Origin of the sequence: Mycobacterium sp. 2YAF39 (assembly GCF_052114565.1) — a bacterium.
In the GTDB taxonomy this organism is placed as follows: Bacteria; Actinomycetota; Actinomycetes; order Mycobacteriales; family Mycobacteriaceae; genus Mycobacterium.
The window spans coordinates 1-57058 of the sequence record NZ_JBFREZ010000002.1 but is presented as its reverse complement, the minus strand read 5'-3'; the positions used below and the strand labels follow the sequence as shown (position 1 = coordinate 57058).

Below are 57058 nucleotides of genomic sequence, written 5' to 3'. Positions count from 1 at the left end.
GACCAGCTGGTCGAGGAACCAGCGCGCGCCCCACTGCCAGGGCAGGTGTAGGTCCTTGACGAGGAAAGACGCCACGATCATGCGTACGCGGTTGTGCATGAAACCCGTTTCGGCCAGCTGCCGCATGCCGGCGTCGACGATCGGAAACCCGGTGCGGCCGGCCTTCCACGCGTCGAACATCGCGAGAGCGTTCTCGTCGTCGTCGACCGCGATCTTGTCGAACGATTTGTTCCAGTTCCACCACGCGCTGTCGGGCCATTCGTTGAGCACCGCGGCATAGAAGTCGCGGAAGGCAAGCTCCCGCAGGTAGGCCTGCGCCCCGGTGCCCTTGCCGAGGTCGGCGGCCATGGTGCGGGGATGGATGGTGCCGAACTTCAGGTGCGCCGACATCCGGCTGGTCGCCGGCAGGTCCGGCCGGTTGCGATCGTCGGCGTAGCCGTCGAGTTGCTTGCCTACGAACGACTTCCACTGGCGCCTGGCCGCGGCCTCGCCTGCGGGCAGCTCCAGCTCGACCCCGAGATCGGGGATCGCCACTCCGCCGGGGACGTCCTTGGGGTCGATCCACTTCGCGGATTTCGGGTCGGTCGATGCCGGGGACCGCCAACCGTGCTTCTGCCAGGCGGCGTAGAACGGGGTGAACACCTTGTACGGCGTGCCGTCGTCCTTGGTGACCCGTCCGGGCGATACCAGGTAGGGCGATCCGCTGGCTTCAAGGGGGATGTCGCCAAGTGCATCACGCACCGAGTCGTCGCGCCGCCGGCCGAACGGCGTGTAGTCCGTGGACACATGCACCGACGAGGCGCCGATCGCCTTGGCCAGGGCCGGAATTCGCTTCTCGGGACGTCCGCGGGTCACCTGCAGCCTGCCGTCGAGGCGCTCATCCAGATCCCGCAGGGCGTCGTAGAGGTACTGCAGTCGGCGCTGTCCCGCCGATGCCTTCAGCCGCGGGTCCAGAACGTAGCAGGCGAGCACCTCGCCGTCGGACGCCGCGGCGTCCAGCAGAGCGGGCAGGTCGGCCAGCCGCAGATCGCGCCGAAACCACATCAGTGTGGGCATGCCATTGATGCTGCCCGAATTTCCCTGTAGAGAAACAGGATGCAGTTCTGGTCGGGCACCCCGTTCATGAAAACGTCAGAAATCGTGCCCGTGGCCAGGATGCTCGACGAGGCGGGCTACGACGGCATGGTGTCCGCCGACCACCTCGTCTATCCCCGCAATCTCTCCTCGCCGTATCCGGACCACCCCAGTGGCAAGCCGCCCTGGCCACCCGAGACGCCGTGGCCGGACTGCTGGGTGCAGATCGGTGCGATGGCGGCGGTGACGAGTCGGCTGCGCTTCTCCAACGCCGTGTACATCGCACCGGCGCGCCCGTTGTTGGAGGTGGCCAAGCAGGTAGCCACCGCTGCGGTGCTGTCCGAGGGGCGGGTGTCGCTCGCGGTCGGCGTCGGGTGGATGCGCGAGGAGTACGAACTTCTGGGCCAGGACTTCACGACGCGCGGTAAGCGGCTCAACGAGATGATCCCGGCGTTGCGCGCGCTGTGGGGTGGAGGCTGGGTCTCGTGGGACGGGGAGCATTACCAGGTGCCCGAGATGATGATCGAACCTCATCCGGAGGCACCCGTGCCCATCCACTGCGGCGGGGAGTCGGATGCGGCGCTGCGACGTGCCGCCAAACTCTGCGACGGTTGGGTCGGTTATGCGTACGGATGGGACGAGGCGGAATCGTACGTGCAGAGAGTCCGGGCGTTCCGGCGCGAATACGGAAGAGACAGTGAGCCGTTCGACATCATGCTTGCGCTCCTGGAGCCGCCGACGCCGGATCTGTACAAGCGCGCCGAGGACATCGGCATCACGGCGGTGATGTGCAGCCCGTGGGGCGGAATCGAAATGCCGGGAACCGACATCGAGCGCTACCGCGAACCCATCGAGCGGTTCGCCGAGGACATCATCGGAAAGGTGCGGTAGGCATGAGTTTTGAAGGTGGCGAGGTCCGCGACCTCGTGCGCTGCCTGTACGCGGCGATCGATCGGCAGGATTGGTCGACGCTCGAGTCGGTGGTGTCCCCACGGGTGGTCGTCGAGGTCGACGGTGGCGGGGCGGTCGGATGGGACGAGTGGCTGGGCCGCCTGCAGGAGTTCGTCACCGCTTTCCCCGACGCCCGTCATGAACTCGACGAAGTTCTTGTCGATGGTTCGCACGGGGTGTCCCGGTGCCGGTTCGTCGGGACGCATACAGGCGAGTTCCGGGGTATCGCGCCAACCGGGGCCAAGGTGTCGATATCCGGGATCCACATCGACCGCTTTCAGGGCGACATGCTGGTCACCCACCGCGGCCAGCTCGACATGTACCGCCTCTACCAGCAGCTCGAAGGCGAGTGAGGCCGGACTGCTGTCAGCAGGCCGGGTCGAAGCGGAAAACCGCGAGTTGGCCTGCAAGCGCCTCGAATTCGTCCGGTGTGCCCTCGCGCACCAGTCCTGAGCGCTTGGCGAAGCCGACGCCCACCGGTACCTCGACGGCGAAGCTGCGCAGCACCGGGCCCGCATCGGCCGGACTCAGTTCGACGATCTTGACGCGTCGGGATCGACGTCCCCTGGTGAGTGTTCCGGCCCCGGCGGCGCGGGCGTTGGCGGCCCAGTCCGCACCCGGATAGCCCGCGACGGTGTAGAGACCGCCCTCGTGGTCGAACGGAGTCATGGGTGTGCTGCGCGGCTTGCCCGACCTGCGGCCGGGTACCGTCAGAATCTGGGACGGACCTGCGGGAATGCCGAGCTTCGCAATGGCCTTCACCAGCCGGTTCATCGGCTTGAGATAGCGCGGCGGACGATGATCAGACATGCGTTCTCCTTTGGTCGAACAGATGGTGATTCGCCGACACCGCGTCGGCGAACGACTGCGCGGGACGCCCGAGGATCTTCTCCACGCGGTCCGTCACCAGCGCCGGCTTCGCTACCGTCGCGGACAGCAGCGCGAGGTAGGCGTCGGCGAACGGGCTCGGAAATCCCGCGTCGGCGAAGTTCTGTCGTACGAGGTCGGCCGGGACCTCGTGGTAGGTCAGTCGGCGGTCCAGTGTGTGGCCGATGACATCGACCAACTCCGCATTGGTCAGCGCCTGCGGTCCGGTGAGCGGAATCCGCTGTCCGACAAGCTCATCGGTGAGAAGAGCGTGTGCGGCGACAGCGGAGACGTCCCGGTCGGCGATCGGGGCCGTCGATGCCGTCGCGTACGGGCCCGTGACGATGTCGCCGGCCCGGATCTGAGGTGCCCACATGCCGAAGAAGTTGGTGACGAACACCGTCGGCCGCAGGCTCACCCACTCGAGTCCTGAGCTGACGGCGAGCTGTTCGACCTCGAGGTTGCGGTCGCCGCGGAATCGCGACGGTTGTCGCGAGAAGTCGTCGTCGGCGTTGATCGCGGAGAGTGCGACAAGCCGGGTGACGCCTGCCAACCGCGCCGATCTCACCACCGCCTCCATTTCGTCGCCGAGCGCTCGAGAGTTGAGGAAGACCGCAGACGCGCCGTCGAGCCCGGCTTCGGCCGAATCGACGGTCCGCACACCGGCGGGAAATGCGGCGGCGTCGGGACGGCGGGTCACCGCACGCACCTCGACTCCGGCATTGATGAGATGCGTGACGAGTGGACGGCCGACGTTTCCCGTGGCGCCCGTGACGAGAATTGCGTTCATGACAGAAAAGACGGGGCCGGGTCTGGGAAAGTTACACAGCGTGGTCGTGACTTTTCGCCGTCGTGTTTCGTCTTTGATTCATGAATAGTTCCGCGACTGTCGATGCCGCATGGCGCAGTCATCGCCCATACCTGGTGAATCTGGCCTACCAGATGCTCGGGGACGTCGGCGAAGCCGAGGACGTCGTACAGGAGGCGTTCACGCGCCTGGCGCGGACGGACGTGGCGGAGATCGAGGACACGCGCGCGTGGCTGACCGTGGTCACCGGGCGGCTGTGCCTCGACCAGATGCGCTCTGCACGTGTTCGGCACGAATCCGCCGACGAGGCGACAGAACTGCGCGTCGCCGTCTCACCGGAACTGGAGCCCGCCGACCGGGTCACCCTCGACGACGAAGTACGCACCGCCCTTTTGGAGGTGCTGCGACGGCTGAGTCCCGGTGAGCGCGTCGCGTTCGTGCTTCACGACATTTTTCAGATGCCGTTCGACGAGATCGCCGAGACCGTCGGCAGACCTGCGGGCACGTGCAGGCAACTGGCCCGTCGGGCTCGCGCGAAGTTCTCCGACGCCTCCACACGCGTCACCGAAGTCAGTGATGCCGAACATCAGCTGGTCGCCGAGAAGTTCATCACGGCATGCGCCAACGGCGATTTACGGGAATTGACGGCGGTGCTGGATCCGTCCGTATGGGGTGTCGGCACCCTCCTGGGTGACGGGACTCCGCCGCCTCAGGTCAACCACGGGCCGCGCGATGTCGCGGTCAATCTGCTGCGCTACCTCGGTCAGGGCGCCACCCTGGTCAGTGGGCCGGCAGGCCAGCCGGTACTGCTGGCGTTCTCAGAGCGCCGGCTGTTCGCGGTCCTGGTGCTCACGCTGCGCGACGGACTGATCCAGAAGATCGAGGCGACCGTGGACCCGTCGGCCGCCATATCGCGCTGACACAAAGGGAAAGCAGCCCGGCATGGGGGTAGCGCGGGCTGCTTTCCTGTTCGGTTGTGCCGCAGGCTAATTCGCCGGCGGCATCAGGACGGTGTCGATCATGTAAACCGTGGCGTTGGCTGTCTGCACACCACCACAGACCACGGACGCGTCGTTGACCTTTATATCGTTGCCCATGCCGGTGACCGTTACGTCGGCACCCTGCACCGTCTTGTGCGTACCGACGACCTGTGCGGGCGCGGTCTGCCCGGGCACCACGTGGTAGGTGAGGATGCTGTTCAGAAGGGGAGCGTCGGTCTTCAGCTTCTCGATGGTCGCCGGATCCAGCTTGGCGAAGGCGTCATCGGTGGGAGCGAACACCGTGAACTGGCCGCCGTTGAGCGTGTCGACGAGGTTCACCTGCGGATTCAATTGTCCGGAAATCGCTTTGGTCAGCGTCGTCAGCATCGGATTGTTCGACGCGGCCACCGCGACGGGATCCATCGCCATGCCCTGGACGGATCCGGGTCCGGTCGGCACCTGCTGCGCGTAGGCCGAACAACCCGTTCCCACCATTTCGGCCTGGGCGGTGGTCGCCGAGCCGAGGGACAGTCCGAGAGCGGCTACTGCGGCGAAGCCAACCCCCAAGGTCTTTTTTGCATGCATGAATTCGCGTCCTTTCGTCGGGGGCGACGGGTGCCGCCTAACATCACTTCCACCCGGTATTCGGAGCCCGACGCGATGCGGATGGGTCGTCAGCCGCATGTGAAACGAAAACCCTTGTAAATCAGACCGGTATGGGTCAGCTGGTCTGCGGATTCACCAAGACGGGCTGATCGCGGTACAGGTCGGGGAACGTCTGCTTGAGCGCGTCGATCTTGGGCATGTCGTTGATGGCGATGTACGACGCGGTCGGGTTCAGATCCAGATAATCCTGGTGGTAGGCCTCGGCTGGGAAGAATCCCTTGTCGGCGTCGGTCCGCGTGACCACCGGTGCATCGAAGACCTTGGCGGCATTCAGCTGTGCGATGTAGGCGTCGGCGATCTTTCGCTGCTCATCGTTCTGCGGGAAGATCGCCGAACGGTACTGGGAGCCGACGTCGGGGCCCTGGCGGTCCAACTCGGTCGGGTCGTGAACGACGGAGAAGAAGACGTGAAGCAGCTGACCGAAGGTCACCTGGCTGGGGTCGTAGGTGATGCGCACCGACTCGGCGTGACCCGTGGTGCCGGTCCCGACGGTTTCGTACTGTGCGGTCGACCCGTCACCGCCTGCGTAGCCGGACATCGCCTGCGAAACGCCTCTGACTCGCTGGTAGACGCCCTGCACACCCCAGAAGCAGCCGCCGGCCAGCACCGCGGTCTCGCTCGCGCCGGGTGCACCCGCGGGTTCGTCCACCGTGGGCCCGGGGATCGTCACCGATGCGGCGGCACTCGGCGATGGTCCTGGCCCGCTGCACGCCACCGATACGGCAACCGTCACGAGCAGCGCAACGACGGCGATCAGCCGGCCTGCCGCCCTGGATGTCGTCACCCTCCAAGGGTAGCGACTCTCGCCCCGACCCTTCCTTACGGAACTGTGACAGCGATTCAGCCGCAACAACATTAGGACTAGGATCGAGGTCCTGATGGATGTGACGAGAAGGCGATTCCTGGTCACCGTTGGCGTGGCTTCAGTCGGCGTGCTCGCAGTGGGCGCATGCACGCGTTCGGCGGAGGCGAGCCCCGATGTGACCTTCGAGGTCACGCATTCCGACGCCGAGTGGAGGCAACTGCTCACGCCCGAGCAGTACGACATTCTGCGGCAGGCGGGCACCGAGACACCGTTCAGCAGTCCGCTCGATGACGAGCACGGGCAAGGTGTTTTCGCCTGCGCCGGGTGCGAGCAGGACCTGTTCTCGTCGGACACCAAGTTCGACAGCGGCACCGGGTGGCCCAGCTTCTGGCAGCCGCTCTCCGGAGCGGTCATCGAGCAGTCCGACGGCACCCTGGGCATGTCGCGCACCGAGGTGCTCTGCAGTCGTTGTGGCGGACACCTCGGCCACGTCTTCGACGACGGCCCACAGCCCACCGGTCTGCGCTATTGCATGAACGGCGACGCGATGACCTTCCGCGCCACCTGAGCGATTCACCGTCATCACCCGTAGGTGAACGAAAACACCTGCAGCCCTTTGGACAACGAGACCTCCACGTTTCCGGCTCCGTCCTGGTCATCGGCGACGATCTGACGCATGTTCGGGGGACCGCTGACCGGAATGGTCGTCGTCGTACCGTCGCGCGTCACCGTTACCTTTCCTGTGCCGCCGACAACCAGATAGACGTTGCGCGCGTGGTAGTTCAGCGCGATGGCGTTGTCGTCGTTGGCGGCGGTGACACCTTGATAGTCGAGCGTCCACGTGCCGCGTAGCGCGAAGCTGTCGGCGGCAAGCTGTTTGGGGAGCGCGAAGATTCGGGTGCCCTCGTCGTAGTCGCCGAGACCCGCGTAGTTGACCACCTTGCCGACGCTGAAGTACGTCTCCGGGGTGAGTGCGGAGGTGGGTGTGGTGTCGGGTGCGTCGATGGCCGGCGGGAGTCCGCTGCCGTCCTCGGAAAGGAGTTGCCGGATCAGGTTTTCGGTGACGTCGTAGTCGCCTTCGCCGAATTTGATGTGCCGCACCGTGCCCTGCTGGTCGATGAGATATTCGGCGGGCCAGTACCGGTTGCGGTAGTTGGTCCACGTCGAATACGAGTTGTCCATGGCGATCGGGTAGGTGATGCCGAGGTCCTTGGCGCCGCTCACGACGTTGGACTCGACCTTCTCGAACGCGTACTCGGGCGTGTGAATACCGATGACCTCGAAGCCCTTGTCGCGGTAGGCGTCATACCAACCCACGACATGCGGGATCGCGCGCTGGCAGTTGATGCATGAGTACGCCCAGAAGTCGATGAGAATGACCTTGCCGCGCAACGACTTGAGGTCGACGGGCGCATTTCCGGGAGTGTTGAGCCACTCCGTGATGCCCTTGATGTCGGGCGCGGTACCGCAGCTCTCCAGTTCGGGTGCCCCGTTCGAGCAGTTCGACAGCGCGGCGTTCTGGTCGTTGACGAGGCCGCCGAGATTGAGCTTCTCACGCAGTTGGTCTTCGCCGCCGACCCGCTCCTGCAGTGCGGAGGTGTAGTCGGGGATCGCCCGTTGCAGAACGGCGGGCAGGTTGAACACCAGCGCGACGGCCAGCAGGATCGTGACGACGCCTGCGGCGACGCGGATCGTGCGCTGCCTGCGCCGGAACGCGGCGACACGCTCGGCCACCCGTTGCCCCGCCAACGCGAAGAACAACAGCGGCAGGGCCGCGCCCACCGTGAAGGACAGCGTCAGCGCGACCGTCTCCAGCCCGATGGTTCCGGTTGCGCCCGCGACGACGATGGCGGCCAGCACCGGGCCTGCGCACGGCACATACAGCACGCCCAATGCCAACCCGAGTCCGAAACCGCTTTGCCCGGAACCGAACTGCTTTTGCGGCAACTTGGAGAACGGCTTCTCCAACAGCGCCTCGACCGAAGGGAAGATCAGCCCGAGGCCGATGGCCACCAAAGCGACGAGCGCCACCCAGCGGATCGCGTCCTGGGGGAGATGCAGCAGCGACAGCAGGGTCGAACCCAGCAGGGTGACGACGCTGAAGCTCAGCACGAGTCCGGCGATGACTCGGTACGGCCGAAGGGTTTCCGACAAATGGCGGGGCGCGACTTTCGTAGCGAGGGCGCCGGACCCGTCGGTCTCGGTGGGTCGACCGCTCTGTGTGCCGGAGAAGAAGATGACGGGCAGCACCGGCAGGATGCACGGCGAGATGCCGGTGATCAGCCCGCCGAGGAAGCCGATGGCTATCAGTGTCGTCATGTCTGTACTTCGTAGCGTAGGCCGGGTCGGACGCCATTGTGCGGCAGCGTCATTGATTGGTAATCAGCGCACAAGCGACGAGGCGGCCCGGCGAATTGCCGGACCGCCTCGTGCGGAACTCGTTGCAGCGGTGCTAAGGCGCAGGCTTGGCCGGCGGCATCAACACGGTGTCGATCATGTAGACCGTCGCGTTGGCGGTCTTCACGCCGCCGCAGACGAGGCCCGCGTCGTTGAATTTGAGGTCGGGACCGGCACCGGTCACCGCTACGGAGCCGCCCTCCATCGTCTTGTGGTCACCGACCACGGCGGCGGGACTGGCCTGCCCCTCGACGACGTGATAGGTCAGGATGCTGGTCAGCAGATCCGAATCGGTCTTGAGCTTCTCCAGCGTCGCCGCGTCGATCTTGGCGAACGCGTCATCGGTGGGTGCGAACACGGTGAGGCCGGGATTGCTGTTCAGGGTCTCAACGAGGTTGACGTTGGGGTTCAGCTTGCCGGAGAGCGCCGACGTGAGCGTCGTGAGCATGGGGTTGTTCGACGCCGCGACGGCGACCGGATCCTGTGCCATCCCGGACACGGAGCCCGGACCGCTGGGAACCTTTTCGGCGTAGGCGGCGCAGCCGGTACCCACGAGATCGGCGGCAGGGTCGGCTTTCGCGGTGGTGGCAGGCGGAGCCTCAGCTGTCATCGCCGGCGCCGAGCCCGACATTGCCGGCGCCGAGCTCGTCGCGGAGGTGCTCGAGGCCTCGGTGGACGAATTGCTCGAACATGCGGAAATCCCGAAAACCGCCAGCGCGGCGAGTCCTGCCGAGGCGATTGCCTTTCGGTGAACTGTCCTCATCACTACCCCATCTATGTCATGGACGACATGCGTCGCCGCCCTTGCGGTTCCAACGAAGGGGATTCGGAGCGCTCCGCGGTTCGGATGCCCTGCGTCACACTTGCGTCACATTCGCGCCGGGTGTGCCCGCTGCGCGACAATGGGTCGGTGAGTGATCGATTGCGTGTGCTGATCCTCGGCAGCACCGGCTCCATAGGCACCCAGGCGCTGGAGGTCATCGCCGCCAATCCGGACCGCTTCGAGGTGGTCGGGCTGGCGGCCGGCGGTGGCAATCCGGACCTGCTCGCCAAACAGCGTGCCGAGACAGGCGTGACGAATGTCGCGGTGGCCGACGCCGACGCGGCCGCGCAGGTCGGTGACGTCACCTATGCGGGCCCCGACGCCGTCACCCACCTGGTCGAGACCGCCTGCGAGACGAAAGGCGTCGACGTCGTTCTGAACGCGCTCGTGGGCGCACTGGGGCTCAAACCCACGCTCGCGGCCCTTGCAGGCGGCGCCCGGCTCGCGCTGGCCAACAAGGAATCGCTGGTCGCGGGCGGTCCGCTGGTGCTCAAGGCCGCTGCGCCCGGGCAGATCGTCCCCGTCGACTCCGAACACTCCGCGATGGCACAGTGCCTGCGCGGCGGCACCGGAGACGAAGTCGCGAAAATCGTGCTCACCGCGTCGGGCGGCCCGTTCCTCGGCTGGTCGGCCGCCGACCTCGACTCCGTCACCCCCGAACAGGCGGGGAAGCATCCCACCTGGTCGATGGGCCCGATGAACACCCTCAACTCGGCCACGCTGGTCAACAAGGGCCTGGAACTCATCGAGACACACCTGCTGTTCGGCGTCGACTACGACCGCATCGAGGTGGTCGTCCATCCGCAGTCGATTGTTCATTCGATGGTCACGTTCACCGACGGCTCGACGCTGGCCCAGGCCAGCCCGCCCGATATGAAGCTGCCGATCGCGCTGGCACTGGGCTGGCCGGCACGCGTACCCGCGGCGGCGCAGGCATGCGACTTCAGCACGGCCTCGACCTGGCAGTTCCAGCCGCTGGACGCCGAGGTGTTTCCGGCCGTCGACCTCGCGCGACAGGCAGGCCAGCGAGGAGGCTGCCTCACCGCCGTGTACAACGCAGCGAACGAGGAAACAGCCGCCGCCTTCCTCGAGGGAACTATCCGATTTCCCGCCATTGTGCGGACAATCGCCGAGGTCCTGCGCGCTGCCGACCAGTGGGCCGCCGAACCCGCTACCGTGGAAGACGTACTCGACGCACAGCGCTGGGCCCGCGAGCGGGCAAAGCGCGAAGTCGAGAAGGAGACTTCAAGAAAAGGACTACTCACCACATGATGTTCGTGCTCGGCATCATCGCCTTCGCGTTGTGCATCCTCCTGTCGGTGGCACTGCACGAATGCGGCCACATGTGGGTGGCGCGCGCCACGGGAATGAAGGTGCGTCGCTACTTCGTCGGCTTCGGCCCCACCGTGTGGTCGACGCACCGACCGAACAAGCTGGGTTCAACCGAGTACGGAGTCAAGGCCGTCCCGCTCGGAGGTTTCTGCGACATCGCGGGTATGACCTCGATCGACGAAATCGCGCCCGAGGACGAGCGCTACGCGATGTACCGGCAGAAGACGTGGAAGCGCGTCGCCGTGCTCGCCGCCGGTCCCGCCATGAACTTCGTTGTCGGCCTGGTGCTGGTCTACGCCATCGCGGTCATCTGGGGTCTGCCCAACCTGCACCCGCCGACCCAGGCGCTCGTCGGCGAAACAGGTTGTGTCGCTGCGCAAATCAGCAAGGACCAGGTCGCCGACTGCACTGGACCCGGCCCGGCCGCAGAAGCCGGAATCCGCGCGGGCGATGTGATTGTCAAGGTCGGTGACACCTCCGTCTCCACCTTCGACGAAGCCCGGAAGGCCCTTCAGGAGGCATCCGGCCCGACCACCGTCGTCTACGAGCGTGACGGGCAAGTCAGCAGCGCGGTCGTCGACGTCACCAGAACGCAACGCTTCACGGGCGAGGGTGACCAGCCGTCGACCGTCGGCGCCATCGGTATCGCCGCCGCTCACTTCGGGCCGACGCAGTACAACCCGTTGTCTGCGGTACCAGCTACCTTCGCGTTCACCGGCGACCTGACCGTCGAACTGGGCAAATCGCTGGCCAAGATCCCGACGAAGGTCGGTGCCCTGGTGCACTCGATCGGCGGTGGAGAGCGTGATCCCGAGACACCGATCAGCGTGGTCGGCGCCAGCATCATCGGCGGCGACACCGTCGAGGCGGGGCTGTGGGTGGCGTTCTGGTTCTTCCTGGCCCAGCTCAACTTCGTCCTCGGCGCGCTCAACCTCGTTCCGCTGCTGCCGTTCGACGGCGGCCACATCGCGGTTGCGGTATTCGAGAAGATCCGCAATATGATTCGGTCGGCGCGCGGCAAGGTGGCCGCGGCGCCCGTCAACTACCTCAAGCTGATGCCTGCCACCTACGTCATCTTGTTCGTGGTCGTGGGCTACATGCTGCTGACCGTCACCGCTGACCTGGTCAATCCGATCAGGTTGTTCCAGTAGGAGAACCATGACCTCTATCGGTCTGGGGATTCCGGCGCCACCGGCGCCGACCCTGGCACCACGCCGCAAGACGCGCCAGCTGATGGTGGGCGACGTCGGCGTGGGCAGCGACTATCCGATCGCAGTGCAGTCGATGTGCACCACCAAGACGCACGACATCAACTCGACGCTGCAGCAGATCGCCGAGCTGACCGCGTCGGGTTGCGACATCGTGCGCGTCGCCTGCCCGCGCCAAGAGGACGCCGATGCGCTGCCGGCCATCGCGAAGAAGTCGCAGATCCCCGTCATCGCGGACATCCACTTCCAGCCCAAGTACATCTTCGCCGCGATCGACGCGGGGTGCGCCGCCGTGCGCGTGAACCCTGGCAATATCAAGGAGTTCGACGGCCGGGTCAAGGAAGTCGCGAAAGCGGCAGGGGCAGCAGGCATTCCGATCCGCATCGGCGTCAACGCCGGGTCTTTGGACAAGCGTTTCATGGAGAAGTACGGCAAGGCGACTCCGGAGGCGCTGGTCGAGTCCGCGCTGTGGGAGGCCTCGTTGTTCGAGGACCACGGCTTCGGCGACATCAAGATCAGCGTCAAGCACAACGACCCCGTCGTCATGGTCGCCGCCTACGAACTGCTGGCGTCCAAGAGCGATTACCCGCTGCACCTCGGCGTCACCGAGGCCGGGCCGGCATTCCAGGGCACCATCAAATCCGCCGTCGCGTTCGGCGCGCTGCTGTCCAAGGGCATCGGCGACACCATCCGCGTCTCGCTGTCCGCGCCGCCCGCCGAAGAGATCAAGGTCGGCAACCAGATCCTCGAATCGCTGAACCTGCGCCCGCGTGGCCTGGAGATCGTGTCGTGCCCGTCATGCGGGCGCGCGCAGGTCGACGTCTACACGCTGGCCAACGAGGTGACCGCAGGGCTCGAGGGCATGGAGGTTCCGCTGCGTGTCGCGGTCATGGGCTGCGTCGTCAACGGACCCGGCGAGGCCCGCGAAGCCGACCTCGGCGTGGCGTCCGGGAACGGCAAGGGCCAGATCTTCGTCAAGGGTGAGGTCATCAAGACGGTGCCGGAGGCGCAGATCGTCGAGACGCTGATCGAAGAAGCGTTGCGACTCGCCGAAGAAATGGGGACATCGCCGGAATCAGACGCAAGCGGTTCGCCGATTGTGACCGTAAGCTGAGCATGGCCCTGTGAGCACGGAGCCGCTCCGGCGGCGACATCGAACAGGGGTCACCGCACCGCCCGGGAACGGCTAGAAAGAGTCTCCATGTCGGCTCCGCCGCTATTTCGCCGCGTCGATGAGCGACGGGTCTCTGTGGTGCGCGAGGCCGGCGACGTGTATCGCGTGCTCGACGAGGATCCGGTCGGCGCCTGCATGGTCGCCTCGCGGGTCGTTGAGCACGGAATCGAGCCGGCGGCGATCGGCGGCGAGCTGTGGACCCGTGCGCGACCGACCGAATCTCTCTGCTACGCAGGGGCGAATCTGATTCCGCTGCGCGGTGGCACCGACGATATGTACGCCTTCGCCGACAAGGCGATGAGTACCGCGCGGCGCTGTTCGTCGTTGGTGGGCCGGGCCGAGATGGTGCTTCCGTTGTGGCAGCGACTCGAGCCCGCCTGGGGTGCGGCCCGTGACGTGCGCGAGCACCAACCGTTGATGGCGCTGAGCACCCCACCTGTCTGTGCGACGGACCCGGCCGTGCGCCAGGTGCGCGCCGACGAACTCGATGCCTATCTGGTCGCGGCGATCGACATGTTCATCGGCGAGGTCGGCATCGACCCGCGTATCGGTGACGGCGGCCGCGGGTACCGCCGTCGGGTGGCGGGTTTGATCGCCGCAGGCCGCGCGTGGGCCCGGTTCGAGCGTGGCCAGGTGGTCTTCAAGGCCGAGGTGGGGTCCCAGTCGCCGTCGGTCGGCCAGATCCAGGGTGTGTGGGTGCATCCCGATTGGCGGGGCCGCGGGATCGGGACCGCGGGCACGGCGACGCTCGCGAATGCGGTGGTGCGCGGCGGGCGTACCGCGAGCCTGTACGTCAACGGCTTCAACACCGTCGCCCGGGCCACCTACGACCGGATCGGCTTCACTCAGGTCGGCACGTTCGCGACCGTTCTGCTCGACTGATTCTCGGGTGGCTACGCTCTGGGGCATGACCGATGAGGACCCCCGGGTTGCGCGCCGCGAGATCGCGGACACCTTGGTTCGAGCGCTCGAGCGCCGCCATGAACTCCTCGACGTCGTCGTGGACGCCGAGGACTACGACGCCGCGATCGAGGCGATCGCAAGCCATCTCGGCACATCGGCCGTCGCCGCGGAAGCCGTGCTGCGGTTGTCGTTCGACCGGCTGACCAAGGTCGCACGACGCAGGATCCGCGCCGAACTCGAGGATCTGAACAATCAGCTGAGCTTCACCATGGGCGAGCCGGCCAGCTCGGTGGACAGCATGGTGCTGCGTCCGTTCGCCGCGGACGACGATCGCGACATCTTCGCCGCCCGCACCGCCGATGTGCAGGAGGCGGGTGACGGTTCGCGAGAGCCCGCCGGGGACCTCGAGGACGAGATCCGGGCCGGGCTGGACCGCGTGCATGCAGAAGACGCGGCGTGGCTGGTCGCCATCCACGGTTCGCGCAAGATCGGCATGGCCTTCGGCGATCTGATCTCCGGCGAGGTCAACGTGAGGATCTGGATCCACCCCGATTACCGCAAGCAGGGCTACGGCACTGCTGTGCTTCGCAAGTCGCGCTCGGAGCTGGCCGCCTACTTCCCGGCCGTGCCGTTGGTGGTGCGCACACCGGCAGCGGGGTCCTGACACCCGTCGAAATCAACGTTTCGCAGGCCGGCTCTCGAACTTTGTGTGCAAAACGTGGATTTCGTGCGCGCCTCCCTGATGTTGGGGTCTCGAATTCGTAACATCTGCCTCAATGGCAACTTCAGCATCACGTGCTTTGGCGCTCCTGATGGTCGCGGCGGTGGCCATCACCCTCGGGGCGGTCACAGCGTGTACCCCCAAACCCAACGGACCCGAGCCGACGGCCGAGCAGTTCTTCGCGGCATTGGTCACCGGAGACACCGCGGCCGCCTCTGAGCTGAGCGACCGGCCCGCTGATGCGCGACAGGCGCTCAACGACGCATGGGCGGGACTGCAGGCCTCCTCGCTCGACGCGCAGATCCTGAACTCGAAGTACGCCGAGGACACCGGCAGCGTCACCTACCGCTACACCTGGCATCTGCCCAAGAACCGCACCTGGACCTACGACGGGCAGCTGAACCTGGTCCGCAACGAGGGCAAATGGGAAGTGCGCTGGAACGCGACCGCGGTGCATCCCAAGCTCGGCGAGAACCAGACCCTGGCACTGCGCGCCGACCAGCCCGGGCGAGCCTCGGTGAACGAGCGCGGCGGTACCGACGTGCTGGTGCCCGGCTATCTGTACAGCGTCGCGCTGGACGCCCAGGCGGCGGGCGGGGGACTGATGACGACCTCGCGTGCTGTGGTCGACGCGTTGCGGCCGTTCGACAACACGCTGGATCCGCAGCGCCTCGCCGAGCAGGCCAGTTCCTCGAAACAGCCGATGTACCTGATCACGCTCCGCCAGTCCGACCATGATCGGGTGGCCGCGGCGATCGGAGCAATGCCGGGCGTGGTCATCACTCCTCAACCCGAAATGCTGCCGACCGATGAGACATTCGCGCCGGCGATCGTCAACGAGGTCAAGAAGGCGGTGTCCGGCGAACTCGACGGTCAGGCGGGCTGGCGGGTGGTCAGCGTCAACCAGAACGGCGTCGACGTCGACGTGCTCAACGAGGTGCCCGGACAACCCGCGCCGTCGGTGACGATCAGCCTCGACCGGGCTGTGCAGGACGCCGCCCAGAACGCGGTCAACACCACCGGCAAGCAGGCGATGATCGTGGCGATCAAACCGTCGACCGGCGAGATCCTCGCCGTCGCGCAGAACTCCTCGGCCGATGCGCAGGGATCGCTCGCGACCACGGGCCTCTACCCGCCGGGGTCGACGTTCAAGATGGTCACGGCCGGCGCCGCGATCGAGCGCGACATGGCCACCCCCAACACGTTGCTGCCGTGCCCCGGCAGCATGGACATCGGCCATCGCACCGTGCCGAACTACGGGGGCTTCGACCTCGGCACCGTGCCGATGTCGCGGGCGTTCGCTAGCTCGTGCAACACGACCTTCGCCGAACTGGCCAGCCGGATGCCGCCGCGTGGACTGACGCAGGCGGCCGCGAAATACGGCATCGGGACGGACTACGTGATCGAGGGCCTGCCCACGGTGACCGGCTCGGTGCCGCCGACGGTGAACCTTGCCGAGCGCACCGAGGACGGTTTCGGGCAGGGCAAGGTGGTGGTGAGCCCGTTCGGTATGGCGATGGCAGCCGCGACCGTGGCAGCCGGCAAAACGCCTGTGCCGCAACTCATCGAGGGTCGGCAGACGGAGATCACCGGCGACCAGACACCGATCACCCCCAAGATTCTGGACGCCCTGCGACCGATGATGCGATTGGTCGTCACCAACGGCACTGCCAAGGATCTGCAGGACGCGGGCGACGTGCGGGGCAAGACCGGTGAGGCCGAGTTCGCGGGCGGCTCACACTCGTGGTTCGCCGGCTACCGCGGCGATATGGCCTTCGCGGCCTTGATCGTCGGGGGCGGGTCCTCGGAGTACGCGGTGCGGATGCTCAAAACCATGTTCGACTCGCTGCCCGACGGCTATCTGGCCTGAGCCAACGCGGTTCGATCGGCGGCGGACGCGAAGGTACCGTTGAACCGTTATGACAGGGCTCGACGATCACGCCGCGATGCGCGTCTCGGATGCGGATCGCAACGGAACGCTGCGCAGGCTGCACAACGCCGTCGCCCTCGGGCTGATCGACATCGACGAGTTCGAGGAGCGCTCGGCGCGGGTGTCGAGTGCCCGGTTGCACACCGACCTCGACACTCTCGTCGGTGATCTGCCGGGACCGGGTGCGATCGTCACGACGGCAACAGATCGGGTGGAACTGCGCGGTGTGCTCGGTTCGCTTAAGCGCCAGGGGGAGTGGATCGTGCCGACGCGGCTGGCGCTGCACCGGCGGATGGGCTCGGTCGACCTGGACCTGACCAAGGCGCGGTTCGCGGGATCGATCGTCGTCGTGGAACTCGACCTGAAGTTCGGTGGGCTGGACCTTCGGCTGCCCGACGGCGCCAGCGCATCGATCGACGATGTCGAGGTGGTCGTCGGCAGCGCCCACGATCACCGCAAGGACGCACCCGCCGAAGGCACGCCACACGTCATCCTGACCGGCAAGGTGGTGTGCGGGTCGGTGGACATCCGCGGCCCGCGCAAGGGTCTGCGGTTCGGCCGGATCACTTGAGCGGTTCGTCGGGCACGCCGAACCGCTGCTGATAGCCGCGCACCTGCTCACGCACCAGACCTGCGTCCAGACCCGTATCGCTCCACGTGTACCGGCTGCCACCGCCATCGCCGGGATGAGCGGCCAGAAACGCGCGCATGTTGTCCTCGGCAACAGGTGAAAGCTCGCGTCCGAGTTCGGTATACAGCCCGCGGATGGTGGCGAATGGGTCGCGGATGAAGTCGGCGAACTGCACATCGACGATCCGATGCGCGGCCAGCGCCTCCGAATCGCGCAGCTTCATACCGCGTTCGAGTCCCACCACGATCTCCTCGCAAGACTGACCGGCGCATTCGGGAATCGAACTGTCGTCGGAAGCGAGCCCGCGAAGATGGTGAGTGAGTGCGCTGATCGACGAGATGACGTTGAGCGGGTCGCGATGGGTCTGCACGATCAGCGCGTCGGGATACTCGGCGACGAGCGCGTCGAGCTGCCACAGATGTGCAGGTGACTTCAGCAGCCATTGTCCGGGTACGCCGGACTGCAAGTGCTGCAGGAACTTTCGGTGGTAGCTGTAGGCCGGGTGGTGGTCGGCGTCGTACAGCAGCCACTTGTAGTAGGTCGGCAGCCGGTACTGAACCGAGAAGATCATGCTGGCGAACTGTCCGGCGGTGATCCGCACACACTCCTGGCCGACGAGTGCCCCCATCGGGTGGAACGCCATCAGCCCGGGAACGATCTGCTCGGACATCTCGATGCTCGCCTGCGTTTCGGCGATGCGCGGATCGGTGTCGTACGTCTGGAGTTGGGGCGGGGGGAGCGGGTTGTCCACCTCCCATGTCAGCGGCGGCCGAAGATCGGGGTCCTGTGCGAGCAGGTCGAACAGGATGGTGGTGCCCGTCCGTGGCTGCCCGACGATGAAGATCGGCCTGCTGATGGGCTGTGTCGCGACGTCGGGATTCTCCTTGCGCCACTTCGTGATCTGCAGCCTGTTGACCATTGGGCGCAGAAGATCTGAAACCGCGATCTCGACGCCCAGATCGGACAGACGCGCTTCGGATACGAGGCCGTCGCACAGCAGCGCCAGCCCTTCGCGCCAGCTGTCATCGCCACCGAAGTCGTCGCTGTCCGCCAGTTCGCACGCGTGCTCGACGAGCAGATCGGGCTGGAAGTGTTCGGCGCTCACGACGTTCTCCCTCCGCGACGGACGGTGGTCTGCACGTCGGGTGGTTCGGGGTTGTCGAGCCATCGGAGGATGACGAAGCCGCGGCGCCGGCCACCGGTGTCCAGCCAGTGCCCATGCCCGGAGTCCTTGGCGCCGATGGAGATTCGCGCAACGCCGTCGGCGTCTGGCGCCAGCCCCTTGTTCGTGACGGAGCTGTGGCGATGCCTGGGCTCCAGGCACTCGTGCCAGATACTTTCCAGCGTGATGTTCCAGTACCGGGTGTCGGGCGGACGGAATTCGAGGACGAGCGACTCGTCGGGTTCGAGTCCGAAGGTGCCGATCATGTACAGGTTGTCCGGTGTGGTGTCGGCGCCGCCGAGCTCGGCGGCGGCCGCGGTCACGAGAACGTTCGGTTGTGTCAACAGTTCGGGTTTGATCGTGCGATGCATCGTCGACAGCTTGGCGATGGTCCACCCCATCGCGCTGAACTGTGCCGCCGCGTCGGCGTCCGTGATGGCGCCCAGCGGTGCGGGGTCGAGGGGTTCGATGTGAAGAGTCGCGGGTTCCTCGGTGGCGGGATCGGCGACGTATTCGCGAACGACGATCGACGAGGCGTCCGCGGGAATCTGCACCCACCGTGCCGTGCCGAGGACGGCGGGCGGCGGCTCGGCGGCCGAGAACACGAGCGTGAACGATCCCGACTCGAGCGCCAGGTCGGTGTCGCTGACGTAGCCCGACATGCGGCGGGGGGTCAGACCCGTGCCCGCGAGCACCTGCAGACCGAGGTAGGCGGTGGTCCCGCGCGTTCCGGTCACCCGGTAGGCGCGGTCGCCCCGGATCATCGCCAGCAGGTACCGGCCGTCAGGGTTGGGCCCCCCGATCATCCGGGTGTCCGAGCACATGTCGAAGAACTGCGGTCGCTCGGAATCGGCCTGCACGGAGAGCTCCGCGCACAACCCGGTCACCTTTGCCACGACCGCAAGACCCTCGATCAACTCCCGTTCGTCGATCGCGTCCTCGGTCACGGTCTGGGTGAGATCGGCCAGAACCTGCTGGACAAACAGCCAGGATTCCAGGGTTTTCGGCGCGGTGCCGTTGCCAACGGTGTCCATGGTGAGACATAGTCTCATCATGGACGTCGTCTCACCAGGGAAACCCCGGGAAAGTTTGACCGTCCGCAGGCGGCGGGCCACACGGGCCCGGATCGCGACGGCCGCAGCGGCGCGAGTCTCCGAGTTCGGCCTGGCCGGGGCCACCGTCGAACAGATCGCGGCAGCGGCCGAGGTCGGGCGTGCCACGTTCTTCCGGTACTTCAGCTCCAAAGAGGACGCCGTCGCCGAAGGGATGACAACCCGCTGGCTGGATGCGATCACCGCGGCGATCGCCCGACAGCCCGCCCACCTGTCGGCCGGCGGAGCCGTGGTGGCGGCATTCGCCGACCTGGGGGACGGTTTCGAGGGCATCAGCGGGCAGGTTCGCGAGCTGGCGACGCTGACGCGGTCCTCGCCTGCGCTGAGCGCGTGGACGTTGCAGATCTACCTGCGATACGAGGCGGCGATCGCCGACTTGGTGGCACCACGCCTCGGCGACCTGTCGGCCGACGATCCGCGGCCACGGCTCATCGGCGCGATGGCGATGGCGTCGGTGCGGATCGCGCTCGACGACTGGCTGGTGCACAGCGGATCGCTGCCCGACCGAGTGCGGTCAGCGCTTTCCGCCCTGCACGTCGAGCAGGCCACGACCCTCGCCGACTATCCTGGCAAGATGCCCGTCCGTACCGCCCTTCGTCCCGGCGTGGTGTCACCGACGCTGCCGGTGCCCCGCTCGATCGTCCGCCCCGAGTACGTGGGCAAGTCGACGGCGCAAGAGGGCAGCGAGCCGTGGGTCCAGACCCCGGAGGTGATCGAGAAGATGCGCGTCGCCGGGCGGATCGCGGCGGCGGCGCTTGCCGAGGCGGGTAAGGCTGTCGCACCGGGCGTCACCACCGACGAACTGGATCGCATCGCCCACGAGTACATGATCGACAACGGCGCCTACCCGTCGACGCTGGGCTACAAGGGCTATCCGAAGTCCTGCTGCACGTCGCTGAACGAGATCATCTGCCACGGCATCCCCGACTCGACCGTGGTGGAGGACGGCGACATCGTCAACATCGACGTCACCGCCTACATCGACGGCGTGCACGGCGACACCAATGCGACCTTCCTGGCAGGCAACGTGTCCGAGGAGCACCGGCTGCTCGTCGAACGCACCCACGAGGCCACCATGCGGGCGATCAAGGCCGTCAAACCGGGCCGCGCACTGTCGGTCGTCGGCCGCGTCATCGAGTCGTACGCAAACCGCTTCGGCTACAACGTCGTTCGCGACTTCACCGGTCACGGCATCGCCACCACGTTCCACAACGGTCTGGTAGTCCTGCATTACGACCAGCCCGCCGTGCAGACGGTGCTCGAACCCGGTATGACGTTCACGATCGAGCCGATGATCAACCTCGGCGCGCTGGACTATGAGATCTGGGACGACGACTGGACCGTGGCCACCAAGGACAAGAAGTGGACCGCGCAGTTCGAGCACACATTGGTGGTCACCGACGACGGCGCCGAGATCCTGACCCAGCTGTGAGTTCGACGGCGGGCGCGCTGCTGATCGCAGGCACCACCTCCGACGCCGGTAAGTCCATGGTCGTCGCCGGATTATGTCGACTGCTGGCCCGCAAGGGCATTCGCGTCGCGCCGTTCAAAGCGCAGAACATGTCGAACAACTCGGCGGTCACGATCGAGGGCGGCGAGATCGGCCGCGCCCAGGCCATGCAGGCCAGGGCGGCGGGTCTGGCGCCAAGCGTTCGCTTCAACCCGGTGCTCCTCAAGCCGGGCAGCGACCGCACCTCGCAGCTGGTGGTCCGCGGCAGCGTGGTCGACACCGTGTCAGCCAAGGACTATTTCATGCACCGTGAGCGGCTGGCTGCCGTGGTGGCCGACGAATTGCACGCGTTGCGAGACGATTTCGATGCCGTGATCGTCGAAGGTGCAGGCTCGCCCGCCGAGGTCAATCTGCGGGCAACCGATATCGCCAATATGGGACTGGCCCGTACCGCCGAGCTTCCGGTCGTGATCGTCGGCGACATCGATCGTGGCGGGTTGCTGGCCCATCTGTACGGCACGGTCGCGGTGCTCGAACCCGAAGACCAGCGACTCATCTGCGGATTCGTGGTCAACAAGTTCCGCGGCGATCCCGCGCTTCTGGCTCCGGGGCTGACCGCGCTGCACGACCTGACCGGCCGACCGACCTACGGCGTCATCCCACACAGCGACGGACTCTGGCTCGACGCCGAGGATTCCGTCTCGGTGCTCGCGCATCGCGTGGTCGGCGATCCGCAGACCCCACGCGGACAGGATTGGCTGCGGGTGGCGGCGGTCCGGCTGCCGCGCATCTCCAATTCCACGGATGTCGAGGCGCTGGCCTGTGAACCCGGCGTGCTGGTGCGCTGGGCCAGTGACCCCGCCGACCTGGCCGACGCGGATGTCATCGTGCTGCCCGGCAGCAAGGCGACCGTCGCCGACCTGGCGTGGTTGCGCGAGCGCGGATTGGCCGACGCGATCGTGGCCCACGCCCGGCTCGGCAGATCTGTGCTCGGCATCTGCGGTGGATTCCAGATGCTGTGCCGGCGCATCGACGACACGGTGGAATCACGGGCGGGCCGCGTCGACGGGCTCGCGATGCTCGACGCCGACATCGAGTTCGCCCCCGACAAGACCCTGCGTCATCACGAAGCTCCGATGCGGGGCTACGAAATTCACCACGGCCGTGTCAGCCGTGGCACCGAGGACGACTGGCTCGGGGTGGGGATTCGCCGCGGCGCCGTCTACGGCACCCACTGGCACGGTCTGCTCGACAACGACGACGTGCGGCGGCAATGGCTCGCGGCCGCCGCGGCCGCCGCGGGCCGCAACGGATTCGTGGTCGCCGACGACGTCGATGTCCGCGCACGCCGCGACGCACAACTCGACTTGATGGCCGACCTGATCACCAGCCACGTGGACGTCGACGCCGTGATCGCCCTGCTGGAGCACGGGCCATCCCCGAAACTTCCGTCGATCGCCACTAGGCTGACCCCATGACCTGGCGCAAGGTACTGGTCTTCGTCGCCACGGCACTATTCGTGGGCGGCTGCGCGCATCCGATCGCAGGCACGGCGACCTGGCCCGGTGCCCGACTCGACAAGGTGGTGCTGACCCCGGCCGACTTCCCGGAGGGTGTGCAGTACGAACGCATCACCCGTGAGCCCGGCCAGGGAGACGGCGCAGGCGCGCCGCCCGCGATGCTGTCGCGACCAAAAGGCTGCGCGGACGGCCTGACCCGGGTGATCGCCGAGTCCGCCGAACGCGGCCCGGGCAGCGCGGCGGAGTACCTCGTCGCCTACGACGGTGCGCGCATGGTCATCACGGTGTTGACATGGCGACTGGATCTCGAGGGGTTGGCTGCGGAGGCCGATCGGTGCGCGAAGTTCGAGACGTTCTTCGATCCGTCGACCCCCGGCATCCCGATGACGACCACAAGAATGCAGACGCCGCGGGCCGACGCGCTGGTGTTCGAGCAGACCATGAAGTTGGGCGAGACACAGGACAGCGTCTACTTCTCCTTCGAGAACATCGGGGACACTGCGGTATTCGGCGTCGCGTTTCCGACACCTGATCCGTCGATCCCCGTCAAAGGCTCGCTGCCGCAGACGTTTCTGGATATCACAACAAAGCAGGCCGACCGCGCGCGATCGGCGTGATGTCGGCGTTCTCTCGACGCGTAAAACGACCCGCTGCCTGGTGACCGGCCTGTAGCGTGGCCGAATGCCGCCCACCACGGTCACCGTCGACGGCATCGGCGTGTCCGTCAACGTTGCGGGTCCCGAAAAGGGGTCTGTCGTCGTGGTGCTCGGCGCTGCCCATCATGCCCTTGCCGCGTACGACGCGGTGTGCCAACGGCTGCACACCGCGTCACTGCGAACGGTGGTCATCGCCCCGGACCCGCGGCTGACCGCCACGTCGGTGATCGGCGTCCTTGATGCGCTCGAAGTGAAATGGGCGTTGCTGGTCGGCGATCGCGTCGGCGGTGAATTGGCGTGGGAGCTCGCGGCGACTCGGCTGGACCGGTTCATCGGGCTGGTGGTCATCGACCGCGGCCACCCGCGCGTCGCCGATCTCACCGGAGTGATCCGCGACGGCGATTGTCCGCCCGTGGAAATGAACACCACCGCGTTGGTCAGCACGGCCGCCGCGCGCGCCGTCGCGAAAGCGAGCCAGCGCTACGTGTACGGCGACTACCGGATGGTCGAGCTGCTGGGCCGGCGAAACGCCCAGGAGTCCACGGCGCAACTCGCCGCCGAGATCGTCATGCGCACCAGCACCTGGTAGGTCTAGCCGGTGGGCGGTTCGTCCGGGGTCCAGGCCTGCGGAAGCGCGGGACTGCCCGGGAACAGGAAGTCGACGAAAGCCTTTGCGGTGGGCTGGGGCTCGTGGTTGGCCAGCCCGGGTCGTTCGTTGGCTTCGATGAACACGTAATCCGGCGCGGTGACATCGGGAACCAAGAGGTCGACACCCGTCACCGGGATGCCGATGGCGGCAGCGGCCGTCACTGCGACCTCGCACAGCTGCGGGTTCACAGTCGCCGTCACATCGTGGATTGTGCCGCCCTGATGAAGGTTCGCCGTCCGGCGCACACGTAGGGGTTGCCCCTCGGGGAGCACGTCGTCGAACGAGTAGCCGGCCTCGGCGACCGTCGCCTCGGTGACGTCGTCGAGCGGGATGCGGGATTCACCGCCGGTCGCGGCCGACCGTCGCCTGCTCTGGGCCTCGATGAGTTCGCGCACCGTGTGGTGGCCGGTGCCGACGATCTCGGCCGGCTTGCGTAGCGCGGCGGCCACGACCTTGCCGTCGATCACCACCAGACGCAGGTCGTCGCCGGGGGCGCGCTGTTCGATCAACACCGCCGGGTGTTCTTGGCGCGCCCGTGCGAGGGCGGAGTCGAGTTCCTCGCCGCCGCTGACGCCGACGGTGATGCCCTTGCCCTGCTCTCCGCGGGTGGGTTTGACCACGACATCGCCGACCTCGTCGAGGAAGGCGTGGTCATGTTCGTCGAACGTGGCCAAGCGTCCCTTGGGGACCTGGATCCCGTTCTCGGATACCAGGCGCCGGGTCAGCCTCTTGTCGTCACAGCGCGCCATCGCCACCGCGGAGGTGTACTCCGACAACGACTCTCGCGTGATGACGCTACGCCCGCCGTGGGACAGTCGCATTTCTCCTGCCTCCGCGTCGAGCACCTCGACCCAGATCCCGCGACGCATCGCCTCATCGGCGATGATCCGCGCATAGGGGTTCAGATCGTCGACGGTCTCGGGCGGATGGGTGAACAGCGGCTCGTTGATCGCGTTCTTGCGCTTCACGGCCATCACCGGGACGCGCTCGAATCCCAGCTTTTCGTACAGAGCTATGGCGGCGCTGTTGTCATGGGCCACCGACAGATCCATGTACGCCCGGCCCCGTTCGCGGTAGAGGGCAGCGAGGATGCGGGTGAGCGCGGCGCCGACGCCGGGCAGGCTGGAGGTCGGGTCGACGGCCAGCGTCCACAGGCTCGAACCGTTCTCGGGGTCGTCGAACAACCGCTTGTGGTCGACACCGGTCACGGTGCCCAGGATTGAGCCGTCGTCGTCACGGACCGCGACCAGATAGTCGAGCGCATCACACTGTTCGCTGTTGTCCCACAGCACCTCGACGGGTGCGGGCACCATCCCGCATCGCATGTAGACGCGGTTGATCTCGTCGGCTTCTTCCGCCCGCTCGAGCGGGCGGACGGTGAATCCTGGGGGAGCCGCCGGGGGCTCTTCGTCGCCGGTGAACCTCAGCCGATAGGTGTGGCTGGGGTCGATGAACAACTCGGCGGGCGCCATCGAGACGAGGACGTGCGGCTCGCGGGCGTAGATGCAGATGTCGCGACGGCCGGGACCTTCCTGCCGCAGGACCTCGGCGAGCCTGGCCGGGTCCGCGAACGTCTGACCGAATATCAGTCGGCCCCAGCCCATTTCGACGGCCACATCGTCGGCCATCGCGTCGACGAGGTGCTGCGGCGACGCGTCGTGCAGGCCGAGCGTGATCGCTTCGGTGTTGTCGGGGTCCAAGGTCGTCACGCCGCCGACCCGTTGATGCCGTGTCGCTGCAGCCACAGCTCGAGCAGGGCCAGCTGCCACAGCTCGTTGCCACGCAGGGGAGTCAACCGTCCATTCGGGTCGGCGAGCAGACGGTCGACGGCGTCGGGCCGGAACAACCCGCGCTCCTTGGCCACCGGTGCGTACAACGCATCGCGGACCATGTCCAGGTAGGGCCCTTCGAGGTGAGTCAGCGCCGGGACGGGGAAGTACCCCTTGGGACGGTCGATGACCGCCGCGGGAATCACCCTCCTGGCCGCCTCTTTCAGCACGCCCTTGCCGTCGTGCGCGACCTTCAGCTCGGGAGGGCAGGTGGCCGCCAGCTCGACGAGTTCGTGATCGAGGAACGGGACCCGGCCCTCGAGACCCCAGGCCATCGTCATGTTGTCCACGCGCTTGACCGGATCGTCGACCAGCATGACGGTGGTGTCGAGCCGCAGGGCGCGGTCGATGCCGGTCTCGGCGCCGGGGCGGGAGAACCGCTCGGTGACGAACTGCCCGCTCGCATCGCTGTCGGCGAGATAATCCTGCGTGACCAGTCCGCCGACGCCGTCGAGGTCGCGGTCGAAGAACGCGGCGCGGTAGCTGGCCACCGCGCTGTCCAGCGATGTCGCGTCGGCCATCGGCGGATACCAGTGATAGCCCGCGAACACCTCGTCAGCGCCCTGACCGGACTGCACTACCTTCACATGCTTGGCCACTTCCTGGCTGAGCAGATAGAAGGCCACACAGTCGTGGCTGACCATCGGCTCGCTCATGGCGCCGATCGCGCCGTCGAGCGCAGGCAGCATTCGGTCCGTGCCGATCCGGATCTGATGGTGGTCGGTGCCGAAGGTTTCGGCGACGATGTCGGAGTACTTGAACTCGTCACCCTGCACGCCGCCGACCGACTCGAACCCGATCGAGAACGTCGAAAGGCCGGTTTGGCCTGCCTCGGCCAGCAACCCGACGATGAGACTGGAGTCGACGCCGCCAGACAGCAGGCAGCCTACCGGTACGTCGGCGACGAGGCGGCGCTTGACGGCGAGGCGCAACGACGCGAGAACCGCGTCCTCCCAGTCACGTTCGGACCAGTCAGCCGTCTCCGCACGCCGCGTGAAGTCGGGCTCCCAATACGTCGTCGTGATGCGGCGGCCGTCGGGTTCGATCGCGAGCAGCGACGCGGGCGGCACCTTGGACACGCCACGCAGGATCGTGCGCGGCGGCGGAACCACGGAGTGGAAGGACAGGTAGTGGTTCAGCGCAGTGGGATCGATGCGCGTGTCGACGCCACCACCGGCGAGTAGTGCCGGAAGCGACGACGCGAACCGGATGCGCGACGCGTCCTCGGTGATGTACAGCGGCTTGATGCCCAGCCGATCACGGCCGAGCAGCACCCGGCCGCTGTCCCGTTCGACGATCGCGAACGCGAACATGCCCTTGAGGTGGTCGACGAACCGGTCGCCCCAATGGTGGTAGGCCTTGAGTAGAACCTCGGTATCGCTGGTGGAGAAGAAGCGGTAACCGCGGCCGACCAGGTCCTGCCGCAGCTCCTTGTAGTTGTAGATGCAGCCGTTCCAGGCAATGGACAGCCCGAGCTCCGAGTCGACCATGGGCTGTGCCCCGGCTTCGGTCAGGTCGATGATTTTCAGGCGTCGATGGCCGAGCGCAACCCTGCCCTGCGACCACACACCGGCACCGTCGGGACCTCGGGGCGCCATGGCTTCGGCCATGGCCGAGACCGCGATGACATCAGGTTTTTGGCCGTCGAGACGCACCTCTCCGGTGGCTCCGCACACGCCAGGGACATTACCCCAGTTGACGATGTTGAAAACGTGCCGTCACCTCAGCGCGGTGTGAGCTAGGAGACACCCTCCAGCTGCTCGCCGGTTTCGTCCACCTGCTTGATGGGCCCGGTGAACCACTTCTTCACCGACACGTGCCAGTAGATGAACAGCAGGATCAGCACGCCACCGACCAGTAGCGGCGTGTAGTTGACGTACTTCCATTCGAAGCTGGGATCCCACGGCGTGCCACCGATCGACGTCGGGAACATCGCGATGATCGACGTGATGATGATCTCGAGGATCGCCACCGGGGCCATCCACTTGTAGTGGCCGCGCAGGTTCCACCGGCCCACCTGGAACTCGTCGCCCATCCGCCAGCGCAGGTAGATCGGCACCGCAAAGCACAGGTACAGGCCGACCACGCCGATGGAGACCACCGCGAAGAACGCGATGGGCACCGGGGCGCCGTTGATGTCCACCTCGACCAGGGCGGGGAGCGTGATGATCGCCGCGATGGCCGCAGTGACCATGACCGCATTGGCGGGCACCTTCTTGGCGCTGACCTTCGACCACAGCTGATGCCCCGGAACCGCACGGTCACGGCTGAACGCGAACAGCATGCGCGACGCGCTCGTCTGACACGCGGTGGTGCAGAACAGCTGCCCGGCGGTCGAGATCAGCAGCACGACGGCGACCCACTTGGAATCCATCGCCTGGGTGAAGATTGTGGCCACCGCGCCGCCGCCTGCCGTGACGCCGTCGACGTCCTGAACCGCGAAAAGGAACGTCAGCAGCAGGATCCAGCCACCGATCGCCGAGTAGAAGATGGACCGCCAAATGCCCTTGGCCGCACCGTTGGCCGCGCTCTTGGTCTCTTCGGAGAGGTGAGCCGATGCGTCATAGCCGGTGATCGTGTACTGCGTCAGGATGGCCGACATCGGCAGCACGAACAGCAGGAAATACAGACCCGAGTTGGCGCCGCCGAAGAACCCGGTGTTGTTGACGGTGGTGGCGAACACTGTCGAGAAACTCGCGTGCTGCTCGGGAATGAGCCACAGGATGCCGATGACGATCGCCGCACCGGCGACGTGCCACCACACCGAGATGTTGTTGATCACGGCCAGCAGATGCGAGGAGAAGATGTTGATGGTCGCGACGATCACCAGGATGATCACGAACAAGCCGAACGTCCTGGTCAAGCTGTAGCCCTCGAGCCAGGTCTCGCTGAATGTGCCGAGCGTGAGGTCCAGGAACGTGGCACTGCCGTAGGCGACGGAGGCCAGGATGGCGATGAGACCCACCAGGTTGAGCCAGCCGGTGTAGTAACCGGCCTTGGGGCCGCCGAGTTTTGCTGCCCACCAATAGATTCCGCCGGACGTCGGATATGCAGAAACGAGCTCGGACATACACAAGCCGATGACGAGGATGAAACTGGACACGATCGGCCAGCCCCACGCGATCGCGGCCGGGCCGCCGTTGTTCCAGCCGAGGCCGAATGACGTGAAGCAGCCCGCCAGAATCGAGATGATCGAGAACGAGATGGCGAAGTTGGAGAAACCGGACCACGACCGGTTCAGCTCCTGCGTATAGCCGAGGCTGGCGAGGTGGCGTTCGTCGTCGTCGAGCTGTTCGTGACCCTCTGGCATTGCCTTCTCCTTTACGAACGTGGCGGCAGCCCAACGCGGTGGATGCGGGCTCACTGCCTAGGGACAATAGATCGGCATTGGTCTGATGTCCTACCTTTGGAGTGCGATTTTCGCGCATATTGCCGCGGAATGCGCGCCAACTCGTCGACCAATGGTTGACTTGACCGTGGAATCCGTCGTCTGGTGAGGAGTGCAGCAATGGGCAGTCAACCCGGCCTGGTGTCGCAAGCCGAGCTTGAGAGCCTCGTCGGCGACGGCGAGATCGACACAGTTATCGTCGCGTTCTGCGATATGCAGGGCCGGCTCACCGGCAAGCGGGTTTCTGCGCGATTGTTCGTCGAGGACGTCGCCGCGCACGGCGCCGAGTGTTGCAACTATCTGCTCGCCGTCGATGTCGACATGAATACCGTCGACGGCTACGCGATCTCCAGCTGGGAGACCGGCTACGGAGACATGGTGATGACGCCGGACTTCACCACCCTGCGGCTGCTGCCCTGGCTGCCCGGCACCGCGATGGTGATGGCCGACCTCTCATGGACGGACGGCAAGCCGGTCACCCAGGCGCCCCGAAGCATTCTCAACCGCCAGATCGACCGGCTCACTGAGCACGGCCTGGTGCCGTATGTCGGCACGGAGCTGGAATTCATGGTGTTCGACATCGGGTACCGACAGGCCTGGGCCGCCGGTTATCGCGGACTGCCGCCCGCCACCGACTACAACGTGGACTACGCCATGCACGCCTCGACCCGGATGGAGCCGCTGCTGCGCGACATCCGGCTCGGCATGGAGGGGGCAGGTATGTACTGCGAGGGCGTGAAAGGCGAGTGCAATCTCGGGCAGCAGGAGATCGCGTTCCGCTACGACCACGCCCGAGTCACCTGCGACAACCACACCATCTACAAGAATGGCGCCAAGGAAATCGCCGACCAGCACGACAAGAGCCTGACCTTCATGGCCAAATTCGATGAGCGCGAAGGCAATAGCTGCCACATCCACATATCGCTGCGGGGCGACGACGGCAGCGCGGTGTTCGCCGATCCGGACGACGACCTCGGTATGTCGCCGATGTTCCGCAGCTTCATTGCCGGTCAGCTGGCCACCCTGCGCGAGCTGACGCTGTTCTATGCGCCGAATATCAACTCCTACAAGCGGTTTGCCCTTGGCAGCTTCGCGCCGACTGCGATCGCGTGGGGAATGGACAACCGGACGTGCGCGCTGCGCGTGGTCGGTCACGGGCACGGTATGCGGGTGGAATGCCGGGCGCCGGGCGGCGACGTCAACCAGTACCTCGCGGTATCGGCGCTGATCGCGGGTGGCCTGCACGGAATCGAGCAGGAACTGGAGTTGCCGGAGGCCTTGGAGGGCAACGCCTATACCAGCGGGGCCGACTGTCTGCCGACCACGCTGGCCGAAGCGGCGGAGTTGTTCGACAAGTCCGAGATCGCGCGTTCGGCGTTCGGAGACGACGTTGTCGACCACTACCTCAACAACGCCCGCATCGAGGTGACGGCGTTCAACGGTGCGGTGACCGATTGGGAGAGGGTACGGGGCTTTGAGCGGCTCTAGACACCGGCCGGTAGTGGGATTGACGACGTATCTGCAGAAGGCACAGACCGGGGTGTGGGATGTACGGGCCAGCTTCCTGCCTGCGATCTACTTCGAAGCCGTCGCGCTCGCGGGCGGCATCTCCACGCTGCTGCCACCACAGCCCGTCGACGCCGACATCGCCGAGCGCGTACTGGACGGACTCGACGGCTTGGTGATCACCGGGGGGCGGGATGTCGATCCCGGCACGTATGGACAACAGCGTCATCTTGCTACCGACGAGCCCGTGGAGGACACCCGGTTACGCGACGCATTCGAGTTCGCGCTGTTGGCAGGCGCATTACGCCGCGGCATGCCCGTCCTGGGGATCTGCCGTGGCGCGCAGGTGGTCAATGTCGCAATGGGCGGCACGCTGCACCAGCACCTGCCCGACGTGCTCGGCCACACGCGCCACCAGCAGGGCAACGCAGTGTTCACGACCTCGTCGGTGCGTACCGTGCCCGGGACCCGGCTGGCCGCGCTGATCGGCGAGTCGTCGGACGCGCAGTGCTATCACCACCAGGCCATCGACCGGCTCGGCGCGGGTCTGATCGTGGCCGCGCAGGACACCGACGGTGTCATCGAGGCGGTGGAGCTCGACCCGGCGACCGAGCCAGACAAATGGATGCTGGCGGTGCAGTGGCACCCCGAGGAACGGCTTGACGATCTACGGCTGTTCGCGGGCGTCGTCGACGCCGCCGCTGCCTATCGGAGAGGACGTGTGAACGCGTGACCGCAAGCGATGTGATCAACCCCGCCACCGAGGAGTTGTTGCGCACCGTCGAGCAGACCGAACTGGCCGGCGTCGATGACGCCGTCGCGCGCGCCAAGGCGGCCCAACGTGATTGGGCGCGCCGCGCGCCCGCGGAACGGGCCGCTACGTTGCGCGACTTCGCGGCGGCGGTCGATGCGCATGTGGACGAACTGGCCGCGTTGGAGGTTGCCAACTCCGGACACCCGATCGGCAACGCGCAATGGGAAGCCGGTCACGTCCGTGATGTTCTTCAGTTCTATTCGGCGACTCCGGAACGTTTGGCGGGCAAGCAGATTCCGGTAGCGGGTGGGCTGGACGTCACGTTCAACGAACCCCTCGGTGTCGTCGGTGTCATCACTCCATGGAACTTCCCGATGACCATCGCCTCGTGGGGTTTCGCCCCGGCGCTGGCGGCCGGTAACGCGGTGCTGGTCAAACCGGCGGAGTGGACACCGCTGACCACCATCCGGCTGGGCGAGCTCGCCGCCGAGGCCGGGGTGCCCGCCGACCTCTTCCAGGTGCTGCCGGGCAAGGGTTCGGTGGTGGGCGAGCGCTTCGTGACGCACCCCGATGTGCGCAAGATCGTCTTCACGGGTTCCACCGAGGTCGGCACCCGCGTGATGGCCGGTGCGGCCGCGCAGGTCAAGCGGGTGACGCTGGAACTGGGCGGCAAGAGCGCCAACATCGTGTTCGACGACTGCGACCTCGAGAAGGCCGCCGCGACGGCCCCGTACAGCGTGTTCGACAACGCCGGTCAGGACTGTTGCGCACGCAGCCGAATCCTGGTGCAGCGCAATGTCTATGACCGGTTCATGGAGTTGCTGGAGCCGGCGGTCAAGGGTGTCGTCGTCGGGGATCCGAGCGACAAGGCCACGGAGATGGGCCCGTTGGTGTCCAAAGCGCATTGGGAGACGGTCGCGTCGTATGTGCCCGACGACGCACCGGTGGCATTCCGGGGCGATGCCCCTTCGGGACCGGGGTTCTGGTTCCCGGCGACCGTGCTGACGCCACAGCGCACCGATCGCACGGTCACTGACGAGATCTTCGGGCCGGTGGTGACGGTGCTGGCGTTCGACGACGAGGCCGACGCGATCTCGTTGGCGAACGACACCCCGTACGGTTTGTCGGGATCGATCTGGACTGACAATCTGTCGAGGGGCTTGCGCGTATCGCGGGCGGTGGAAGCCGGGAACCTGTCGGTGAATTCGCATTCGTCGGTCCGGTACAACACACCGTTCGGGGGTTTCAAGCAGTCGGGATTGGGGCGCGAGCTCGGACCGGATGCACCCTTGTCATTCACCGAAACCAAGAACGTCTTTATCGCGATCGGAGATGCGTGATGGATTTGACCCAGCGACTGGCAGGCAAGGTCGCCGTCATCACCGGCGGTGCCAGCGGCATCGGACTGGCCAGTGCCAAGCGGATGGCGGCCGAGGGTGCCACCATCGTCATCGGCGATATCGATCCGAAGACGGGTAAGACCGTCGCGGACGATCTCAACGGAACCTTTGTCCAGGTGGATGTTTCAGACCAGGTCGAGGTGGATGCGCTGTTCGACACCGCGGCGCAGACACACGGTTCGGTGGACATCGCGTTCAACAACGCAGGCATCAGCCCGCCCGAGGACGACCTCATCGAGAACACCGGCATCGACGCGTGGCAGCGCGTGCAGGACATCAACCTCAAGTCGGTCTTCTTCTGCTGCAAGGCGGCGCTGCGCTACATGGTTCCGCAGCAGAAGGGCTCGATCATCAACACCGCGTCGTTCGTTGCCGTGATGGGATCGGCCACCTCGCAGATCTCATACACCGCCTCGAAGGGAGGGGTGCTCGCGATGTCGCGTGAACTGGGTGTGCAGTTCGCGCGTCAAGGGATTCGCGTCAACGCACTGTGCCCGGGCCCGGTGAACACCCCGCTGCTGCAGGAGCTGTTCGCCAAGGACCCCGAGCGCGCGGCGCGGCGTCTGGTCCACGTGCCCGTCGGCCGGTTCGCCGAACCGGAGGAACTCGCTGCCGCGGTTGCCTTCCTGGCCAGCGACGACGCATCTTTCATCACCGGTTCGTCGTTCCTCGTCGACGGCGGTATCAGCTCGGCGTACGTGACTCCGCTGTAGGACCGTCATGACCGCTGATCCGGACGTACCGCTGGCAGGCGATGCTCTGCTGCGTCCGGTGCGGCCCGGGAACGCGTTCGAGGACACCGTCGGGCGGCTGCTGCAGACCATCCGGCTCGGGATGCTCGCGCCGGGCGAATCGTTGCCGCCCGAACGCGAGCTCGCCGCCAAGCTCGGTGTCAGCCGGGACACCGTGCGTGAGGCCATCAAATCGCTGGCCGACGCCGGTTACCTGGTCTCACGGCGGGGCCGCTACGGGGGCACCTTCCTGTCCGACGCGTTGCCGAACCACACCGGCGATACCGATGACGTCACGCGCGCGGAGATCGACGACGCACTGCGGCTGCGAGAAATCCTCGAGGTCGGTGCGGCGCGGATGGCCGCCAACCGCACATTGACCGCTGCCGAACGGGAGGTGCTGTGGACGCGGCTGGCCGACGTCCGCGCTGCCGCGCCCGAGGACTATCGGCGACTGGACTCACGGCTGCACCTGGCGATCGCGGAAGCCGCCGGATCGTCGTCGCTGGTTCCGCTGCTGGCCGAGAACCGGATGCGGCTGAACGCTCTGCTCGACCAGATTCCGTTGCTGCCGCGCAACATCGCCCATTCCGACGAGCAACACGAGGCGATCGTGATGGCGATTCTCGCCGGCGACGGCGAAGGAGCGGCAGCGGCGATGCGGGCGCACGTCGAGGGCTCGGCCACGCTTCTACACGGATTCCTGGACTGAGATGAATCGACCAGCACCGCAAACACAGACGTCATCGCGGCCAATCCGGATGCCCGGGGGGTTAGATTTGAACGATGGCGGAAGCAGGGGGCCACGCGGGGGTCGAGGCGGTGGTGCGGCGGGCCTCGTCGGCGCTCGCCGACGTCGACACCCCGGGCTGGGCGCAGCGCTTCGACCTTCTGTCCGACCCTCATCGGCTGGAGATCCTGCTCGTCCTGCACCGTGCGCCCGGCATCAACGTCGGCGACCTCGCCTCGGTGCTGGGCCGGTCGGAGAACGCGGTGTCGCAGGCGCTGCGGGTGCTGCGGCAGCAGGGCTGGGTGAGCTCCACCCGGGTGGGCCGCGCAGTGAGCTACCGGCTCGAGGACGAGATCGTGCACGACCTACTGCATTGGATCGGCGCCCGGCACGGCTGACGGTGTCTGCATGTCGCTGACGCTGACCGACGATCAGCTCAACGAGCTGTTCGAGCAGTTTCCGACGTTGGCCGCCCGCCCGAGGCGCCTCGACGAGCTCTCCGGCGGGCTGACCAACCGCAACGTCAAGGTCACCACTCCGGACGGCGTCTACGTCGCGCGGTGCACGGACACGTCGTCTAACGTGCTCGGGATCGATCGTGAGCGCGAGTGTCACAACACCAGGGCCGCCGAACAGGCGGGGGTCGGGGCGCCGGTGATCGAGTATCGCCCCGACCTCGGCATCCTGCTCCTGGGTTACCTCGAGGGAAAAACCCTGTCCAACGACGACTTTCAGCGGCCCGAAGTGATAGCCAAGGCTGCGACGGCGATTCGGACACTGCACTCGGGCCCGCGCTTCGTTGGCCGCTTCGACATGTTCGAGCAGCAGCCGGCGTATCTGAAAACAGTGATGGACAAGGGATACCGGATACCCGTCGGTTATCTCGACCATCTGGAGACATTCGACGAGATCGCCCGTGCGCTGGCGGCAACCGACCAGGGGACGGTTCCGTGCAACAACGATCTGCTGGCAGGCAACTTCATCGAAGACGGTGACCGGATGTGGCTGATCGACTACGAATACTCCGGCAACAACGACCCGTGTTTCGAGCTGGGTAACACGTGGGCCGAGTGCGGATTGTCCAGCGAACAACTCGACGAGTTCGTCACCGCGTACTACGGGAGGAGCCTGCGCCACAAGACTGCGCGGGCTCACCTGCAGGGCATCGTCGGGAAGTACGGCTGGACGCTGTGGGGTTGCATACAAAACGGTTCGAGTGCAATCGATTTCGACTTCTGGGGATGGGCGATGGAACGTTTTGAGGGCGCGGTGGCCGAGTTCAAGGGACCGAACCTGGCGCGGCTGCTCGACGACGTGCAGGCTGTCGACTGATGCCAACCAAACCCCTTCCCGGCCGCGCCCATGTCGTCATCATCGGAGGCGGTGTCATCGGCACCAGCGTGGCCTACCACCTGACCAAGCTCGGCTTCACCGATCTCGTGCTACTGGAGCAGGGCCAACTGTCGAGCGGCACGACATGGCACGCCGCCGGGCTTGTCGGCCAGCTGCGTGCCTCGGAGAGCGGTACACGCCTGGTGCAGTACTCAACGCGGCTGTACGCCGAACTCGAGGACGAGGTCGGCTTGTCGGCGGGCTACAAACAGTGCGGGGGAGTGACGGTCGCGCGCAGCGAGGACCGGATGATCCAGCTGCGCCGGACCGCCGCCAACGCCGCGGCATTCGACATGGAATGCGAACTGCTCACCCCCGAGCAGGCGCTCGAGCACTACCCGGTGATGCGGGTCGACGATCTCGTTGGCGCGATCTGGTTGCCCGGCGACGGCAAAGCCAACCCCACCGACCTGACCTTCGCGCTGGCCAAAGGTGCGCGAAACCGCGGTGCACAGGTCATCGAAAAGGTCAGAGTGCTCGATGTTCTCACCGATCGAGGCCACGTGACCGGTGTGCGCACGGACGCCGGTGACATCGAGGCCGAGATCGTCGTCAACTGCGCGGGCCAGTGGGCCAAGCAGGTCGGTGCGATGGCAGGCGTCAACGTCCCGTTGCATTCGGCGGAACACTTCTACGTCGTCACCGAGGGCATTCACGGCGTGCACCCGGATCTGCCGATCTTGCGCGACCCCGACGGCTACACCTACTTCAAGGAAGAGGTCGGCGGATTGGTGATCGGCGGATTCGAACCCGAAGCCAAGCCCTGGGTGCCGCCCGATGCGATTCCGTATCCGTTCGAATTCCAGCTCCTCGAAGAGGATTGGGAACACTTCGAGATCCTGATGAACAACGCGCTGCTGCGGATCCCCGCTCTCGAGGTGACGGGCATCAAGAAGTTCTACAACGGGCCGGAGAGCTTCACACCCGACAATCAGTTCGTCCTCGGTGAGGCGCCCGAGCTGGCGAACTTCTTCGTCGGCGCCGGATTCAACTCGGTCGGCATCGCCACGGCGGGAGGTGCGGGACGCGCGCTCGCCGAATGGATCGTCAACGGAGCGCCCACCAGCGACCTCACGAGCGTGGATATCCGCCGGTTCGCCCCGTTCAACGGCAACAACCATTGGCTGCACGCCAGGGTGGCCGAGGTCCTCGGCATCCACTACGAAATCCCCTGGCCCAACCGGGAAATGACGACCGCCAGGCCGTTCCGCCGTTCCCCGGTACACCATCTGCTCGAGGCCGCGAATGCGAACTTCGGCAGCAGGATGGGCTGGGAACGCGCCAACTTCTTCGCTCCCGCCGGTGCGGCGCCTGCGATCGAATACACGTGGGGCAAGCCGAACTGGCTGCCATGGTCGGCGGCCGAGCAGACCAACACGCGAACCAACGTCACCGTCTTCGACCAGACGTCGTTCTCCAAATATCAAGTGGTCGGTCGCGATGCCGAGGCGGCGCTGCAGTGGCTCTGCACAGCGGATGTCGCTGTGCCCATCGGCCATGCGGTCTACACGGGGATGCTCAACGGGCGCGGTACCTACGAGTCGGATGTGACGGTGACCCGCACCGCAGAAGACGAGTTCTTCATCGTCAGCAGCGCGGCCACCACCGAACGCGACAAGGACCACATCCGCAGGAACCTGCCGTCGGGGATGAATTCGACGCTCGTCGACCTGACGTCGGCGTATGCGGTGTTCGGTGTGATGGGCCCGCGGTCGCGAGACTTGTTGGCGAGGTTGACGACCGCAGACCTCTCCGACGAGGCCTTTCCATTCGGCACCAGTCAACAGATTTCGCTCGGCTACGCGACCGTGCGTGCCACACGGATCACCTACGTCGGCGAACTGGGCTGGGAGCTCTATGTTCCCGCCGAGTTCGCCGTCGGCGTCTACGAGGATCTGATGTCGGCCGGAGCGGAGTTCGGCGTCGGTCGCGGAGGTTACTACGCGATCGAATCATTGCGGCTGGAAAAGGGATACCGCGCGTTCGGAAGGGAGCTGACGCCCAGCGAGAACCCCGTCGAAGCCGGCCTGCTGTTCGCCTGCAAGCTCAAGACGGACATCGCATTCCTCGGGCGCGAGGCGGTCGAGGAGGCCAAGGCGAACGGGCCGCACCGAAAGCTCGTCGGTTTCAGGGTCGACGCACCCGAAGCGATGCTCTGGGGTGGCGAATTGATCCTGCGCGACGGCGCGGTCGCCGGACAGGTGACATCGGCGGCGTGGGGCGAGACGACCGGTTCGTGCGTCGGGCTGGCCTATCTGCGATCCGCTGATAACGGGGTCGTCACCGCGGACTGGATAAAAGAGGGCGCCTACCAGGTCAACGTCGGCGGTCGATTGCACCCGATATCGGTATCGCTGCGGCCGCTATACGACCCGACGAACGGGCGAATTCGCCCGTAGCCCGCGCCCGCTTGGGGAAGGCTGTAGGTCATGACCACATCCGGAGACGGCGCCGACCGCGAGCTCAAATCCAAGCACCGGACGCTGTGGGCGTCGGGTGACTACCCCGCGGTCGCCGCGGAATTGATTCCCGAGCTCGGGCTCGAGCTGGTCAAGGCGGCCGGGATACGACCGGGGGACAAGGTTTTGGACGTCGCGGCCGGTTCGGGTAACGCGGCCATTCCCGCCGCTGCCGCAGGCGCGATCGTGACGGCCGGCGATCTCACGCCCGAGTTGTTCGACGCCGGCCGCGCGATCGCTGCCGACCGAGGCGTCGAGCTGGAGTGGGTCGAGGCCGATGCGGAAGCGATGCCCTTCGCGGACAACAGCTTCGACGTGGTGACGTCATGCGTCGGCGTGATGTTCGCGCCGCACCACCAGGCCGCCGCCGATGAGCTCATTCGCGTCACTCGGCCCGGCGGCACCATCGCCCTGCTCAACTGGACGCCCGAAGGGTTCATCGGCAACCTGTTCAAGACCATGAAGCCGTACGCCCCGCCGCCACCGCCAGGGGCCAGCCCTGCGCCGTTGTGGGGTTCGGAGGACCACATCCGCGAGCTCTTCGGCAACCGGGTCGACGACCTCACGGTGCGGCGGCAGACGGTCGTGCTCGACCACTGCACGGAACCGGCCGAGTTCCGCGAGTACTGGAAGCGCAACTACGGGCCGACGATCGCCGCCTACAAGTTCAACGCCGACGCACCCGAACGCGTGGATGCACTCGACCGTGACTTCCTCGAGTTCCTCGTCAGCTGGAACCGGGGTGACGGGCAGCGTGCCCACTGGGAGGCCGAGTACCTATTGGTCACCGCCACCAAGCGGTAGGGCGACGGACCTCGGAGGCCGAGGTCACGTTGCTGTTCATCTGTACACCTAGACAGATGATCAGGCGGCGTCATACGCTGGCTGCGATGAGTGTCGTCGATCAGCCTCAAGCCCCCGTTTCGACCCGATTCGACCGAACCGACTGGACGACGATCGCCGCCATGGGCGGTATTGTCCTGGCCCTTCACGTCTTTGGCTGGGGCGTGCTGGTCTTCGGGGTCGCGCCGCAGCACATCACTCTCGGCTCGGCGGGGGTCTTCGGCGTCGGACTCGGCGTGACCGCCTACCTGCTCGGTGTGCGGCATGCGTTCGACGCCGACCACATCGCCGTCATCGACAACACCACCCGCAAGCTGGTGGGCGAGGGGACGCGGTCGCTGTCCGCCGGTTTCTGGTTCTCCCTCGGCCATTCCAGCGTGGTGTTCGGCCTGGCCTTCCTGCTGGCGATCGGCGTTCGCGCGGTCGTGGGCCCCGTGCAGGACGAGGGCTCACCGTTGCTGCAGACGCTCGGACTGGTCGGCTCCATCGTCGCGGGCACCTTCCTCATCCTCATCGGGCTGACGAACCTCTTCGCCGTGGTGGGCATCGCCAAGGTCTTCCGTCGGATGCGCAACGGCGACTTCGACGAAGCCGAGCTCGAACGGCACCTGGAGAACCGCGGCTTCCTGGCGCGGCTGCTCGGCCGTGTGATGCGCCGCGTGAGCAAGCCCTGGCACCTTTACCCGGTCGGGCTGCTCATGGGTTTGGGCTTCGACACGGCCACGCAGGTGGCGCTGCTGGTGCTCGCCGCGGGGACGGCGGCATTCACGCTTCCCTGGTACGCAATCCTGGTGCTGCCCGTACTGTTCGCCGCGGGCATGAGCCTGTTCGACGCTGTCGACGGCATCCTGATGTCCAGGGCATACGGATGGGCATTTCTGCAGCCGGTCCGCAAGGTGTACTACAACCTGACCGTCACCGCGCTGTCCGTGGTCGTGGCGCTCGTCATCGGGGTCATCGTGCTCGCCGGCCTTCTGGCCGAGCGCCTGGGCGTCGAGTCCGGTCCGCTCGCCGCGATCGGCTCGGCGGACCTCGAGTTCGTCGGTTTCCTGATCGTGGGACTGTTCGTCGCGGCGTGGTTGATCGCCCTGGCGGTCTGGCGCTACGGCAACGTCGAGGAGCGCTGGGCGCCCGCGGTCGACTGACCGCCTGCTTCGTCAGTGCCTCTTTGATGGGGGCCATGGCGGTTCGCCGCACAGCGCCAGCAGCGCGTTCTCGATCACCTCGGGCAACGCCGGGTGAATCCAGTACTGACCACGCGCCATGTCCTGCGCCGGCAGATCGAAGTTCATCGCCTGGATCAACGGCTGAATCAGCGATGACGCCTGGTGGCCCATGATGTGCGCACCGAGAATCAGGCCGCTGTCGTCGTCGACGATGATCTTCGCGATCCCCGTCGTGTCCTCCATCGCCCAGCCGTAGGCGACGTCGCCGAAGTCCTGAATCTTGACCCGGATCCTCAGACCCTTTGCCCTAGCCTCATTTTCGGTCAGGCCGACGCTGGCGATCTGAGGGTCGGTGAAGACCGCCGACGGCACGTTGCGATGGTCGGACGGCATGAGTGAGTCGGTGTCATCCCAGTCCTGCAGGAGATTGTGCTTGACGCGGCGCGCCTCGTGGTTGGCCACATGTTTGAGCTGGTAGTCCGACGACACATCCCCGAGAGCGAACACGCCGCGGGCGGTGGTGCGCTGGAACTCGTCGACGACGATCTGGCCGTTGGCATTGACCTTGACCCCGGCGTTCTCGGCATCGAGCAGGTCGCCATTGGGACGGCGACCTGTCGCCACCAGCAGCATGTCGCCGCGCACCTTCGAACCGTCCTCGCACGTGATCTCGATGCAGTCACCGTCCGGCCGCGCATCGGCGAGCTCGTGGTGGTTGTGGATCTCCCACTTCCTGGAGGCGATGTCGGTGAAGCGCATCGCGATGTCGTCGTCGTGGCCGCGCAACAGTGTGCTGCTGCGGATCATCAACGTCACGTGGCTGCCGAGCGCGGAGAAGATATGGGCGAACTCGCACGCGATGAAGCCACCGCCCACGATGATCAGCCGCTCGGGCACGTCCGCGACTCGCATGATGGTGTCGCTGGTGTGGTACGGCACACCGCATTCGGCGACCGCGTCCGGCACCACGGCACGTGAGCCCGCGGCGATTACCACCTGATCGGCGGTGAACTCGTCACCGTCGTCGGTGCGCAGCGCATAGCGGCCGTCGGGCCGTGTCGGTGCGAATCGGGTGTGGCTGGCGAACACCTGGACATTGGGCGACGAGCGCCGGTAGTTCTCGCCACCCATCGCGATCGGATCGATGCGGCCGAACACCCGCGAGACGATGTCGGGCCACCGGACCTCGTCGATGCGCGCGTCGACACCGTATCGCGATGACTCCCTTGCGCTTTGGGCGACTTCCGCGGCGTAGACGAACATCTTGGTCGGTATGCAGCCCACGTTGAGGCACGTACCGCCGAACACTCCCTGTTCGCAGATCGCCACCTTCTTGTCGGCATAGCGTTCGTCGAGGATGGAGTTTCCGGATCCGGTACCGACGACCGCGATGTCGAAGTGCGTCAAAGTGTCACCCTCGTTCGGATTGGCTTGCCTGATCAGCGGTTTCGGCGACGTACCAGTCGAGCCAGCGGTCCAGCTCGCGGTACACCACCCGCCGTGATTCGGGTACGGACAGGAACACGTCGTGCTTGGCGTCGGTGATCGGCACTACCGTCGTGCGGTTACCGATGCAGCCGGCCCAGCGCGCGATCTGGTTCACGTCGAGTACCGCGTCGCCGCGCTGAATGATGTCAGGGTCGACGACCTCGCGCACACTGCGGTCGGATCGCAGGACCAGGTTCGGCACACCGACATCCAGCCCGCGGTGCAGTTTGGCGTGCCCACGCCGGATGGCGTGAATCCAACCGAAAGTGACCGGAAATCCTCCGATCGGCTTCCATTGGAGGTCGTAGTCGAACTCGCCGCCGTAGTCACGGTGCAGCGTCGCACCGTAGCCACCTTCGGCGGTCGGCGGGCGCACCACCGACTTCTTGCGCACCCGCGACAACGCCGCGATCGCCGCGGCCGTCGGCGCGGTCCGCAGGATCGCCGGCCCCTGCAGGTCCAGCCACGGGCTGTTGAGCAGCAGGCCGGTGACACGCCTGCGTTGCGTCATCCCTTGCTTGCGCAGCCGATCCAGCCACAGTGTGACGATGAGCCCGCCCGCCGAGTGCCCGTATATGAGCACGTCGGTCGGCATCTCCGCCGCGATCACGTCGAGCGCGAGTCCCAGCTCGCCGTCGTAGCGGGCCAAATCGGTGGTGAAGTGTGGGGTCTGGCCGTCGCGCCAGGACCGTCCGCACTTGTGGAGGTCCAGCGCATAGAACGCGAACCCGCGGGCGGCGAAATGGTCGGCCAGCTCGGTATGGAAGAAGTAGTCGGTGAAGCCGTGCACCGCCAGCACGGCGCGTTTCGCACCGGGATCAGGCTCGCCGCGGCGCACCAGCGTGGCGAAGAGATCGCCTTCGCCGGCAGGATCTCCTCCGAGCGCGAATGTCTGCTGCCAGTAACCAGGCAGCACATCAGGCTCCCAGCCAGTCACACAGCCACCTTATCGCCGGGCCATGTCCGACCTGCGCGGACGGGGGCCCGTCCGCGCGGGATAACCTGTGACGCATATGCAAAAGCGACCGCTGACGACCCCGGTGTCCGGCAACCGATATGCGTCCTGGCTGCCGGGGGCGGTGGCCGCAGAATGATGGTCGCGCTCCGCCGCAGCTGGGCCAAGGACCTGGACGCCGCCACCTTGTATGAGCTGCTCAAGTTGCGTGTCGAGGTGTTCGTCGTCGAGCAGGCCACGCCGTATCCGGAACTCGACGGCCGGGATCTGCTCACCGAGACCCGCCACTTCTGGCTCGAGGGCCCCGACGGAGAAGTCATCTGCACCCTGCGCTTGATGGAAGAGCATCCGGGCGGCCAAAAGACTTTCCGCATCGGCCGGGTCTGCACGAAGCGCGAGGCGCGCGGTCAGGGCCACACCACCCGGCTTCTGCAGGCGGCGCTCGCCGAGGTCGGCGATTACCCGTGCCACATCAACGCACAGACCTATCTCGAGGAGATGTACGCCCATCACGGATTCGTCCGTGACGGCGACGAGTTCCTCGACGACGGCATTCCGCATGTCCCCATGGTCAAGTCATGACGGTCTACCCCTTCAGCGCGATCGTCGGCCACGACCGCCTCCGCCTTGCGCTGCTGCTGTGTGCGGTGCGCCCGGAGATCGGCGGCGTGTTGATCCGCGGGGAGAAGGGCACGGCGAAGTCGACCGCGGTGCGCGGCCTGGCCGAGGTGTTGTCCGCAGTGGACGGCGCCGCGCTGGTCGAGTTGCCGATCGGTGCGACTGAGGACCGCGTCGTCGGTTCACTGGACCTGCAGAAGGTGCTGCGCGACGGCGAGCACGCGTTCTCGCCCGGCCTGCTGGCCCGCGCGCACGGCGGCGTGCTCTATGTCGACGAGGTCAATCTGTTGCACGACCACCTTGTCGATGTGCTGCTCGACGCCGCCGCGATGGGCCGGGTGCACGTCGAACGGGACGGGGTTTCGCACAGCCACGATGCGCGTTTCGTTCTCGTCGGGACGATGAATCCCGAAGAGGGCGAACTGCGTCCGCAGTTGCTCGACCGGTTCGGGTTGACGGTCGACGTGCACGCCTCCCGCGATGTCGACGTGCGTGTGGAGGTCGTCCGGCAGCGGATGGCGTTCGAGGCCGACCCGGCCGCATTCGCCGAACGCTTCGCCGCCGCCGACGCCGAACTCGTCGGCCGCATCACGGCGGCACGCGAGGCGGTGAGCTCGGTGAGCTTGCCGGACAGCGAGTTACGGCGCATCGCCGCACTCTGCGCAGCCTTCGACGTCGACGGGATGCGCGCCGATCTGGTGGTCGCCAGGACGGCGGTCGCGCACGCCGCGTGGCGCGGCGTGGACACGGTCGCCGAAGAGGACATCCGGATTGCGGCCGAACTCGCGTTGCCGCACCGGCGCCGCCGCGACCCGTTCGACGATCCCGGCCTCGACCCCGATCAGCTCGACGAGGCGATGCAGCAGGCGGGGGAGTCCGCCGATCACGAACCGGAGCCCGACCCGCCGGGCGGCGGCGAATCGCCGCCCAGCGAGTCGTCCGATAATTCTGCGCCGCAGCGTAATTCAGGCTCGGCCACCCGCCCCAGCGCGCCGCCGTCGGCGGCTTTCCGGACGCGGGCACTCGTCGTTCCCGGCGTCGGCGAGGGGGCGCCAGGCCGCAGATCGCGAGCGCGTAACCGCACCGGAACCGTCATCTCCTCGACCACGCATGACACCGAGGGGCACGGGCTGCACGTGTTCGGGACGCTGCTGGCCGCCGCGGGACACCAGCGGGTGCCGGGCCGGCCCCGACCGACACCCGACGACGTGCGCCTTGCGGTTCGCGAAGGCCGCGAAGGCAATCTGGTGATCTTCGTGGTCGACGCATCGGGGTCGATGGCGGCGCGCGACCGGATGTCCGCGGTGAGCGGGGCGGCGCTTTCGCTGCTGCGCGATGCGTACCAGCGACGCGACAAGGTCGCGGTGATCACGTTCCGTCAATCCGATGCCCGGCTGCTGCTGCCGCCGACCTCGTCGGTGCACATCGCCGGTCGCCGGCTGGCCCGCTTCGACACGGGAGGCAAAACCCCACTGGCCCAAGGCCTGCTGGCTGCGCGCGACGTGGTGGTCCGGGAGAAGGCGCGGGACCGCGCACGCCGCAGCCTGGTGGTGGTGCTCACCGATGGTCGCGCGACCGGTGGTCCGGATCCGCTGGGGCGCACTCGTGAGGCAGCCGCCCGGCTGGTGGCCGAGGGGGCGGCCTCAGTGGTGATTGACTGCGAGACGTCTTATGTGCGACTGGGTTTGGCAGAACAGCTGGCCGGACACCTGGGTGCGCCCACGGTGCGACTGGCGCAGCTGCGTGCCGACAACCTCACCGATGTGGTGCGCACCGCCGCCTGACGGTGGGGTTACGTATGCCGCAAGGACAACCGGCCACCGTCCCCGACGACGGGCTGACCACGCGAGTGCGTCGCAACGCCCCGCTGCTCGCGGTGCACACCGGGGCAGGCAAGGGTAAGTCGACCGCCGCGTTCGGGATGGCGTTGCGCGCGTGGAATCAGGGCTTCTCCGTCGCGGTGTTCCAGTTCGTCAAGAGCGCCAAATGGAAGGTCGGCGAGGAGGCCGCGTTCGGTGCACTGGGCCGGTTACACGACGAACACGGAATCGGCGGCGCCGTCGAATGGCACAAGATGGGCGCGGGCTGGTCGTGGTCGCGTAAGCACGGCAACGACGACGATCATGCCGCCGCCGCGGCGGACGGCTGGGCGGAGATCACCCGTCGGTTGGCCGACGAGCGTCACGACTTCTACGTGCTCGACGAGTTCACGTATCCCCTGAAGTGGGGCTGGGTGGACGTCGACGAGGTGGTCGACGTGTTGACGGGACGGCCAGGCACCCAGCACGTCGTCATCACCGGCCGTGACGCACCACAAGCGCTGCTGGACGCCGCCGACCTGGTCACCGAGATGACCAAGGTCAAACACCCGATGGATGCCGGCCGCAAGGGCCAGAAGGGCATCGAGTGGTGAGTACGCCGGCCGTCGTGATCGCCGCGCCGACATCAGGTGGCGGAAAGACCACTGTGGCAACGGGTTTGATGGGAGCCCTGCGGCGAGCGGGCCGTACCGTGGCGCCCTTCAAGGTCGGGCCGGACTTCATCGACCCCGGGTACCACGCGCTGGCCGCGCAGCGGCCGGGCCGCAACCTCGACCCCGTGCTCGTGGGCGAAGCGCTGGTCGGCCCGCTGTACCGGCATGGCAGCGCGGGCGCGGACATCGCGGTCATCGAGGGCGTGATGGGGCTGTTCGACGGCCGCATCGCCGACGGCTTCACCGGCATTGCAGAAGGATCCACCGCGCACGTGGCCGCCCTGCTCGGCGTGCCGGTGATCCTGGTGATCGACGGACGCGGCCAGAGTCACAGCGCCGCTGCGCTGCTGCACGGCTTCTCGACGTTCGACCCGCGGATCCGGATCGCCGGCGCCATCCTCAACCGCGTCGGCTCGCCGCGCCACGAGGAGGTGCTGCGGCAGGCCTGTGAACATGCAGGCACGCCGGTTCTCGGCGTCATTCCGCGAGTCGACCAGTTATCCGTTCCGTCAAGGCATCTCGGCCTGATCACCGCCGTCGAGCATGGCCAACAGGCGCGCATCGCGGTGGAGGCGATGACCGAACAGGTCGGCCGCCGCGTCGACCTTGCCGGGATCGCCGCGGTCGCGGCCAGCCGCGTCGCCGGCGAGGCCTGGGACCCGTCCGTGGCGCGTCCCGTCGGCGACGGCGTGACGGTGGCACTCGCGGCGGGTAAGGCCTTCAGCTTCGGCTACGCGGAACATCGCGAGCTGCTGCGTGCGGCGGGAGCCGAGGTGGTGGAGTTCGACCCGTTGGCCGAACCGCTGCCGCCGCACACCGCCGCGCTGGTGTTGCCCGGGGGGTTCCCCGAACAGTTCAGTACCGAACTGTCCGGCAATGAACTTGCGCGACAGCAGATCAAAGACCTCGCCGCAACCGGTGCACCCGTGCACGCCGAATGCGCCGGCCTGACCTACCTGGCCGACGAGCTCGATGGGTATCCGATGTGCGGCGTGCTGTCAGGGTCGGCACATTTCACCGACCGCCTGACGCTTGGCTACCGCAACGCGGTGGCGGTGACCGAATCGTCGCTGTACGCCGTGGGCGACCGTGCCGTCGGCCACGAGTTCCACCGCACCGCAGTCACATTCCATGACAGCTATTCGCCGGCCTGGGTGTACAACGGCCGCGGTGTCGACGCGGTGCGGGACGGTGCGGTCGACGCCGGAGTGCACGCGAGCTATCTGCACACCCATCCGGCCGCGCATCCACATGCGATCGCCCGCTTCGTCGCCGCGGCCCAGCCGCGCTTCAGTTCCAGTGGCCGCAACCTCTAAGCTCGCCGGGTGAGCGAGAACGCCTACCTCGTCGGCCTGCGCCTCAACGGCAGGAAGGTCGTCGTCGTCGGTGGTGGCACCGTTGCACAGCGACGGCTGCCGCTGCTGGTGGCCAATGGCGCCGATGTTCACGTCATTTCCCGCAGCGCCACCCCGGCCGTCGAGGCGATGGACGGAATCACATTGGAGCTCAGAGAGTTTCGTGACGGGGACCTCGAAGACGCCTGGTACGCGATCGCGGCCACCGACGATCCGGATGTCAACGCCGCCGTTGTCGCCGAGGCCGAGCGGCGTCACATCTTCTGTGTGCGCGCCGACGTGGCGCGCGAGGGCACCGCGGTGACGCCCGCCTCGTTCGAGTACGAGGGCCTGTCCGTCGGCGTGCTGGCCGGCGGGGATCACCGTCGGTCGGCGGCGATCCGGTCGGCGATCCACGAGGCTCTTCAGCAGGGACTCATCGCGGCGGGGACCCCCGGCGTACTGCCCGGCGGGGTGGCGCTGGTCGGCGGTGGGCCCGGCGACCCGGAACTGATCACGGTGCGCGGGCGGCGCCTGCTCGCCCATGCCGACGTCGTCGTGGCCGACCGTCTGGCACCACCGGAACTGCTCGCCGAACTGCCGCCCCACGTCGAGGTCATCGACGCCGCGAAGATCCCGTACGGACGGGCGATGGCTCAGGACGCGATCAATGAGGTGCTCATCGACCGCGCCAGGGCCGGCAAGTTCGTCGTCCGGCTCAAGGGCGGTGATCCCTTCGTCTTCGCGCGGGGCTACGAAGAGGTGATCGCGTGCGCGGATGCCGGGATTCCTGTCACAGTTGTGCCGGGTGTGACCAGTGCCATAGCGGTTCCTGCACTTGCGGGTGTTCCGGTCACTCATCGACATGTCACGCACGAGTTCGTGGTGGTCAGCGGCCACGTTGCGCCCGGCCATCCGGAATCGTTAGTGAATTGGGATGCACTGGCGGCGATGAGCGGCACGATCGTGTTGCTGATGGCCGTCGAACGCATCGAGCAGTTCGCCGAGAAATTGTTGGACGGGGGCCGACCTGCGGATACGCCGGTGCTGGTGGTCCAGCACGGCACGACGTCGGCCCAGCGGACATTGCGAGCCACTCTCACCGACGCTCCCGAGCGCATCCGGGAAGAGGGCATTCGACCCCCGGCGATCATCGTGATCGGCCCCGTTGCGGCTTTCGGCAGTTAAAGGGTTCTTAAGATTACTGTAAGGTAACCCGTTATGACGGCTCTCAATGACGCAGAGCGAGCAGCCATGTACCGCGACGCCGAGGGCGGGGCAAATCGGTCGCTACCTCTACACGTGGGCAACTCCGTGAAGGGGCGAACCGGCAGCTACCCGGCTTGGCTGCCGTCGCGACGCTTCATCGCGGCGGTGATCGCAATCGGCGGCATGCAGCTGCTCGCGACCATGGACAGCACCGTCGCGATCGTCGCGCTTCCTAAGATTCAGGACGAGCTGAGCCTCTCCGATGCCGGTCGCAGCTGGGTCATCACCGCATACGTTCTGACCTTCGGCGGGCTGATGCTGCTGGGCGGCCGCCTCGGCGACGTGATCGGGCGCAAGCGCACCTTCATCGTCGGTGTCGCGCTGTTCACCATCGCCTCGGTGCTGTGCGGTCTCGCCTGGAACGAAGCGACGCTGGTCACGGCGCGGCTGCTGCAGGGCGTCGGCGCGGCAATCGCCTCACCGACCGCTCTGGCACTGATCGCGACCACGTTCCCGAAGGGACCTGCACGCAACGCCGCGACCGCGATCTTTGCGGCGATGACGGGCATCGGATCCGTCATGGGCCTGATCGTCGGCGGCGCGTTGACCGAGGTGTCGTGGCGCTGGGCGTTCCTGATCAACATCCCGATCGGGTTGCTGATGATCCGCCTGGCCCGCAGGACGCTGCGCGAGACCCACCGCGAGCGGCTGAAGCTCGACGCCGCCGGTGCGTTGCTGGCCACGCTGGGCTGCACGGCCGCGGTGTTCGCGTTCTCGATGGGCCCCGAGCAGGGCTGGATCTCGCCGGTGACGGTCGGGTCGGGCCTGGCGGCGTGTGCGTTCCTGCTGGCCTTCGTCTATGTCGAGCGCACCGCAGAGAATCCTGTGATGCCGCTGGTGCTGTTCAAGGACCGCAACCGGGTCGCCACGTTCGCTGCGGTGTTCCTGGCCGGCGGTGTGATGTTCACGCTGACCGTGCTGATCGGGCTCTACGTCCAGGACATCATGGGCTACAGCGCTTTACGTGCGGGCGTCGGCTTCATTCCGTTCGTGATCGCACTCGGCGTCGGGCTGGGTGTGTCATCGGCGCTGGTGTCCAAGTTCCCGCCGCGCGTGCTGGTGATCGCGGGCGGTGTGCTCGTGCTGTCCGCGATGATCTACGGCTCGACGCTCAACGGCGGCATCCCGTACTTCCCGAACCTGGTCCTCCCGATCACCGTCGGTGGTTTCGGAATCGGCATGATCGTCGTCCCGCTGACCGTGTCGGCCATCGCCGGTGTGGGATTCGATCAGATCGGCCCGGTGTCAGCCATCGCGCTGATGCTGCAGAACCTCGGCGGCCCGGTCGTGCTGGCCGTGATCCAGGCGGTCATCACGTCGCGCACGCTGTACCTGGGCGGCACCAACGGGCCGGTCAAGGACATGAACGACGCCCAATTGCACGCCCTGGATCAGGGCTACACCTACGGTCTGCTGTGGGTGGCCGCGGTTGCGGTGCTCGTCGGCGTCGTCGCACTGTTCATCGGCTACACCGCCGCGCAGGTCGCGCATGCCCAGGAAGTCAAGGAAGCGATCGACCAGGGCGAGCTCTAGCTCGACATCCTCTTGCGATTTCGGCGTGATTAGTCACGCTCAGCGGGACCGTCCACGCCGAAATCCCCGCGCTCGGTAGGCTGGCAAGCCATGTCTGCGGTGGGTGGTTCCTCAGGGTCGGACCGGGCCACCACACCCCTGTCGTCGTCGGTGCTCGGCATCGCGATCATCGCGATCACCGGCATGCAGCTGATGTCGACGCTCGACGGCACCATCGTGATCGTCGCGCTGCCGCGGATGCAGGCCGACCTGGGGCTTACCGATGCGGCCAAGAGCTGGGTCATCACCGCGTATGTGCTCGCCTTCGGCGGGTTGCTGCTACTCGGCGGGCGTATCGGCGACGCCATCGGCCACAAACGCGCATTCTTGTCCGGTGTCGGCGTGTTCACGATCGCGTCGCTGGTGTGCGGGTTGGCCACCGACGGCGTCACGCTGATCGTCGCGCGCGCCGTGCAGGGCACGGGCGCCGCGATCGCCGCGCCGACAGGCCTGGCGCTCATCGCGACGACGTACGCGGTCGGACATGCCCGCAACCGCGCCATGGCGGTGTCGGCGGCGATGCAGGGCATCGGGTCGGTCCTGGGCCTCGTGCTGGGCGGCGCGTTGACCGTCATCTCGTGGCGGCTGGCCTTCCTCATCAACATCCCGATCGGCATCGCGATCATCACCGTCGCCGTCCTCAAGATCAGCGAGACCCATCACGAACGGCTGAAGCTCGATGTCACGGGCGCCATCCTGGCCACGCTGGGCTGTACCTCGGCGGTGCTCGTGTTCACACAGGGCCCGCCGCGAGGCTGGATCGACCCCTGGGTGATTGGTGCCGGAATCGCATCGGCGATCTTCTTCATCGCCTTCCTGATCGTCGAACGCACCGCCGCCCACCCGATCGTGCCGTTCTCGGTGTTCGACAACCGGAACAGGGTGATGACGTTCATCTCGCTGTTCCTGGCCGGCGGCGTGATGCTGACGCTGACGGTGATGATCGGGCTTCTCGTGCAGGACGTGCTCGGCTACTCGGCGCTGAGGGCGGGCATCTGCTTCGTGCCGTTCGCCATCGCGTTCGGCATCGGCAGCATCGTGGCGGCGAAACTCGCCCCGCACGTGGCACCACGCTGGCTGCTCATCGGCTCCGGGCTGTTCGTCGTCGGTGCGATGCTCTTCGGTTCGACGCTCACGCGCGACATCCCGTACTTCCCTGATCTGTTCGGGCCCATCGTCGTTGGCGGCTTCGGCATCGGGTCGATCGCGGTCATCCTGCCGTTGTGTGCGGTCGCTGAAGTCGGGCCGCGCGAGATCGGTCCCGTCTCGTCGATCACGCTGATGGTGCAGAACCTCGGCGGCCCCGTGGTGCTGGTCGTGATCCAGGCCGTGCAGACGTCGCGCACGCTCTACCTCGGCGGTACGACGGGTCCGGTCAAGGACATGACTCCCGCTCAACTCGACGCGCTGGGCTTCGGATACACCTACTCGTTGCTCTGGGTCGCGGGCGTGGCGGTGATCGTCGGCGTCACGGCGTTCTGGATCGGTTTCTCGGCGCGCCAGATCGCGGCCGCACAGCACACCCGCGAGGCCGTGGAGGCCGGCGAGCTTTAATGCAGGCGAGATCTGACGAACCCGATCAGTAAGGTTGTCGGCTGTGATCACCCGCATGTCCGAGCTGTTCCTGCGCACGTTGCGTGACGACCCCGCCGACGCCGAGGTGCCCAGCCACAAGCTGTTGGTCCGCGCCGGCTACGTCCGGCCGATCGGCCCCGGGCTGTACAGCTGGCTACCGCTGGGCCTGCGGGTGCTGCGCAAGATCGAGGCGGTGGTTCGCCGAGAGATGACCGCCATCGGCGGGCAGGAGATCCTGTTTCCCGCGCTGCTGCCGAGGGCGCCGTACGAAACCACGAACCGGTGGACCGAATACGGCGACAGTGTCTTCCGGCTACAGGACCGGCGCCGCAACGACTACATGCTGGGGCCGACCCACGAAGAGTTCTTCACCTTGACGGTGAAGGGGGAGTGCAGCAGCTATAAGGACTTCCCGGTGCGGCTGTACCAGATCCAGACCAAGTACCGCGACGAGGCGCGGCCGCGGGCAGGCATCCTGCGCGGCCGCGAGTTCGTCATGAAGGACTCGTACTCCTTCGACGTGGACGACGCCGGGCTCGACGCCGCCTACCACGCCCACCGCAGCGCCTATCAGCGGATGTTCGACACGCTGGGCATCGACTACGTCATCGTCTCCGCGGTGTCCGGGGCGATGGGCGGCAGCGCGTCGGAGGAGTTCCTCGCCGAAAGCGAGATCGGCGAAGACACGTTCGTGCGCTGCCTGGAATCCGGCTACGCCGCCAACGTCGAGGCGGTCGTGACGGCTGTGCCCGAGCCGCTACCGATCGAAGGGCAGCCCGAGCCGACGGTGTACGACACCCCCGGCACACCCACGATCGCGACGCTCGTCGAGTGGGCCAACTCGGTGCTCGACCGTGAGGTGACCGCCGCGGACACGCTCAAGAACGTGATGCTGAAGACCCGCATACCCGGCGGCGAGTGGGAGCTGCTGGCCGTCGGCGTGCCTGGCGATCGCGAAGTCGACGACAAGCGGCTGGGTGCGGCGCTCGAACCGGCCGAATACGCGTTGCTCGACGACGCCGATTTCGCCAAGCACCCGTTCCTGACCAAGGGCTACATCGGTCCGAAAGCGTTGCTGGCCAACAAGGTTCGGTTCCTCGTCGATCCCCGGGTGGTCGACGGCACGTCGTGGATCACCGGAGCCGACGAGCCGGGTAAGCATGTCGTCGGCCTTGTCGCAGGACGAGATTTTGTCGCCGACGGAACGATCGAGGCGGCCAACGTGCGCGACGGCGATCCGTCGCCGGACGGCGCGGGCCCGCTGGTGTCGGCGCGCGGAATCGAGATCGGTCACATCTTCCAGCTGGGCCGCAAGTACACCGACGCCTTCGATGTCAACGTGCTCGGCGAGGACGGCAAGCCGGTGCGGCCGACCATGGGGTCCTACGGCGTCGGGGTGTCCCGGCTGGTCGCGGTGATCGCCGAACAGCACCACGACGAGCTCGGCCTGCGCTGGCCGTCGTCGGTGTCGCCGTTCGACGTGCACGTCGTGATCGCAAACAAGGATGACGCCGCCCGCGACGGCGCCACCGAGTTGGCCGCGGAGTTGGACCGGCGACGTCTGGAAGTGTTGCTCGACGACCGCAAGGCCTCACCGGGGATCAAGTTCAAGGACGCCGAGCTGCTCGGCGTGCCATGGATCGTGGTGGTCGGGCGCGGCTGGGCCGACGGCGTGGTCGAGTTGCGCAACCGCGTCACTGGCGAAACCCGCGAAGTGCCCGTCGGCAGTGCGGCCGCCGATATCGCGACCGCACTCACCGACTAGGTCTATTCGCTGCCGCCGGGGAAGGCGACCGTGATCGGCGTCGTGCCGAGCACGCGGGTCCACCGCGCCGCGGTGACAGCGCATTCCGACAGCGCACTCACCGCGAATGCGCGCTCCTGCTCGTCGGCGGCCTGCTCGATGACGGCACGCCAGGCGACGGCGGCGTCCTCTTCCATCCGCACCGCGAGGTTCGCCGCATCGGTGGGATTGTCGACCTCGATCGGCAGCTGATACCCCGCAGCGGGCAGTGGCGCCTGCACCGATCGCGCCTGCAGCATCGCCAGGGCCTCCTCGCGCCGTTCACGGTGCTCGGCCATCGACGACGACACCAGGGAGTTCATATCGGGTGTGGAATGCGCCGACACGATCCCGTAGCCGTAGATCGTCGCCTGCGCGGTCGCGATCGCGTCGAACAGCGCGCTGTCGGCGGCGTTCGGCGGCCGGGTGGGGCTGGTCGGTTCGGCGGCGCGCGACGATGTCGTCGTCGTGGGTGAGGGTCCGGGATTAGGAGATGTCATTCCGGCTTCTCCGGCGGAACCAGGGCAACGGTGTACGCCGCGGTGCACGACGCCGCGATCGAGCCAAGTAGGCCCGCCCGGTAACCCGACATCTTGGCGGCAAGGCTTGTCGCGCTGGCGGCCGAGTCGCGCAGCGCGGCAACGACGTCCTGAACGGTCGGGGGCTTGGCGGGCGCGGCCGTGGTGCTGGTGGGGGTGCCACTGGTCGGTGCGTCCGCCCCGCGCATCCTGACCAGTTCGTCGGACAGCGCCTGGGCGTGTGCCGACCGTTCGGACGCGACCTCGGTCAGCGCCTGCGCGGTGTCCCCGCGCGCGGCGGCCGCCGCATCGGTCGCCAGCTGGCTGTCGGTGCGTGCAGCCTCGAGTTGGCCCGCCAGTTCGTCGACCTCCGGCGGCGGTGTCGATGACCCGCATGCGGCGATCGGCGCGCTGAGCAGCGCCAATGCCGCCGCCCCGACGAGCACTCGCCGCCTGGACAGGGTCGGGTTGGGACTCGGCACGTGCAACATCTTGCCATTGCGGCGACCACCCACGGCGGCGGCGCTTTTGCCGATTACGGTGGCGGTGCAGGCGTATCGTTGATAAGCGGTTCACGTGTCTGTTGCTGTGTAGGGTCCGCAGGCACGCCGAACCAGTGTCGGAGACAACTCAAGATGAGGAGCTCGCCGTGACGGAGCGGTCTGCGGGATTACCGTCGCAGGGACAGGTCGTCGAGCTGCTTGACGGTGAGTTCGCGCGCGCGGGCTACGAGATCGAGAGTGTGGTCATCGACGCGACCGCGCGGCCTGCTCGCATCACGGTGGTGGCGGACGGCGACGAAGGCCTCGACCTGGATACGGCCGCGGCCCTGTCCCGCTCGGCATCCGAACTGCTGGACGGCGTCGACGACAGCACGACACCGTATGTCCTCGAGGTCACCTCGCCAGGAGTGGATCGCCCGCTGACCACCGAGAAGCACTTCCGGCGGGCCCGCGGCCGCAAGGTCGAACTCACGCTCTCCGACGGCGCCCAATTAACAGGACGGGTGGGCGAAACCCGAGATGACGCCGTGCGACTGGTGGTGCGCGAGCGCCCGGGCGCCGACCTCAGCATCCGCGAACTACCGCTGGACAGCATCGCCAAAGCGGTTGTCCAGGTTGAGTTCTCACCTCCGAATCGACGTGAGCTGGAGCTGGCCGGTCAATCTGAGAAGGAGGCTTCGCAGTGAACATCGACATGGCGGCATTGCATGCCATCGAAGCTGACAAGGGAATCACGGTCGACGTCGTCGTCGAAACCATCAAGTCCGCATTGCTGACGGCCTATCGCCACACCGAGGGTCACGAGGCGGACGCGCGCATCGAGATCGACCGTAAGACCGGCGTGGTCCAGGTGCTGGCGCGCGAAACCGACGAGGACGGCAACGTCATCTCCGAATGGGACGACACGCCAGAGGGTTTCGGCCGCATCGCCGCGACCACCGCGCGTCAGGTGATCCTGCAGCGGCTGCGCGATGCCGAGAACGAGAAGAACTACGGTGAGTTCTCGGCTCGTGAAGGTGACATCGTCGGCGGTGTCATCCAGCGCGATGCCCGCGCAAACGCGCGCGGTCTGGTCGTCGTCCGGATGGGCAGTGAGACCAAAGGTTCCGAGGGTGTCATCCCGTCGGCCGAACAGGTGCCGGGGGAGCGCTACGAACACGGCGACCGCCTGCGCTGCTACGTCGTCGGCGTCAGCCGTGGCGCCCGCGAGCCACTGATCACGTTGTCACGCACACACCCCAATCTGGTGCGCAAGCTGTTCTCGCTGGAGGTTCCCGAGATCGCCGAAGGGTCGGTGGAGATCGTCGCGGTCGCACGCGAGGCGGGCCACCGTTCGAAGATCGCGGTGACGTCGCGGGTGCCGGGGCTCAACGCCAAGGGCGCCTGCATCGGCCCGATGGGCCAACGCGTGCGCAATGTGATGAGCGAACTGTCCGGCGAGAAGATCGACATCATCGACTTCGATCCCGATCCGGCGAAGTTCGTGGCCAACGCCCTGTCGCCGGCCAAGGTGGTCTCGGTGAACGTCATCGACGAGACCGCCCGCGCTGCACGTGTCGTCGTACCGGACTTCCAGCTGTCGCTCGCGATCGGCAAGGAAGGGCAGAACGCCCGGCTGGCGGCGCGGCTGACGGGCTGGCGCATCGACATCCGCAGCGATGCCGAGGCAGTATCGGCCGGGTGATCGCGGTCCCGGCGCGACTGAGCGCGTGTGGATGGCCATTTCGGTGCAACGACCAGGTGTGGCTAGACTGAACCGTGATCCAGCGCGAGACTTCGGCTGCTGAGGCTCGACCCGCGACAGATGGCCCCAAAGGACCTGTTCGGACGTGCATCGGCTGCCGGAAGCGAGAGCTGGCCGTCGAACTGCTTCGTGTAGTCGCTGTGGACGACGGGAATGGCGGGTGCGCCGTGACCGTTGATTCCGCAGGAAAACTGCCGGGGCGGGGTGCTTGGTTGCATCTCGATCCGCAGTGTCTAGACGCAGCAATCCGGCGGCAAGCATTCGTCCGAGCGCTGCGCATCAAACGTTCACCAGATACCACCGCGGTGGTGGAGCACGTAAGCGCTGCTAGCAGCACTTAAGCGCCTGCCACAGCCGGCAACAGAACAGGTAGCGAAGAACATGAGCACACCGTGAAGTCTCGATGACCATGCGTCATAGCTAACCCGAGGCGCGGCGCCGACCACCGCTGCCGCCTCCTAGACAGGAGTTGTAGTGGCAGGTAAGGCCCGTGTACACGAGTTGGCGAAAGAGCTCGGTGTCACAAGCAAGGAAGTTCTCGCCCGTCTGAGCGATCAGGGCGAATTCGTTAAATCCGCGTCCTCCACTGTGGAGGCTCCGGTTGCGCGCCGCTTGCGCGAATCGTTCGGCGGCAGCAAGCCCGCCGCGGACAAGGTCAAAGCCGAAGGCAACGGTTCTGCGGCACCGGCCAAGCCGGCCGCGAAAGCGCCCGCGAAGCCGGCCGCCCCCAAGCCGGCACCGCCTGCAGAGCCGGCCGCACCCGCGCCACCTCCGGCAGCCGCTGCAGCTGCGGCGCCTGAGGCTCCCGCCGCACCTCCGGCTGAGCCGAGCCCGACTCCCGGCGCGACTCCTGGCCCCCGGCCCGGCCCGGTGCCAGGCGCGCCCAAGCCGGCCGCGCGTGCACCGCGCGTCGGCAACAATCCCTTCTCGTCCCAGCAGCCGGTCGATCGGCCGGCTCCGCGTCCGCAGGCACCCCGACCGGGTGCGCCGCGGCCCGGTGCGCCGCGGCCCGGCATGTCGCCGGGCAACATGCCTCCGCGTCCGGCCGGTGCCCGGCCAGGTCCCGGTGGAGCGGGTCGTCCCGGCGGTCCTCGGCCAGGTCCCGGCGGCGGTGGCCGCGGTCCCGGTGGAGGCGGCGGTCGTCCCGGCGGTCCCGGTGGTGGCGGCGGTGGCGGTAACTACCGCGGCGGTGGCACCGGTGCTGGCGCC

General features: G+C 66.8%; 53 protein-coding genes and 1 pseudogene (1 of these 54 cut by a window edge). 38 read left to right on the top strand and 16 right to left on the bottom strand.

The window, feature by feature from the left end; genetic code table 11:
- Window positions 1-1056: the 5' portion of a cryptochrome/photolyase family protein gene (locus AB4Z42_RS05730; protein ID WP_442008184.1), read on the bottom strand. Its footprint begins 237 nt before the window's first position; 1056 of the gene's 1293 nt are visible here — the first part of the coding sequence; it begins with the start codon at window positions 1054-1056; its stop codon lies off the left edge, out of view.
- 39 nt (window positions 1057-1095) lie between these two features.
- Here AB4Z42_RS05730 and AB4Z42_RS05725 point away from each other — a divergent pair, with 39 nt between their 5' ends.
- Window positions 1096-1965 carry a TIGR03619 family F420-dependent LLM class oxidoreductase gene (locus tag AB4Z42_RS05725; protein WP_442008183.1) on the top strand — a complete coding sequence of 290 codons (870 nt, stop codon included), beginning with the start codon at window positions 1096-1098 and terminating at the stop codon, window positions 1963-1965.
- 2 nt (window positions 1966-1967) lie between these two features.
- Window positions 1968-2378, top strand: a complete 411-nt coding sequence (locus AB4Z42_RS05720; RefSeq protein ID WP_442008182.1) for an ester cyclase — start codon at window positions 1968-1970, stop codon at window positions 2376-2378.
- A gap of 13 nt (window positions 2379-2391) precedes the next feature.
- Here AB4Z42_RS05720 and AB4Z42_RS05715 read toward each other — a convergent pair whose 3' ends face one another.
- Both AB4Z42_RS05715 and AB4Z42_RS05710 read right to left on the bottom strand, forming a co-directional pair.
- Window positions 2392-2835, bottom strand: coding sequence for a nitroreductase family deazaflavin-dependent oxidoreductase (locus tag AB4Z42_RS05715; protein ID WP_442008181.1), 444 nt, complete (start codon window positions 2833-2835; stop codon window positions 2392-2394).
- Window positions 2828-3682: an NAD(P)H-binding protein gene (locus AB4Z42_RS05710; RefSeq protein WP_442008180.1), complete on the bottom strand. Its 855-nt coding sequence runs from the start codon at window positions 3680-3682 to the stop codon at window positions 2828-2830. The genes AB4Z42_RS05715 and AB4Z42_RS05710 overlap by 8 nt, the downstream gene beginning before the upstream one ends.
- Window positions 3683-3762: 80 nt before the next feature.
- Between AB4Z42_RS05710 and sigI the strand changes: the two genes are divergently transcribed.
- Entirely contained in the window at window positions 3763-4620 is an 858-nt protein-coding gene (sigI, locus tag AB4Z42_RS05705) for an RNA polymerase sigma factor SigI (RefSeq protein WP_442008179.1), read from the top strand.
- A gap of 66 nt (window positions 4621-4686) precedes the next feature.
- Here the strand turns inward: sigI and AB4Z42_RS05700 are convergent, their stop codons facing one another.
- Both AB4Z42_RS05700 and msrA read right to left on the bottom strand, forming a co-directional pair.
- Complete coding sequence (locus AB4Z42_RS05700; protein ID WP_442008178.1) at window positions 4687-5265, bottom strand: fasciclin domain-containing protein; 579 nt, start codon at window positions 5263-5265, stop codon at window positions 4687-4689.
- A gap of 136 nt (window positions 5266-5401) precedes the next feature.
- Entirely contained in the window at window positions 5402-6130 is a 729-nt protein-coding gene (gene msrA / locus AB4Z42_RS05695) for a peptide-methionine (S)-S-oxide reductase MsrA (protein WP_442008177.1), read from the bottom strand.
- A 94-nt stretch (window positions 6131-6224) separates the two neighbouring features.
- Between msrA and msrB the strand changes: the two genes are divergently transcribed.
- On the top strand, window positions 6225-6719 hold the full coding sequence (msrB, locus tag AB4Z42_RS05690; protein ID WP_442008176.1) for a peptide-methionine (R)-S-oxide reductase MsrB: 495 nt from the start codon (window positions 6225-6227) through the stop codon (window positions 6717-6719).
- A gap of 14 nt (window positions 6720-6733) precedes the next feature.
- On the opposite strand, the gene AB4Z42_RS05685 is transcribed toward msrB, so the two are convergent.
- Both AB4Z42_RS05685 and AB4Z42_RS05680 read right to left on the bottom strand, forming a co-directional pair.
- Window positions 6734-8470 (bottom strand): cytochrome c biogenesis protein DipZ, encoded by a 1737-nt coding sequence (locus AB4Z42_RS05685; RefSeq protein ID WP_442008175.1) that lies wholly within the window; start codon window positions 8468-8470, stop codon window positions 6734-6736.
- 133 nt (window positions 8471-8603) lie between these two features.
- Entirely contained in the window at window positions 8604-9311 is a 708-nt protein-coding gene (locus tag AB4Z42_RS05680) for a fasciclin domain-containing protein (RefSeq protein ID WP_442008174.1), read from the bottom strand.
- A gap of 165 nt (window positions 9312-9476) precedes the next feature.
- Here AB4Z42_RS05680 and dxr point away from each other — a divergent pair, with 165 nt between their 5' ends.
- The 7 genes from dxr to AB4Z42_RS05645 all read left to right on the top strand — a co-directional run bounded on the left by dxr (window position 9477) and on the right by AB4Z42_RS05645 (window position 17210).
- The gene (gene dxr, locus AB4Z42_RS05675) at window positions 9477-10643 is read left to right on the top strand and encodes a 1-deoxy-D-xylulose-5-phosphate reductoisomerase (protein ID WP_442008839.1); all 1167 of its coding nucleotides are present in this window, start codon (window positions 9477-9479) and stop codon (window positions 10641-10643) included.
- Complete coding sequence (locus AB4Z42_RS05670) at window positions 10640-11854, top strand: M50 family metallopeptidase (protein WP_442008173.1); 1215 nt, start codon at window positions 10640-10642, stop codon at window positions 11852-11854. Before dxr ends, AB4Z42_RS05670 begins: the two co-directional genes overlap by 4 nt.
- A gap of 7 nt (window positions 11855-11861) precedes the next feature.
- Window positions 11862-13025 (top strand): flavodoxin-dependent (E)-4-hydroxy-3-methylbut-2-enyl-diphosphate synthase, encoded by a 1164-nt coding sequence (gene ispG / locus AB4Z42_RS05665; protein WP_442008172.1) that lies wholly within the window; start codon window positions 11862-11864, stop codon window positions 13023-13025.
- An 87-nt stretch (window positions 13026-13112) separates the two neighbouring features.
- Complete coding sequence (locus AB4Z42_RS05660) at window positions 13113-13967, top strand: GNAT family N-acetyltransferase (RefSeq protein ID WP_442008171.1); 855 nt, start codon at window positions 13113-13115, stop codon at window positions 13965-13967.
- Between the two features lie 25 nt (window positions 13968-13992).
- Complete coding sequence (locus AB4Z42_RS05655) at window positions 13993-14652, top strand: GNAT family N-acetyltransferase (protein WP_442008170.1); 660 nt, start codon at window positions 13993-13995, stop codon at window positions 14650-14652.
- A gap of 112 nt (window positions 14653-14764) precedes the next feature.
- Complete coding sequence (locus AB4Z42_RS05650) at window positions 14765-16579, top strand: penicillin-binding transpeptidase domain-containing protein (RefSeq protein WP_442008169.1); 1815 nt, start codon at window positions 14765-14767, stop codon at window positions 16577-16579.
- Window positions 16580-16628: 49 nt separating this feature from the next.
- Entirely contained in the window at window positions 16629-17210 is a 582-nt protein-coding gene (locus AB4Z42_RS05645) for a DUF1707 SHOCT-like domain-containing protein (protein ID WP_442008168.1), read from the top strand.
- Here the strand turns inward: AB4Z42_RS05645 and AB4Z42_RS05640 are convergent.
- Window positions 17203-18375, bottom strand: a complete 1173-nt coding sequence (locus tag AB4Z42_RS05640) for a sulfotransferase family protein (RefSeq protein WP_442008167.1) — start codon at window positions 18373-18375, stop codon at window positions 17203-17205. The two genes, AB4Z42_RS05645 and AB4Z42_RS05640, sit on opposite strands and share 8 nt — an antisense overlap.
- Window positions 18372-19466, bottom strand: a complete 1095-nt coding sequence (locus AB4Z42_RS05635) for a DUF1214 domain-containing protein (RefSeq protein ID WP_442008166.1) — start codon at window positions 19464-19466, stop codon at window positions 18372-18374. Before AB4Z42_RS05635 ends, AB4Z42_RS05640 begins: the two co-directional genes overlap by 4 nt.
- Here AB4Z42_RS05635 and AB4Z42_RS05630 point away from each other — a divergent pair.
- The 5 genes and pseudogenes from AB4Z42_RS05630 to AB4Z42_RS05610 form a co-directional block, all read left to right on the top strand.
- Window positions 19465-20064: pseudogene (locus AB4Z42_RS05630) on the top strand (acyl-CoA-like ligand-binding transcription factor); the annotation flags it as partial. The gene AB4Z42_RS05635 and the pseudogene AB4Z42_RS05630 overlap by 2 nt on opposite strands.
- Before the next feature lie 54 nt (window positions 20065-20118).
- Complete coding sequence (map, locus tag AB4Z42_RS05625) at window positions 20119-20976, top strand: type I methionyl aminopeptidase (RefSeq protein WP_442008838.1); 858 nt, start codon at window positions 20119-20121, stop codon at window positions 20974-20976.
- Window positions 20973-22472, top strand: coding sequence for a cobyric acid synthase (locus AB4Z42_RS05620; RefSeq protein ID WP_442008165.1), 1500 nt, complete (start codon window positions 20973-20975; stop codon window positions 22470-22472). The genes map and AB4Z42_RS05620 overlap by 4 nt, the downstream gene beginning before the upstream one ends.
- Complete coding sequence (locus AB4Z42_RS05615) at window positions 22469-23131, top strand: hypothetical protein (protein WP_442008164.1); 663 nt, start codon at window positions 22469-22471, stop codon at window positions 23129-23131. Before AB4Z42_RS05620 ends, AB4Z42_RS05615 begins: the two co-directional genes overlap by 4 nt.
- A 64-nt stretch (window positions 23132-23195) precedes the next feature.
- A complete protein-coding gene (locus AB4Z42_RS05610) occupies window positions 23196-23759 on the top strand; it encodes an alpha/beta fold hydrolase (protein ID WP_442008163.1) in 564 nt (187 codons plus the stop codon).
- Window positions 23760-23761: 2 nt separating this feature from the next.
- Here the strand turns inward: AB4Z42_RS05610 and ngg are convergent, their stop codons facing one another.
- The 3 genes from ngg to AB4Z42_RS05595 form a co-directional block, all read right to left on the bottom strand.
- Window positions 23762-25528 (bottom strand): N-acetylglutaminylglutamine synthetase, encoded by a 1767-nt coding sequence (ngg, locus tag AB4Z42_RS05605; RefSeq protein WP_442008162.1) that lies wholly within the window; start codon window positions 25526-25528, stop codon window positions 23762-23764.
- Entirely contained in the window at window positions 25525-27324 is a 1800-nt protein-coding gene (locus tag AB4Z42_RS05600) for an N-acetylglutaminylglutamine amidotransferase (RefSeq protein ID WP_442008161.1), read from the bottom strand. Before AB4Z42_RS05600 ends, ngg begins: the two co-directional genes overlap by 4 nt.
- A gap of 62 nt (window positions 27325-27386) precedes the next feature.
- Window positions 27387-28958 (bottom strand): amino acid permease, encoded by a 1572-nt coding sequence (locus AB4Z42_RS05595; protein WP_442008160.1) that lies wholly within the window; start codon window positions 28956-28958, stop codon window positions 27387-27389.
- Between the two features lie 198 nt (window positions 28959-29156).
- On the opposite strand from AB4Z42_RS05595, the gene AB4Z42_RS05590 reads away from it, so the two are divergent.
- The 10 genes from AB4Z42_RS05590 to AB4Z42_RS05545 all read left to right on the top strand — a co-directional run bounded on the left by AB4Z42_RS05590 (window position 29157) and on the right by AB4Z42_RS05545 (window position 39996).
- The gene (locus AB4Z42_RS05590; protein WP_442008159.1) at window positions 29157-30524 is read left to right on the top strand and encodes a glutamine synthetase family protein; all 1368 of its coding nucleotides are present in this window, start codon (window positions 29157-29159) and stop codon (window positions 30522-30524) included.
- Window positions 30511-31275: a gamma-glutamyl-gamma-aminobutyrate hydrolase family protein gene (locus tag AB4Z42_RS05585; protein WP_442008158.1), complete on the top strand. Its 765-nt coding sequence runs from the start codon at window positions 30511-30513 to the stop codon at window positions 31273-31275. The genes AB4Z42_RS05590 and AB4Z42_RS05585 overlap by 14 nt, the downstream gene beginning before the upstream one ends.
- Window positions 31272-32636 carry an aldehyde dehydrogenase family protein gene (locus AB4Z42_RS05580; protein ID WP_442008157.1) on the top strand — a complete coding sequence of 455 codons (1365 nt, stop codon included), beginning with the start codon at window positions 31272-31274 and terminating at the stop codon, window positions 32634-32636. Before AB4Z42_RS05585 ends, AB4Z42_RS05580 begins: the two co-directional genes overlap by 4 nt.
- Window positions 32633-33409: a 3-oxoacyl-ACP reductase gene (locus AB4Z42_RS05575; protein WP_442008156.1), complete on the top strand. Its 777-nt coding sequence runs from the start codon at window positions 32633-32635 to the stop codon at window positions 33407-33409. The genes AB4Z42_RS05580 and AB4Z42_RS05575 overlap by 4 nt, the downstream gene beginning before the upstream one ends.
- 7 nt (window positions 33410-33416) lie before the next feature.
- Window positions 33417-34139 (top strand): FadR/GntR family transcriptional regulator, encoded by a 723-nt coding sequence (locus AB4Z42_RS05570; protein WP_442008155.1) that lies wholly within the window; start codon window positions 33417-33419, stop codon window positions 34137-34139.
- A 74-nt stretch (window positions 34140-34213) separates the two neighbouring features.
- Window positions 34214-34555 carry an ArsR/SmtB family transcription factor gene (locus tag AB4Z42_RS05565; RefSeq protein ID WP_442008154.1) on the top strand — a complete coding sequence of 114 codons (342 nt, stop codon included), beginning with the start codon at window positions 34214-34216 and terminating at the stop codon, window positions 34553-34555.
- Between the two features lie 10 nt (window positions 34556-34565).
- On the top strand, window positions 34566-35489 hold the full coding sequence (locus tag AB4Z42_RS05560) for a choline/ethanolamine kinase family protein (RefSeq protein ID WP_442008153.1): 924 nt from the start codon (window positions 34566-34568) through the stop codon (window positions 35487-35489).
- Window positions 35489-37948, top strand: coding sequence for a GcvT family protein (locus tag AB4Z42_RS05555; protein WP_442008152.1), 2460 nt, complete (start codon window positions 35489-35491; stop codon window positions 37946-37948). The genes AB4Z42_RS05560 and AB4Z42_RS05555 overlap by 1 nt, the downstream gene beginning before the upstream one ends.
- A gap of 30 nt (window positions 37949-37978) precedes the next feature.
- A complete protein-coding gene (locus AB4Z42_RS05550; RefSeq protein ID WP_442008151.1) occupies window positions 37979-38812 on the top strand; it encodes a class I SAM-dependent methyltransferase in 834 nt (277 codons plus the stop codon).
- Between the two features lie 86 nt (window positions 38813-38898).
- Window positions 38899-39996 carry a HoxN/HupN/NixA family nickel/cobalt transporter gene (locus AB4Z42_RS05545; RefSeq protein WP_442008150.1) on the top strand — a complete coding sequence of 366 codons (1098 nt, stop codon included), beginning with the start codon at window positions 38899-38901 and terminating at the stop codon, window positions 39994-39996.
- Between the two features lie 12 nt (window positions 39997-40008).
- Here AB4Z42_RS05545 and mtr read toward each other — a convergent pair whose 3' ends face one another.
- Complete coding sequence (mtr, locus tag AB4Z42_RS05540) at window positions 40009-41424, bottom strand: mycothione reductase (protein WP_442008149.1); 1416 nt, start codon at window positions 41422-41424, stop codon at window positions 40009-40011.
- A gap of 4 nt (window positions 41425-41428) precedes the next feature.
- A complete protein-coding gene (locus AB4Z42_RS05535) occupies window positions 41429-42442 on the bottom strand; it encodes an alpha/beta hydrolase (protein WP_442008148.1) in 1014 nt (337 codons plus the stop codon).
- A 153-nt stretch (window positions 42443-42595) separates the two neighbouring features.
- On the opposite strand from AB4Z42_RS05535, the gene AB4Z42_RS05530 reads away from it, so the two are divergent.
- From AB4Z42_RS05530 to AB4Z42_RS05495, 8 genes are all read left to right on the top strand, one after another.
- On the top strand, window positions 42596-43042 hold the full coding sequence (locus AB4Z42_RS05530; protein WP_442008147.1) for a GNAT family N-acetyltransferase: 447 nt from the start codon (window positions 42596-42598) through the stop codon (window positions 43040-43042).
- Window positions 43039-44862 carry a magnesium chelatase subunit D family protein gene (locus AB4Z42_RS05525; protein ID WP_442008146.1) on the top strand — a complete coding sequence of 608 codons (1824 nt, stop codon included), beginning with the start codon at window positions 43039-43041 and terminating at the stop codon, window positions 44860-44862. Before AB4Z42_RS05530 ends, AB4Z42_RS05525 begins: the two co-directional genes overlap by 4 nt.
- A gap of 14 nt (window positions 44863-44876) precedes the next feature.
- Window positions 44877-45491: a cob(I)yrinic acid a,c-diamide adenosyltransferase gene (gene cobO / locus AB4Z42_RS05520; RefSeq protein WP_442008145.1), complete on the top strand. Its 615-nt coding sequence runs from the start codon at window positions 44877-44879 to the stop codon at window positions 45489-45491.
- Complete coding sequence (locus AB4Z42_RS05515) at window positions 45488-46867, top strand: cobyrinate a,c-diamide synthase (RefSeq protein WP_442008144.1); 1380 nt, start codon at window positions 45488-45490, stop codon at window positions 46865-46867. The genes cobO and AB4Z42_RS05515 overlap by 4 nt, the downstream gene beginning before the upstream one ends.
- Before the next feature lie 9 nt (window positions 46868-46876).
- The gene (gene cobA / locus AB4Z42_RS05510) at window positions 46877-48073 is read left to right on the top strand and encodes a uroporphyrinogen-III C-methyltransferase (RefSeq protein ID WP_442008143.1); all 1197 of its coding nucleotides are present in this window, start codon (window positions 46877-46879) and stop codon (window positions 48071-48073) included.
- 33 nt (window positions 48074-48106) lie between these two features.
- A complete protein-coding gene (locus AB4Z42_RS05505) occupies window positions 48107-49687 on the top strand; it encodes an MFS transporter (protein WP_442008142.1) in 1581 nt (526 codons plus the stop codon).
- A 90-nt stretch (window positions 49688-49777) separates the two neighbouring features.
- Window positions 49778-51280, top strand: coding sequence for an MFS transporter (locus AB4Z42_RS05500; RefSeq protein WP_442008141.1), 1503 nt, complete (start codon window positions 49778-49780; stop codon window positions 51278-51280).
- Window positions 51281-51323: 43 nt separating this feature from the next.
- Window positions 51324-53066: a proline--tRNA ligase gene (locus AB4Z42_RS05495; protein WP_442008140.1), complete on the top strand. Its 1743-nt coding sequence runs from the start codon at window positions 51324-51326 to the stop codon at window positions 53064-53066.
- Window positions 53067-53068: 2 nt separating this feature from the next.
- On the opposite strand, the gene AB4Z42_RS05490 is transcribed toward AB4Z42_RS05495, so the two are convergent.
- Window positions 53069-53584 (bottom strand): ferritin-like domain-containing protein, encoded by a 516-nt coding sequence (locus tag AB4Z42_RS05490; protein ID WP_442008139.1) that lies wholly within the window; start codon window positions 53582-53584, stop codon window positions 53069-53071.
- A complete protein-coding gene (locus tag AB4Z42_RS05485; protein WP_442008837.1) occupies window positions 53581-54093 on the bottom strand; it encodes a hypothetical protein in 513 nt (170 codons plus the stop codon). Before AB4Z42_RS05485 ends, AB4Z42_RS05490 begins: the two co-directional genes overlap by 4 nt.
- Window positions 54094-54251: 158 nt before the next feature.
- On the opposite strand from AB4Z42_RS05485, the gene rimP reads away from it, so the two are divergent.
- From rimP to AB4Z42_RS05465, 4 genes are all read left to right on the top strand, one after another.
- A complete protein-coding gene (rimP, locus tag AB4Z42_RS05480; RefSeq protein WP_442008138.1) occupies window positions 54252-54791 on the top strand; it encodes a ribosome maturation factor RimP in 540 nt (179 codons plus the stop codon).
- On the top strand, window positions 54788-55789 hold the full coding sequence (gene nusA / locus AB4Z42_RS05475; protein WP_442008137.1) for a transcription termination factor NusA: 1002 nt from the start codon (window positions 54788-54790) through the stop codon (window positions 55787-55789). Before rimP ends, nusA begins: the two co-directional genes overlap by 4 nt.
- A gap of 74 nt (window positions 55790-55863) precedes the next feature.
- Window positions 55864-56190 carry a YlxR family protein gene (locus AB4Z42_RS05470; protein WP_442008136.1) on the top strand — a complete coding sequence of 109 codons (327 nt, stop codon included), beginning with the start codon at window positions 55864-55866 and terminating at the stop codon, window positions 56188-56190.
- A 133-nt stretch (window positions 56191-56323) separates the two neighbouring features.
- The coding region (locus AB4Z42_RS05465; protein WP_442008135.1) for a translation initiation factor IF-2 N-terminal domain-containing protein at window positions 56324-57058 on the top strand (735 nt) is incomplete at its 3' end.

What these genes read in the sequence shown, in the direction of transcription:
- AB4Z42_RS05615 (WP_442008164.1), top strand. Translation starts at nt 22,469, where the DNA reads ATGACCTGGCGCAAGGTACTGGTCTTCGTCGCCACGGCACTATTCGTG.
- AB4Z42_RS05725 (WP_442008183.1), top strand. Translation starts at nt 1,096, where the DNA reads ATGCAGTTCTGGTCGGGCACCCCGTTCATGAAAACGTCAGAAATCGTG.
- AB4Z42_RS05590 (WP_442008159.1), top strand. Translation starts at nt 29,157, where the DNA reads ATGGGCAGTCAACCCGGCCTGGTGTCGCAAGCCGAGCTTGAGAGCCTC.
- AB4Z42_RS05505 (WP_442008142.1), top strand. Translation starts at nt 48,107, where the DNA reads ATGACGGCTCTCAATGACGCAGAGCGAGCAGCCATGTACCGCGACGCC.
- AB4Z42_RS05720 (WP_442008182.1), top strand. Translation starts at nt 1,968, where the DNA reads ATGAGTTTTGAAGGTGGCGAGGTCCGCGACCTCGTGCGCTGCCTGTAC.
- AB4Z42_RS05670 (WP_442008173.1), top strand. Translation starts at nt 10,640, where the DNA reads ATGATGTTCGTGCTCGGCATCATCGCCTTCGCGTTGTGCATCCTCCTG.
- AB4Z42_RS05545 (WP_442008150.1), top strand. Translation starts at nt 38,899, where the DNA reads ATGAGTGTCGTCGATCAGCCTCAAGCCCCCGTTTCGACCCGATTCGAC.
- AB4Z42_RS05655 (WP_442008170.1), top strand. Translation starts at nt 13,993, where the DNA reads ATGACCGATGAGGACCCCCGGGTTGCGCGCCGCGAGATCGCGGACACC.
- AB4Z42_RS05490 (WP_442008139.1), bottom strand. Translation starts at nt 53,584, where the DNA reads ATGACATCTCCTAATCCCGGACCCTCACCCACGACGACGACATCGTCG.
- AB4Z42_RS05645 (WP_442008168.1), top strand. Translation starts at nt 16,629, where the DNA reads ATGACAGGGCTCGACGATCACGCCGCGATGCGCGTCTCGGATGCGGAT.
- AB4Z42_RS05485 (WP_442008837.1), bottom strand. Translation starts at nt 54,093, where the DNA reads ATGTTGCACGTGCCGAGTCCCAACCCGACCCTGTCCAGGCGGCGAGTG.
- AB4Z42_RS05525 (WP_442008146.1), top strand. Translation starts at nt 43,039, where the DNA reads ATGACGGTCTACCCCTTCAGCGCGATCGTCGGCCACGACCGCCTCCGC.
- cobO (WP_442008145.1), top strand. Translation starts at nt 44,877, where the DNA reads ATGCCGCAAGGACAACCGGCCACCGTCCCCGACGACGGGCTGACCACG.
- AB4Z42_RS05560 (WP_442008153.1), top strand. Translation starts at nt 34,566, where the DNA reads ATGTCGCTGACGCTGACCGACGATCAGCTCAACGAGCTGTTCGAGCAG.
- map (WP_442008838.1), top strand. Translation starts at nt 20,119, where the DNA reads ATGCCCGTCCGTACCGCCCTTCGTCCCGGCGTGGTGTCACCGACGCTG.
- AB4Z42_RS05610 (WP_442008163.1), top strand. Translation starts at nt 23,196, where the DNA reads ATGCCGCCCACCACGGTCACCGTCGACGGCATCGGCGTGTCCGTCAAC.
- AB4Z42_RS05595 (WP_442008160.1), bottom strand. Translation starts at nt 28,958, where the DNA reads ATGCCAGAGGGTCACGAACAGCTCGACGACGACGAACGCCACCTCGCC.
- AB4Z42_RS05570 (WP_442008155.1), top strand. Translation starts at nt 33,417, where the DNA reads ATGACCGCTGATCCGGACGTACCGCTGGCAGGCGATGCTCTGCTGCGT.
- ispG (WP_442008172.1), top strand. Translation starts at nt 11,862, where the DNA reads ATGACCTCTATCGGTCTGGGGATTCCGGCGCCACCGGCGCCGACCCTG.
- AB4Z42_RS05550 (WP_442008151.1), top strand. Translation starts at nt 37,979, where the DNA reads ATGACCACATCCGGAGACGGCGCCGACCGCGAGCTCAAATCCAAGCAC.
- AB4Z42_RS05715 (WP_442008181.1), bottom strand. Translation starts at nt 2,835, where the DNA reads ATGTCTGATCATCGTCCGCCGCGCTATCTCAAGCCGATGAACCGGCTG.
- AB4Z42_RS05650 (WP_442008169.1), top strand. Translation starts at nt 14,765, where the DNA reads ATGGCAACTTCAGCATCACGTGCTTTGGCGCTCCTGATGGTCGCGGCG.
- AB4Z42_RS05500 (WP_442008141.1), top strand. Translation starts at nt 49,778, where the DNA reads ATGTCTGCGGTGGGTGGTTCCTCAGGGTCGGACCGGGCCACCACACCC.
- sigI (WP_442008179.1), top strand. Translation starts at nt 3,763, where the DNA reads ATGAATAGTTCCGCGACTGTCGATGCCGCATGGCGCAGTCATCGCCCA.
- AB4Z42_RS05660 (WP_442008171.1), top strand. Translation starts at nt 13,113, where the DNA reads ATGTCGGCTCCGCCGCTATTTCGCCGCGTCGATGAGCGACGGGTCTCT.
- msrB (WP_442008176.1), top strand. Translation starts at nt 6,225, where the DNA reads ATGGATGTGACGAGAAGGCGATTCCTGGTCACCGTTGGCGTGGCTTCA.
- AB4Z42_RS05555 (WP_442008152.1), top strand. Translation starts at nt 35,489, where the DNA reads ATGCCAACCAAACCCCTTCCCGGCCGCGCCCATGTCGTCATCATCGGA.
- AB4Z42_RS05700 (WP_442008178.1), bottom strand. Translation starts at nt 5,265, where the DNA reads ATGCATGCAAAAAAGACCTTGGGGGTTGGCTTCGCCGCAGTAGCCGCT.
- AB4Z42_RS05635 (WP_442008166.1), bottom strand. Translation starts at nt 19,466, where the DNA reads ATGGACACCGTTGGCAACGGCACCGCGCCGAAAACCCTGGAATCCTGG.
- AB4Z42_RS05680 (WP_442008174.1), bottom strand. Translation starts at nt 9,311, where the DNA reads ATGAGGACAGTTCACCGAAAGGCAATCGCCTCGGCAGGACTCGCCGCG.
- AB4Z42_RS05710 (WP_442008180.1), bottom strand. Translation starts at nt 3,682, where the DNA reads ATGAACGCAATTCTCGTCACGGGCGCCACGGGAAACGTCGGCCGTCCA.
- AB4Z42_RS05530 (WP_442008147.1), top strand. Translation starts at nt 42,596, where the DNA reads ATGATGGTCGCGCTCCGCCGCAGCTGGGCCAAGGACCTGGACGCCGCC.
- AB4Z42_RS05685 (WP_442008175.1), bottom strand. Translation starts at nt 8,470, where the DNA reads ATGACGACACTGATAGCCATCGGCTTCCTCGGCGGGCTGATCACCGGC.
- AB4Z42_RS05565 (WP_442008154.1), top strand. Translation starts at nt 34,214, where the DNA reads ATGGCGGAAGCAGGGGGCCACGCGGGGGTCGAGGCGGTGGTGCGGCGG.